Origin of the sequence: Williamsia sterculiae (assembly GCF_900156495.1) — a bacterium.
GTDB lineage: Bacteria > Actinomycetota > Actinomycetes > Mycobacteriales > Mycobacteriaceae > Williamsia_B > Williamsia_B sterculiae.
In genome coordinates, this window is the sequence record NZ_FTNT01000003.1 from 344,918 (window position 1) to 402,588 (window position 57,671).

Genomic DNA, 57,671 nt, shown 5'->3' on the forward strand with positions numbered 1-57,671 from the left:
CGTGCGCGGCCTCCAGGCCGAGGAGTCCGCCACCGATCACCACCGCGCGCAGACCGTCGCCCGACGCGGCCATCTGCAGCATCCCGTTGGTGTCGGCGATCGTCCGGAAGCCGAACACCCCCCGGCCCAGCCGGCCGTCGGGTTCCCGCAGACCGTCCATGTTGGGGAAGAACGTGTTGCTGCCGGTGGCGAAGATCAGTGTGTCGTACCCGATGACGCGGTCACTCTCGCAGGTCACGGTCTTGGCGAAGCGATCGACCGCGACGGCCCGGTCACCCGCGTATAGGGTCACGCCGTTGTCCCGATACCACCCCATCGGGTTGAGCATCAGGTCCTCGTCGTCGAGGGCTGTCTCACCGGACAGCACATGCGACAGCATGATGCGGTTGTAGTTGCCGTAGGGCTCGTCGCCGATGACGGTGATGTCGAAGGCGTCTCGGTCGCGTTCCAGGATCTCCTCGACGGTGCGTACCCCGGCCATCCCGTTGCCGATGATCACCAGCCGGTTCGCCATCAGAACTGCACCATGCCGAAGTCGATGACCAGCTCGCCCGTACACCCCTCGGGGGCCGCGAAGACCAGTTCGAGCACCGAGTCGGCATCGACGTCCTCGACCACCCGCAACGGGATGTTCACCGACCCGCGGGCACCCAGCGGGAACCAGCGCATCGGCGCCTGATCACGCAGCAGGGTGACGTAGACCAACTCGTCGGAGCTGTTACCGCCCCGGAAGTAGAGCGGTTGCACGGTCATGCCCTGCGGTACGACGTAACTCAGGGACGGATCCAACGGTGCCTGCTTGGTCAACCCGGATCCGGTGAAACCGAAGACACCCTGCAGGAACTTGGGGGTACTGGCCATGGACCCGACTATTCGGGTCGGCGATGAAAAGCGACTTGCGCCGGTGTTACGTGTCGATTCGCATGTGCTCACCGGATCGTCGTGACCCGGGTGAGTGCGCACGCGGCACGACGGTGGGAGTGATCACCCTCCGTAGGTCTCGCCGGGCCCCCGTCGGCGCAGGTATTTCTCGAACTGCGCCGCGAGTGCGTCGCCGTCGATCTCGGCGAGGGTCTCGTCGAGATCGACCTCGGCGTCGCCGCGCTCCTCGAGGCCACGCACGTACTCGGCGATCTCCTCGTCGTCGTCGGTCATCTCGGTGACCGCACGCTCCCACTCCTCGGCCTGGGCGGGCAGCTCGCCGAGCGGAACCTCCACGTCGAGGACCTCCTCGACCCGCTGCAACAGCGCCACCGTCGCCTTGGGGTTGGGTGGGGTGGAGACGTAGTGCGGTACCGCCGCCCAGAACGACAGCGACGGGATGGCCGCCTGCACACACTGATCCTGCAGGATCCCGGTGATCCCGGTGGGGCCCTCGTACCGGCTCTGCTCCACCCCGTACCGCGTGGCCGCCGCCGGGGTGTGCGCGGTCCCGGTCACCGGCACCGGGCGGGTGTGTGGGGCGTCGGCCAGCAACGCACCCAGGGTGACGACGGTCTGGGCCTGCAGGGCATCGATCACGTCGATGATCTCCTTGCAGAACGAACGCCAGCGCATGTTGGGTTCGATGCCGTGGACCAGCACCACGTCGCGCTCGGATCCGGGCGGGCTGCACCACGACACGGTGGTGGTCGGCCACACCACTCGACGCGTCACCCCGTCGACAAGCGCTACGGTGGGGCGGTTGACCTGGAAGTCGTAGTATTCGTCCGGGTCCATCTCGAACAGTGGCTGAGCATCCCAGACCAGGGCCAGGTGCTCGACGGCGCCGCTGGCCGCGTCCCCCGCGTCGTTCCACCCCTCGAATGCGGCGATGACCACCGGTTGCCGCAGGGTAGGAAGGTTTGCGACCTGCGAAGCGTTCACCGACCAAGCCTACGACCGATCACCGACTGAGAGCGAACTACCCTGATATCCATGTCTGGCCCCCCGTCCCACCAGCACGATTCGGCCCCCCACGACTCGCCGCTGCTGACCGCCATGGCGGACCGCGTCATCGTCGGCGACGGGGCGATGGGCACCATGCTGCAGGCGGCGGATCTCACGCTCGACGACTTCCGCAACCTCGAGGGTTGCAACGAGATCCTCAACGACACCCGACCCGATGTGCTCGCTGCCATCCACCGCGAGTACTTCGAGGCCGGCGCGGACGCCGTGGAGACCAACACCTTCGGCTGCAACCTGTCGAACCTCGGCGACTACGACATCGCCGACCGAATCCGCGAACTCGCGCGCAAGGGCACCGAGATCGCCCGCGGGGTGGCCGACGAGATGGGGCCGTCGTCCGACGGCATCCCGCGGATGGTGCTCGGATCGATCGGCCCGGGCACCAAGCTGCCGAGTCTCGGACACACCACCTTCGCCGCGGTCCGTGACGCCTACGTGGAATGCGCGCTGGGCATGGTCGAGGCGGGTGCGGACGCACTGCTCGTCGAGACGTCCCAGGACCTGCTGCAGGTGAAGGCCGCGGTGGTCGCGGGCCAGTTGGCGATGCGGCGGCTCGGGCGCCGTATCCCGATCATCAGCCACGTCACCGTGGAGACCACCGGAACCATGCTGCTGGGCAGTGAGATCGGGGCGGCGCTGGCCGCGATCGAACCGCTGGGCGTAGACCTCATCGGGCTGAACTGCGCCACCGGTCCCGCCGAGATGAGCGAGCACCTGCGTTACCTGTCCAAGCACTCCCAGATCCCGGTGTCGGTGATGCCGAACGCCGGACTGCCGCAGCTGGGCAAGAACGGGGCCGAATACCCGCTGCAACCCGGTGAGTTGGCGCAGGCGCTGCAGGGCTTCGTCACCGACTACGGGTTGTCGCTGGTCGGCGGGTGCTGCGGCACCACACCAGAACACATCCGGCAGGTGGCCGCGGCGGTCCGCGAGCTCACCCCCGCGAACCGCACCGTGGAGCACGAGTCCGAGGTGTCGTCGCTGTACACCTCGGTACCGTTCGACCAGGACGCCAGCTTCATGGTCATCGGGGAGCGGACCAACTCCAACGGGTCCAAGGCCTTCCGCGAGGCGATGATCGACGGCGACCTGCAGAAGTGCATCGACATCGCCAAGGATCAGACCCGCGACGGCGCGCACATGCTCGACCTGAACGTCGACTACGTGGGTCGCGACGGTGCTGCCGACATGACCGCGCTCGCCGGACGGCTGGCCACCGGGTCGACGCTGCCGATCATGCTCGACTCCACCGAGCCCGCGGTCATCGAGGCGGGGCTGGAGGCACTCGGCGGTCGCTGCGCGGTGAACTCGGTGAACTACGAGGACGGCGACGGTCCGGACTCCCGGTTCCAGCGCATCATGCGGCTGGTCACCCAGCACGGCGCCGCGGTGGTCGCACTGACCATCGACGAGGAGGGGCAGGCCCGCACCGCTGACTGGAAGGTCCGGGTCGCCGAACGGTTGATCGCCGACATCACCGAGAACTGGGGTCTGCAGGAGGAGGACATCATCATCGATGCCCTCACCTTCCCGATCTCCACCGGACAGGAGGAGGTCCGCAAGGACGCCATCGAGACCCTCGAGGCGATCAGGCGGATCAAGGAGTCGCACCCGTCGGTGCACTTCACCCTCGGTATCTCCAATGTGTCCTTCGGTCTGAACCCGGCCGCGCGGCAGGTGCTGAACTCGGTGTTCCTGCACGAGTGCGTGCAGGTCGGGTTGGACACCGCGATCGTCCACGCGTCGAAGATTCTGCCGATGACAAAGATCCCCGACGAGCAGCGCGAGGTCGCCCTCGACCTCGTCTACGACCGACGGCGCGAGGGTTACGACCCGCTGCAGAAGCTGATGGAGCTGTTCGAGGGGGTGTCGGCGGCATCGGCGCGCGAGTCGCGGGCCGAGGAGCTCAACAAGCTGCCGTTGTTCGACCGACTGGAACGTCGCATCGTCGATGGTGAACGCAACGGCCTCACCGACGACCTCGATGCCGCCATGCAGGAGAAGCCGCCGTTGGCCATCATCAACGAGACCCTGCTCTCGGGGATGAAGACCGTCGGTGAACTGTTCGGTTCGGGGCAGATGCAACTGCCCTTCGTGCTGCAGTCCGCCGAGGTGATGAAGGCTGCGGTCGCCCACCTCGAACCGCATATGGAGTCCACCGGCGACGACGGCAAGGGCCGTATCGTGCTGGCCACGGTCAAGGGCGACGTCCACGACATCGGGAAGAACCTGGTCGACATCATCCTGTCCAACAACGGCTATGAGGTGGTGAACATCGGTATCAAGCAACCGATCACCACCATCATCGAGGTCGCGCAGGACAAGCGCGCCGACGTGATCGGCATGTCCGGGCTGTTGGTGAAGTCGACGGTGGTGATGAAGGAGAACCTCGAGGAGATCAACAGTCGCGGACTCGCCGACGACTACCCGGTGCTGCTCGGTGGGGCCGCCCTGACCCGCTCGTACGTGGAGAACGACCTCAGCGAGACCTACGCGGGCGATGTGCACTACGCCCGCGACGCCTTCGAGGGTCTGCGGCTGATGGACGACATCATGGCCACCAAACGCGGTGAGGGACCGTCGCCGGACAGTCCGGAGGCGATCGCCGCCGCGGAGAAGGCCGCCGAGCGCAAGGCCCGTCACGAGCGATCCCGCCGCATCGCGGAGAAGCGCAAGGCCGCCGAGACCCCGGTGGAGGTGCCCGAACGCTCCGATGTCGCCACGGACAACCCGGTGCCGACGCCGCCGTTCTGGGGTACCCGGATTGTCAAGGGGGTGCCGCTGGCCGACTACCGCGGTCTGCTCGACGAGCGCGCACTGTTCATGGGCCAGTGGGGGCTCAAGGGCACCCGCGGTGACGACGGGCCCAGTTACGAGGACCTGGTGGAGAGCGAGGGACGTCCCCGGTTGCGGGAGTGGCTCGACCGCTTGGCCACCGCGAACATCCTGCAGCACGCCGCGGTGGTCTACGGGTATTTCCCGGTGGTCAGCGACGGGGACACGGTCCACGTGCTCACCGAGCCGCGCCCGGATGCGGAGATCCGTTGCAGCTTCTCGTTCCCGCGCCAGCAGCGTGGTCGGTTCCTGTGCATCGCCGACTTCGTCCGGTCCCGGCAGGAGGCGATCGCCACCGGCCAGGTGGACGTGTTGCCCTTCCAGCTGGTCACCATGGGACAGCCGATCGCCGACTTCGCCAACGAACTCTTCGCCGAGAACGCCTACCGCGACTACCTCGAGGTGCACGGCATCGGGGTGCAGCTCACCGAGGCGTTGGCCGAGTACTGGCATCAGCGGGTCCGTTCGGAGTTGTCCTTCGGCACCGGCTCGGCGGCCGACGACGATCCGGAGAACCCCCAGGGATTCTTCGACCTCGAATACCGGGGTGCGCGCTACTCATTCGGTTACGGTGCCTGCCCCACGCTGGAGGACCGGTCCACGATGGTGGACCTGTTGGAACCGGGCCGTATCGGCGTCGAGCTGTCGGAGGAGTTGCAGTTGCACCCGGAGCAGTCGACCGACGCCTTCGTCCTGCACCACCCCGAGGCCAAGTACTTCAATGTCTGAGTCCTTCAATGTCTGAGTACGTCGATGTCTGACGCGCCCGCCGCAGTCCTCTGGGACATGGACGGCACGCTGTTGGACTCGGAGAAGTTGTGGGACGTGGCCATCGCCGAACTGGCAGACCGGTTGGGGACCACGATGACCGCCGAGCTGCGGGAATCGACGTTGGGCAATTCCATGACCGGCGCGTTGACCAAGCTGTTCGCCGCCGCCGGCGAGCCGGTGACCGAAGGCGGGCTGGGTTCGGCCGCGCAGTGGTTGCGCGGGCGGGTGGTCGAACTGTTCGCCGACGGTGTTCCCTGGCAGCCGGGTGCGCGTGCCGCACTGGAGATGGTCGCCCGCCACGGCATCCCGATGGCACTGGTCACCAACACCGAGCGCATGCTGACCGAGCACGCGGTGCGCACCATCGGCGCCGAGCGGTTCGCGGTGAGTTTCTGCGCCGACGAGGTGGCCAACGGCAAGCCGGAGCCCGACCTGTACCTGGCCGCCGCGGACGCCCTCGGCGTCCGGCCGGAGGACTGCGTGGCCGTGGAGGACTCACCGGCGGGAACCGCCGCCGCGATCGCGGCCGGGTGTCCGACGCTGGTGGTGCCGTCGGAGGCGCCGGTGCCCGCGGGCCCGGGGCGGGTGTTCCGCGCCGCGCTCACCGGGCTAACCCTGGACGACCTGGTCGCGGTACGGACGGATGCGACCGTCGCGCGAGGAGTGACCGCAGGACAATCCGTTGGACAGTGCGTGAGAGACTGACACTTCGTGAAGACCTTCGATGAACTGTTCGCCGAGCTCACCGATCGTGCCGCCGAACGCCCTGCGGGCAGCGGCACCGTCGCGGCCCTCGACTCCGGGGTGCACACGCTGGGCAAGAAGATCATCGAGGAGGCCGGTGAGGTCTGGCTGGCCGCCGAGCACGAGAGCGCGGACGCCTTCGCCGAGGAGGTCTCGCAGCTGCTGTACTGGCTGCAGGTGATGATGATCAAGCGTGGGGTCACCCTCGCCGCGGTGTACCGACATCTGTGATCCCCGCATCCACCCTTTCTGCTGACTTCTCCCATCTGTGAGGACCTTTCGATGTTGAGGGTTGCCGTACCCAACAAGGGCGCGCTGTCGGAATCGGCGGCGGCCATCCTGTCCGAGGCCGGATATCGTCGTCGCACCGACGCCAAGGACCTGACCGTGCTCGACCCGGCGAACGACGTGGAGTTCTTCTTCCTGCGTCCCAAGGACATCGCCATCTACGTCGGTTCCGGCGAGCTCGATCTGGGCATCACCGGTCGCGACCTCGCCGCCGATTCGCGTGCCGCGGTCACCGAGCAACTGGCTCTGGGGTTCGGCGGGTCGACGTTCCGCTACGCCGGTCCCGCAGGCGAGCGGTGGTCGGTCGACGACCTGGCGGGCAGACGGATCGCCACGTCGTTCGCGAACCTGGTGCAGGACGACCTCGAGGCCCGCGGCATCGAGTCGACGATCATCCGGCTCGACGGTGCGGTGGAGATCTCCATCCAGCTCGGGGTGGCCGACGTCATCGCCGACGTCGTGGGGTCGGGTCGCACGCTGCGTCAGCACGGCCTGACCGCTTTCGGGGACCCCCTGTTGGAGAGCGAGGCGGTGCTGATCTCCGGTGCGGGCACCGACCTGAGCAAGCCCGCCCGTCAGCTGATCGCCCGTATCCAGGGTGTGGTGTTCGGTCAGCAGTACGTGATGATCGACTACGACTGCCGCAAGGACCTGCTCGATCGCGCGGTGACGATCACGCCCGGGCTGGAGTCACCGACCGTGGCACCGATGGCCGACGAGAACTGGGTCGCGGTACGTGCCATGGTCCCGCGCCACCAGCACCAGAACCTGATGGACGAGCTGGCCGAGCTCGGCGCCCGGGCGATCCTCGCCTCCGACATCCGCTCCTGCCGGTTCTGACGCCGACGATGGAGGACGACGACCAACCGGACGACCAGGGACCGTTCTTCCACGGCACCAAGGCGGATCTGCTGCCGGGGGACCTGTTGACCGCGGGATTCCGCTCGAACTATCGGCCGGAGGTGGTGATGAACCACATCTACTTCACCGCACTCCGCGACGGCGCGGGCCTCGCCGCGGAACTCGCGGCGGGCGACCACGCACCACGGGTGTACTCGGTGGAGCCCACCGGCGCATTCGAGAACGACCCGAACGTGACGGACAAGAAGTTCCCCGGGAATCCGACCCGCTCGTACCGCAGTCGCGCACCTCTGAGGATCCTCGGCGAGGTGACCGACTGGACCCGGTTGACCCCGCAGGCGTTGCAGCAGTGGCGGGATCGGCTCGCGCAGCCACGCGGAGAGATCGTCAACTGATCCGCACCGCCACGCGTTCTACGTGGCAGGCTGCGCGTCCAGGATCGCGGTGAGCCGTCGGAAGGTGTCGTCGTGGTCGGCGACGTGCACCGAGTCGATACCCATCTCCTTGACCGGGTAGTCGTTGCCACCGGGGTCGAGGCGGTCACCGAAGAACAGGATCTGCTCGGGTCCGATCCCCAGGATGTCGATCAGTTTGCGGGTTCCGTACGCCTTGTCGATGCCCTTGACGGTGATGTCCACCGACGTGGACCCGCCACTGCGGACCTCGAGGTCGGGCAGCCGCTCGGCCGCATAGGCCCGGAGCTTCTCCTTCTTGGTGTTCTCGGGATCCCACTGCGATTTCTCGGCCACCGGGGCGCTCTGGCCCAGCGCGCTGAACGTGATCTGCGAACCGCGGTCCTCGAGGATCGGACCCCAGGTCTGCTCACTCCACAGACCCAGTTCCTTGGCCCCGATCTCCAGGACTTTCAGAGCGCGGTACTTCTGGTCGTCGGTCAGGTTCTCGGCATAGACGGTTTCCCAGTCGTCACCGTTCCAGCGCACGTACTGGGTGCCGCAGGTGGGCATCAGGTGGAAGCGGGCGATGTCGTCGAAACGCCCGAGGCGCGCGAGGACCTGCATCTCGAACTGCTCGTAGCGACCGCCGGAGATGATGCAGGCGGCGGTGTGGCCGAGCAGCCGACGCAACAGCGCGGCCATCTCCTCCGACATCGGACTCTTCGACGGAGCCAGGGTGTCGTCGAGGTCGAACATCACCAGGTCGTAGTTCTTGCCGTCGACCGCAATCCCCATCTGTCCGCTCACCTCTCACCGCCCCGCAGGACGTCTCGTCGCTCATGTCATGCCCGGTGCGCCCACCGGCATGTCCGTGACCGCGGGCCCCCTCGCGATGCGTACCGAGGATCTCAGTCAGCCGTGTTGCTGTCGACTCAGGAGCGTGGTCTGTGCGCCACGTCCCACGCAGCCCTGATCGTCGAACAACTCCGAGAAGGTAGCACCGACACCGGTCGGTCCCACCGCCATCCGCGAGTCGATGCCGAACCAGTCGCCACGGGGCGGACGCACCAGGTGGACGGTGGTGTCGGTGTTCATCCAGCTCCACTCGTCGGGTTGCAGGGTGGTGCCGAGACCGTTGGCCACGTCGACCACGGTGAAGAACCGCTGGAGCGGACTGGCGCGCTCGCCGGCGACCAGGTCGACGGTGGGCTGCAGCCAGGTGGCCGCGGTGGCGCCGATCCCGGTGGGGAGTTGCCCGAACCGCACGGTGCCCACGAAACCGGTGTCACCCCAGCTGACGCCCTCACCCACCTGCGACGAGATCCCCACCTCGGTGGCCACGTCGTCGGGTCCGGGCCGCAGCGGCGGTGCCACGTCCTCGACGATGGCGGCGGTGTCGGAGGTCATCAGCAGCCACGCCGTCGCGCGGGCCGCCACCCGGAACGTGGCGTCGGAACCCTGCGTCTCCAGTTCCGCCTGCACCTGGGCGATCTGCCGTCCCGGCCGGATCATCGTGGCGCACACGCGGTTCACCCCCAACGAGACGGCGCCCAGGATGTCGATGGTCACGCGGCTGAACTGTTTGCCGGACGCGTCACCGGTGCACCGTTCCAGTGCCCGGACCAACAGAGCGCTCGGTGGCCCACCGTGCTGGATCTGCGTGGACCACACGCTGACCGTCGACTCCGAGGGCTGGAAGTACTCGTATCCCTGCGCATCCGTCGGATCAGTGGGCAGGCGCCGGTAGTAGGGCGGTGTCGCAGCAGGCTCGTCGGTCACGGACATCACGACACCACATCGTCGCGCCCGGGCGGCGAGGAGGTCACGGCTCGGGCCACCCGGGGTACGGGGGTGGGGTGCCGCCGAACTCTGGGCACAGCGACCGGTGGTCGCAGAACGAGCACATACGCGACCGTCGGGGTCGGAAGTCGCCGGTGGTACCCGCGGTCCGGATGGCCCGCCAGATCGCCGCCAGCGTGCGCCCGAATCGCTCGATCTCGTCCCGGTCGGGGTCGTAGGTCAGTTGCTGCCCGTCGGCGAGGTACATCAGCTGTAGACGGGTGGGCAGCGTGCCCGTCGTGCGCTGGATGGCCAACGCGTAGAACTTCATCTGGAACAGGGCCTTGGCCTCGAACGCCTCACCGGGGCTGCGTCCGGTCTTGTAGTCGACCACGCGGACGCGACCGTCGGGGGCCACGTCGACCCGGTCGACGAAACCCCGCAGCAGCACATCACCGTCGATCTCGACCTCGACACGCACCTCGCAGGACTCCGCATCGAACCGGCTCGGGTCCTCCATCCGGAAGTAGGTGGTCATCAGCTTGTGCGCACCCGACAGGAACGTCGTGGTCTCGTCCTCGGGGACCAGCTCCCGCAACTCGGGCGCCTGCGCGCAGATCGCGGCCCACGCCCCGTCCACCAGGTCCAGCGCCGCCTCCGGGGTACGCAACTCCGCGGGGAGGTCGAACAGGTTCTCCAACGCCGCATGCACCAGGGTTCCCCGGGCCTGCGCGGTGGTCGGCGTCTCGGGGATGCGGTCGATCGCCCGTAGCCGGTACAGCAGCGGGCACTGTTTGAAGTCCGCGGCCCGCGACGGTGACAGCGCCGGACGATGCCTGGCGGCGGCCTGGCGGTGCGTGGTGGACCCGGACGGCGCGGTGACCTCCTCGACCACGTCGAGAAGGGTGGGGCGCGTGACGATCCTGCTGCTCACACTGGCAGGGTAGCGGGGGCCCACGACAATCCGCGTCGTCATCGCGTCCCGACCGGGACGTGTCGGGTTGTCGGCGGACAGACCGTGTGAGAGGACCACCATGTCGAGATCAGGCCCCTTCGTGGTGGGTGACCGGGTGCAGTTGACCGATTCCAAGAACCGCAAGTTCACCGTGGTGCTCGAGGAGGGCAAGCAGTTCCACACCCACCGCGGCGCCATCGCCCACGACGACCTGATCGGGGCCGACGAGGGGACGATCGTCGGGGCCACCAGCGGTACCCAGTATCTGGCCCTGCGCCCCCTGCTGACGGACTACGTGGTGTCGATGCCGCGCGGTGCCGCGGTGATCTACCCCAAGGACTCGGCACAGATCGTCGCCGAGGGCGACGTCCACCCCGGCTGCACCGTCCTCGAGGCCGGCGCCGGATCCGGTGCGCTGACCTGCTCGCTGCTGCGAGCGGTGGGCCCGGCCGGATCGGTCCTCTCCTACGAGGTCCGTGAGGACCACGCCGAGCACGCCGAGCGCAATGTCACCACGTTCTTCGGGGAGCACCCCGACAACTGGGAGCTCGTCGTCGGCGACCTGGCCGACCACCCCGCCGAGCGACAGGTCGATCGGGTGGTGCTCGACATGGTGGAGCCGTGGGCCCCGCTACCCACGGTGGCCGCGGCGTTGAAACCAGGCGGGGTGTTGATCGTGTACGTGGCGACCGTCACCCAGTTGTCCCGCATCGTCGAGGCCCTGCGCGAACAGAACTGCTGGACCGAACCGCGGGCCTGGGAGTCGATGGTCCGCGACTGGCACGCCGTGGGTCTCGCGGTCCGTCCGGAGCACAGAATGCAAGGCCACACCGCATTTCTGGTCAGCTCCCGCCGCCTGGCCGACGGTACCGACCCGCTGCGCGCACATCGTCGGCCGAGCCGCGGTTGAGCGACCCCGCGACGAGCGCAGATCCGGACCCGGCGCGGCGACGAATCCCTGGCGGGCCAACGGACAATTAACATGCCGTCAACATCGTGTGATGGTTCGCGCGAGGCAGATTCGTCATCTCGCCGGTAGCGTGGACTCCACGGCAGCGTTCGAGGGCCGGGAGAGGAGTCAGGAATGACCGAGTCTGACCGTCACGGAGCCGCTGGTGGGTCTCCACGTGATCAGGGAGAGGCCGGTCGCCCGGACTCGCCCCCCGAGGTACGCCCGCGCGCCGCACGCGTCGAGGCGGGACGGAGTCCGTTCGCGCGCGACGACGCCGACCTGCAGGAGAAGGTCGACAATCTCACGACGCGTAACGCGAAGCTGCTGGACACCCTGAAGGAAGCCCGTCAACAGCTCATCGCATTGCGCGAGGAGGTCGACCGCCTCGGTCAACCGCCGAGCGGTTACGGGGTGCTCCTCGAGGTCCACGAGGACGAGACCGTCGACGTGTTCACCTCCGGACGCAAGATGCGGCTGACGTGCTCGCCCAACATCGACATCGATCAGCTCAAACGCGGCCAGACGTTGCGACTGAACGAGGCCCTGACCGTGGTCGAGGCCAGCGGTTACGACTCGGTGGGCGAGATCAGCACCTTGCGTGAGGTACTCGGAGACGGTGATCGCGCCCTGGTGGTCGGGCATGCCGACGAGGAGCGTGTGGTGTGGTTGGCGGACCCGCTGACCGTTGAGATGGACGTGGAGGGGGAGAGCCGCAAGCGCCTGCTGCGACCCGGTGACTCGCTGCTCATCGACACCAAGGCCGGGTTCGCCTTCGAGCGCGTCCCCAAGGCCGAGGTCGAGGATCTGGTGCTCGAAGAGGTGCCGGACGTCGGGTACGAGGACATCGGCGGCCTGGGACGGCAGATCGAGCAGATCCGCGACGCGGTGGAACTGCCGTTCCTGCACAAGGATCTGTTCCGCGACTACGCGTTGCGTCCGCCCAAGGGTGTGCTGCTGTACGGGCCGCCCGGATGCGGTAAGACCCTCATCGCGAAGGCCGTCGCCAACTCGCTGGCCAAGAAGATCGCACAGGCCCGGGGTGACGACGCCCGCGAGGCCAAGTCGTACTTCCTGAACATCAAGGGCCCGGAGCTGCTGAACAAGTTCGTCGGCGAGACCGAGCGTCACATCCGGCTGATCTTCCAGCGAGCCAGGGAGAAGGCATCCGAGGGCACCCCGGTGATCGTGTTCTTCGACGAGATGGACTCGATCTTCCGCACCCGCGGGTCCGGTGTGTCCTCCGACGTGGAGACCACGGTGGTACCGCAGCTGCTGAGCGAGATCGACGGTGTGGAGGGCCTCGAGAACGTCATCGTCATCGGCGCCTCCAACCGCGAGGACATGATCGACCCGGCCATCCTGCGGCCCGGACGTCTGGACGTGAAGATCAAGATCGAGCGTCCCGACGCCGAGTCGGCGATGGACATCTTCTCGAAGTACCTCACCACGGAATTGCCCGTACACGCCGAGGACATCGCCGAGTTCGGCGGTGACCGCAACGCGTGCGTGCAGGCGATGATCGAGCGGGTGGTCGAGCGGATGTACGCCGAGAACGACGACAACCGGTTCCTGGAGGTGACCTACGCCAACGGTGACAAGGAGGTCATGTACTTCAAGGACTTCAACTCCGGCGCGATGATCCAGAACGTGGTGGACCGCGGCAAGAAGTATGCCATCAAGTCGCAGTTGGACACCGGTCAGCCGGGTCTGCGCGTGCAGCATCTTTTCGACTCGATCCTCGACGAGTTCGCCGAGAACGAGGATCTGCCGAACACCACCAACCCCGACGACTGGGCGCGGATCTCGGGCAAGAAGGGGGAGCGGATCGTCTACATCCGCACCCTGGTCACCGGCAAGAACGCCGGCGCCAACCGGGCTATCGACACCGAGACCAACACCGGCCAGTACCTGTAGAGGTCTGCGGCGTTCACCCGGATCACCCCGAGTACATGGGGTGGTCCGGGTGAATGGTTTCCGGTCGATGACCCGGACCGTTGTCCGATCCGGGCCCTACACTTCTCCGGGTGAACGCACCGTCGGCGGGGCCCGCTCTGCGGCTCGCGGTGGACGGCGTGGAACAGCAGGTTCCCCCGGCCGGTCCCATCACCGTCGGCCGCACCCCGGAGAACTCCGTCACCGTCGTCCACCCGCTGGTCTCGCGGCGGCATCTGGTGATCGAGTGGCGCCACGACACCTGGATCGTGGTCGACACCGACAGCACCAACGGCTTCTTCCTCGACGGATCGCGACACCATTCGGTTCCGATCACCGGCCGGTGCCGGTTGCGCCTCGGCGACCCGACCACCGGCCCGGTCGTCGACCTGCAACCCGTCGGTGGGGTGCGGCGACCCGTCGACCACGTCGTGCCCGCTGCACCTCACCTCCAGGCGCTGCCCGGTGACCCGTCGGCACCCATCCCGGTGGTCGGGGTCGCGACCATCGGCCGTACCCCCGACAACGACGTGGTGGTCGGCGACGTGCTCGCCTCCCGCACGCACGCCCGTGTCCAGGTCTGCCCGACGGGCCTGGTCATCGAAGATCTGGGGAGCGTGAACGGCACCTTCGTCGATGGCACCCGGGTCGAGCGGCACCTGTTGCGCGACGGCGCGGTGGTCACCATCGGCAACAGCGACTTCGTGGTCACCGGACACGCGTTGCGGCCGGGGCCGCCGCCGGCGACCACCGCCGACGGGTCCCCACCGCGCGGGCTGCAGGTGTCGGGGATAGGCGTGACCGTGGACAACCGACCGTTGGTACAGGACGTCGGCTTCGACGCGGCGGTGGGCACTCTCACCGCGATCATCGGACCGTCCGGGGCGGGTAAGTCCACGGTGTCCCGGGTGGTCGCGGGGTTGGTGGCGCCGACGGTCGGCACCGTCCACTTCGAGGGGCGTGGGGTGCACGCCGACTATCAGGCGCTGCGCACCCGCATCGGGATGGTCCCGCAGGACGACGTGCTGCACCGGCAGCTCACCCTCGTCCAAGGACTGCGCTACGCCGCCGAGTTGCGATTGCCCCCGGATATGACTGCCGCCGACCGTGAACGCGTGGTCGCCGGGGTGTTGGCCGAACTGCAGCTCACCGAGCACGCCCACACCCGGGTCGACCGATTGTCCGGCGGTCAGCGCAAACGGGCGTCGGTGGCGACGGAGCTGCTCACCGGGCCGTCACTGCTCATCCTGGACGAGCCGACCTCCGGACTCGACCCGGCCCTGGACCGACAGGTGATGACCATGCTGCGACGTCTGGCCGACGCCGGTCGTGTGGTGCTGGTGGTCACCCACTCGGTGAGCCATCTCTCGATGTGCGATCAGGTGGTGTTGCTCGCCGCCGGTGGTCGGACCGCCTTCTGTGGACCACCGCGCACGGTCGGCGTGGCGATGGGCACCGATGACTGGGCCGAGATCTTCGCCTACGTCACCGCTCGTCCCGACGACGCGCATCTACGCCATCGCAATCGTCTGCGGCCGCCCCCGGCACCGCCGCCGGAATCCCCCGACGGGCCGCCGACACCCACGCCGCAGACGGGGGTGCTGCGCCAGGCCTCGACGGTCGCGCGGCGGCAACTGCGCTTGGTGCTGGCCGACCGCGGTTATCTGATCTTCCTGACCGCGCTGCCCGTGGTGTTGGGTGCGCTGTCACTGGTGATCCCCGGCCACGCCGGATTCACGGTGAACGGTGCCGACAGCGCCGGCGAATCGGTGCAGGTGTTGGTGGTCCTGGTGGTGGGAGCCGCGTTCATGGGGACCGCGCTCACCGTGCGTGACCTGGTGGGCGAGCGCCCGATGTTCGAACGCGAGCGCGCGGTCGGGCTGCGGGTCGGGTCGTATCTACTGGCGAAGGCTGTCGTGTACGGCGTCGTCGCAGGGGTGCAGGTCGGGGTGATGGTCGTCATCGCCTACCTGGGCCGGGGTATTCCGGGTCCGGGGGTGCTACTTCCCGGTCCGGTGGAGTTGTTCGTCGACATCGGCCTCCTCGCCTGCGTCGGCGTCGCGGTGGGTCTGGCCATCTCCGCCGTCGCCCGTTCGGCCGAGCAGACCATGCCACCGCTGGTACTGGTGGTGATGGTGCAGTTGGTGTTCTGCGCCGGCTTGTTCCCGATCGCCGGTAGGCCGGGATTGGAGCAGGTGTCGTGGCTGTTCCCGACTCGCTGGGGGTATGCGTCCGCGGCGGCGACGGTGGACCTGCGTCGGCTGTCACCCCTGTCACCGCCGACGGCACACGAGGCGTTGTGGGATCACCGGGTGGCGACGGTGCTGGTGGCCTGGCTGGTCCTGGCGATCATGGGGTCGGCGTTGCTCGGCTTCACCTGGGGTCGGTTGTGTCGCACCCGGTGAGTACCCGCGCCGATCCGCACGCAGCGGGCTGTCAGCCGGACGCCACCTGATCCCACTGCACGTCTCGCAGCATTGCGCGGGTGTCGGGCACGAAGTCGGAACCCGAGTCCGCGATGGCGGCCGCGAGTTCGGCCGCCGACCACCACCAGGCGTCGGCGATCTCGGACGCCTGCCACCGGAACGGACCGTCGTGATCGACGACGAAGGCGGTCAGATGGCACCGGATGGTCGCGTCGCCGCTGCGGCCCTCCCACCGACCGCTGGTCAGCGGGGTCATCACCCCGTCGACGGTCACGCCCAACTCCTCGGCGAGTTCGCGCCGCGCGGCGGTCTCGACGCTCTCACCCGGGTCGATCACCCCACCGGCCAGGCAGTCGATCAACCCGCCGAACACCGCCTTCTGCCGTGTGCGTCGATGTACGTACAGCCGACGTCGATCGGTGGAGCGGATCAGTACCCCCGCGCTCGCATGCCACAGACCGTCGGCGTACACCGTGGCCCGATCCGCGGTGCCCGTCACCCGGCCACCGGCGTCGTATACGGCGACCTGCTCGGCTCCGGCTCGGGATGATGCGGGTTCGGGCATCCGTCCACCCTAGTGGCCAGCGCCGCCCCGGCCCGGCCCCGTGGCGAACGTCGGCGGCCCTACAAACAAGCGTCTGCGCTGTCACCTCTACGCTCGACACATGCAGCGCATCATCGGAACCGAGGTCGAATACGGTATCTCCGCACCCAACGACCCCACCGCGAATCCGATCATGACCTCGACCCAGGCCGTACTCGCCTACGCCGCCGCGGCCGGGCTCCCGCGGGCCAAGCGCACGCGCTGGGATTACGAGGTGGAGTCACCGCTGCGCGACGCCCGCGGTTTCGACCTGGGTCGCAGCTCCGGTCCGGCACCGATCATCGATGCCGACGAGGTGGGTGCGGCGAACATGATCCTCACCAACGGGGCGCGGCTCTACGTCGACCACGCACATCCCGAGTACTCCGCGCCCGAGGTCACCGACCCCATGGACGCGGTGATCTGGGACAAGGCGGGGGAGCGGGTGATGGAGGCCGCGGCCCGTCACGTGGCCAGTGTGCCGGGGGCCCCGCGGTTGCAGTTGTACAAGAACAACATCGACGGCAAGGGCGCGAGCTACGGCACCCACGAGAACTATCTGATGGCCCGCTCCACCCCGTTCACCGCGGTGATCACCGGGCTCACCCCGTTCTTCGCCTCCCGCCAGGTCATCTGCGGGTCCGGACGGGTGGGCATCGGCCAGTCCGGGGACGAACCCGGATTCCAGCTGTCCCAGCGGGCCGACTACATCGAGGTCGAGGTCGGACTGGAGACCACCCTCAAGCGGGGCATCATCAACACCCGCGACGAACCGCACGCCGACCCGGAACGCTATCGACGGTTGCACGTCATCCTGGGGGACGCCAACCTCGCCGAGACCGCCACCTACCTCAAGGTCGGAACGACTTCGCTGGTCCTGGACCTGGTGGAGTCCGGGGTCGACCTGTCCGACCTCGAACTGGCGCGCCCGGTCCAGGCCGTGCACACCATCTCCCACGACCCCACACTGACTGCGACGGTCGCACTGGTCGACGGCCGGGAGATGACCGGCTTGGCGCTGCAGCGCATCTACCACGAGCGCTGCGCGCGTCATCAGGAGCAGAGCGGTGCCGACGACCCGCGCGCGCAGCACGTGCTCGACACCTGGGCCGAGGTACTCGACCGGCTCGAGCGTGACCCGATCGGATGTGCAGACATCCTGGACTGGCCCGCCAAGCTGCGGTTGCTGGAGGGGTTTCGCAGTCGCGAGGGGCTGGGCTGGTCGGCGCCGCGCCTGCAGTTGGTGGACCTGCAGTACTCCGACGTCCGGTTGGACAAGGGACTGTACAACCGACTGGTCGCCCGCGGCTCGATGCAACGCCTGGTCTCGGAGAACGAGGTGATCGCCGCGGTGACCACCCCGCCGGAGGACACTCGTGCCTACTTCCGGGGTGAGTGCCTGCGGCGGTTCGGGGCCGACATCGCCGCCGCGAGCTGGGATTCGGTCATCTTCGACCTCGGCGGGGACTCACTGGTGCGCATCCCCACGCTGGAACCGCTCCGCGGCAGCCGCTCACACGTGGGAGCACTGCTCGACTCGGTCGACTCGGCCGCCGAACTGGTCGATCAACTGACCACCTGACCGCCGGGGCACGGCGGCGGACCATCGCCTCGGCCGCGCCCCCGGGCGAGTCGGTCACCGGTAGGGTGTTCCTACGGACCTCGACTAGTGCGTCGAGGCTGGGAGGCTCTACAGGAGGCAGCGATGGCGCAGGAACACACCAAGCGCACCGGTGGTGGCGACGACGACAGCGAAGCCGGCGCCGAGGCGGGCGGCCAGGAACGACGCGAGAAGCTCGCCGACGACACCGATGACCTGCTCGACGAGATCGATGACGTGCTCGAAGAGAACGCCGAGGACTTCGTCCGCGCCTATGTGCAGAAAGGCGGCCAGTGAGCGATCGGATCACCTCACTCGGGCGTGACATCTCCTCCTTCTCCGACTATCTCCGCACCACCGCCCCAGAGTTGCTGCCCGCCAACCGCTCCGACGGTTCGGTCGGTGACCTGATCCCGCACGGCACCACCATCGTCGCCATCAGTTTCCCCGGTGGCGTGGTGCTCGCAGGTGACCGCCGGGCGACGATGGGCAACATCATCGCCACCCGCGACGTCCAGAAGGTGTTCATCACCGACGAGTACTCCGCGGCAGGGATCGCGGGTACCGCGGGTGTGGCCATCGAGATGGTGCGGCTGTTCGCGGTGGAGCTCGAGCACTACGAGAAGATCGAGGGCGTCCCGCTCACCCTGGATGGCAAGGTGTCCCGACTGGCCTCGATGGTCCGATCCAACCTCGGTGCCGCGATGCAGGGGCTGGCGGCGGTCCCGCTGCTGGTCGGGTACGACATCGACCACACCGATCGCACCGAACGCGGTCGCATCTTCAACTTCGACATCGCCGGTGACCGGCACGAGGAGACCGGCGGATACCAGGCCATCGGGTCGGGTTCGATGTTCGCCAAGTCGTCGCTGAAGAAGCTGTACCGTGACGACCTCGACGCCGCGGGTGCGGTGTCCATCGCTGTGGAAGCGCTGTACGACGCCGCCGACGATGACTCCGCCACCGGTGGGCCGGACGTGATCCGCAAGCTCTACCCGACGGCCGTGATCGTGGGAGCCGACGGCGCGGAGGTCGTCACCGAGGAGCAGGTGGTGGCCGCCACGGACGCGATGATCCGTCGACGCAGCGAGGACGGCCGATGACCTTCCCGTATTACGCCAGTGCCGAGCAGATCATGCGGGATCGGTCGGATCTCGCACGCAAGGGCATCGCCCGCGGGCGCAGCGTCGTGGTCCTGACCTACGCTGACGGCGTCCTGCTGGTCGCCGAGAACCCCTCGACCACCCTGCGCAAGGTCAGCGAGATCTATGACCGCATCGGATTCGCCGCGGTCGGCCGGTACAACGAGTTCGAGTCGCTGCGCAAGGCCGGCATCCAGCACGCCGACATGCGCGGATACAGCTACGACCGCGCCGATGTGAACGGGTTGTCGCTGGCCAACGCCTACGCCAACACCCTCGGTGCGGTGTTCACCGAGCAGCCCAAGCCCTACGAGGTGGAGCTGTGTGTCGCGGAGGTCAGCAAGTTCGGTAAACCGGCCGCGTCCCAGCTGTACCGCATCACCTACGACGGTTCGATCACCGAGGAGTCGGCGTTCCTGGTGATGGGTGGTTCCAACGAGTCGATCTCGACGGCGATGCGGGCCGCCCATGATCCCGACGCCGATCTGCAGACCGCGGTCCGTGCAGCCGTCGCCGCCCTCGGCACGCCGGCGACCTCCACCAACGGGTCGCAGTCCACCGGCACAGCCGAGAAGCCGCGGGTGCTGACCCCCGACGACCTCGAGGTCGCGATCCTGGACCGCAACCGGCCCCGGCGTGCCTACCGGCGCATACAGACCCAGGGTCTGGCCGACCTGCTGCCACCGGTTGACGCGGCGACAGCCGATCCGGACAGCGCCGCCGGGCACGGCGCGGACACCGAAGGGGACTCGGCCTCGTCCTGACCGGCGGGTGAACCACCTGTGACACGCCACACCGGTACTGTGAACGGTGTGCAACGACGAATCATGGGTGTGGAAACCGAATTCGGCGTGACGTGCACCTTTCACGGGCATCGACGTCTCAGTCCCGACGAGGTCGCGAGATACCTGTTCCGGCGCGTCGTGTCCTGGGGGCGGTCGTCCAACGTGTTCCTGCAGAACGGGGCGCGGTTGTATCTGGACGTGGGTTCGCACCCCGAGTACGCGACCGCCGAATGCGATGGTCTGATCCAGCTGATCAACCACGACCGCGCCGGCGAACTGGTGCTGGAGGACCTGTTGGTCGATGCCGAACGGCGCCTGGCCGAGGAGGGTATCGGCGGCGACATCTTCCTGTTCAAGAACAACACCGACTCCGCGGGCAACTCGTACGGTTGCCACGAGAACTACCTGGTGGTCCGGGCGGGGGAGTTCTCCCGGATCTCCGACGTCCTGTTGCCGTTCCTGGTCACCCGTCAGCTGATCTGCGGCGCAGGCAAGGTGCTGCAGACCCCCAAGGCCGCGACCTTCTGCCTGTCGCAGCGGGCCGAGCACATCTGGGAGGGCGTCTCCTCGGCGACCACCCGCTCCCGCCCCATCATCAACACCCGCGACGAGCCACACGCCGACGCGGAGAAGTACCGCAGGCTGCACGTGATCGTCGGCGACTCGAACATGGCCGAGACCACGACCCTCCTCAAGGTCGGCACGGCGGCACTCGTGCTGGAGATGATCGAGGCGGGCATCTCGTTCCGCGACTTCGCCCTCGACAACCCGATCCGTGCGATCCGTGAGGTCAGCCACGACGTCACCGGGACCCGCCCGGTGCGCCTCGCGGGCGGCCGCCAGGCCAGCGCCCTGGACATCCAGCGCGAATACCACGGCCGCGCGGTGGAACACCTGCGCAACCGTCACCCGGATCCGGAGATGGACCTGGTGGTGGACCTGTGGGGCAGGATGCTCGACGCCGTCGAGACCCAGGATTTCTCGAAGGTCGACACCGAGATCGACTGGGTGATCAAGCGCAAGCTGTTCCAGCGGTACCAGGACAAGTACTCTATGGATCTGTCCGATCCCAAGATCGCACAGCTCGATCTGGCCTATCACGACATCAAACGCCACCGCGGGGTCTTCGACCTGATGCAACGTCGCGGTCTCGTCCGGCGCGTCACCACCGACGCCGACATCGCCGCCGCGGTCAACGAACCCCCGCAGACCACGCGGGCGAAGCTCCGTGGTGACTTCATCTCCGCGGCCCAGAAGGCAGGTCGTGACTTCACCGTCGACTGGGTGCACCTCAAGCTCAACGACCAGGCGCAGCGCACCGTGTTGTGCAAGGACCCGTTCCGCAACGTCGACGAGCGCGTCGATCGATTGATCGCCTCGATGTGACGGATCGGCTCATCGCCTCGATGTGACCTGACGGCGACGTTGCCGCTTGCGGACCACTCCGGCCACTAGTCTGTTCGGGTGGCCACGGCAAAAGTCGAGCGTCTGATGAACCTGGTGATCTGCCTGCTCTCCACGCGACAGTTCCTGTCCGCCGAGCAGATCCGCACGAGTGTGGCCGGCTACCAGGACTCCCGGTCCGACGAGGCGTTCAACCGGATGTTCGAGCGTGACAAGACCGAACTCCGCGACCTGGGGATCCCGTTGGAGACGGGGCGGACGTCGGGCTGGAGTCAGGTCGACGGATACCGGATCAACCGGGACGCCTACGAACTTCCCGACGTCGACCTCGACGCCGACGAGGCCGCCGCCGTCGCGATGGCCGCGGCCCTGTGGTCGACTCCCGAACTGAGCACCGCATCGCAGAGCGCGGTGATGAAGCTCCGCGCCGCGGGTGTGGACATCGACGCGGACACCGACGTCGGGGGTACCGCGGTGACCGGCGCACCCCGCGCGCTCGGGTCCGAGTCGGTGTTCGGGGCCGTGCTCACCGCGATCAACGCCGGCCGCGCGGTGCGGTTCCGTCACCGTTCCACCCGCGACGGTCGGGCCACCGACCGCACACTGGAACCATGGGGTGTGGTGACCCACGACGGTCGGTGGTACCTCGTCGGCCACGATCGCGACCGCAACGAGCCACGCACTTTTCGGCTGTCCCGGGTGTCGGGTCCGGTCACCGACGCCGGCCGCGCCGGTGACGTGGCCCGGCCCGCCGACGCCGACCTCCGCGGCATCGTCGCAGCCGCGGTGACCTATTCCGAGCCGTCCGGCCCGTCGCAGACCGCGCAGGTCTGGGTGGCCGAGGGGAAGGCCGCCGGACTGCGGCGGATGGCACGTGATTCCCGGCCGACCAGCCTCGACGGCCGCTCGGGCAGTGTGCTGGACATCGAGATCCGGTCATTGGACACACTCACCCGGCAGGTCCTGGGCGCTGGTCCGGACGCCCGGGTCATCGAGCCCGAGGCGCTGCGCGATCGCGTGGTCGCCGGGTTGCGGCGTCTGGCCGGGGTGAGCACGTGAGCGCGGAGAACCGACTCAACCGGTTGTTGGCCACGGTCCCGTATTTCCAGGCCCACCCGGGGGCCAGCGCCGCCGAGGCCGCGGCAGCGTTGGGCACCACCGAAAGTCAGGTGATGGCCGACCTCAACCAGTTGTGGATGTGCGGGCTACCCGGATATTCGCCCGGTGATCTCATCGACCTCGAGTTCACCGAGAGTGGTGTGTCGGTGATCTTCGCGGCCGGTATCGACCGGCCGCTGCGGCTGACCGCGACGGAGGCGGCGGCATTGCTGGTCGCACTGCGGGCCCTGATCGAATCCGGCGGTGCCGTGGACCGTTCCGCCGCGTTGCGGGCCATCGCCAAGGTGGAGACGGCGGTCGGGTCGTCCTTGGTCACCACGGCGGTCGACGAACCGGCGACCGACGACACCGCTGAGGCGGTGGAGTCGCCGACGGTGCAGACCCTGCGTCGCGCCGACCGTGAACACCGAGCGGTGTCCATCAGTTACTACTCGGCGTCACGGGACACGGTCAGCGACCGGGCGGTCGACCCCATCCGGGTGCTGGTGATCGATCAGCAGACGTATCTGGAGGGATGGTGTCGCACCAGCGGCGGTGTGCGACTGTTCCGCTTCGACCGGGTGGAACGCGCCGAACTCCTCGATGAGCCCAGCGCCCCGCCGCCGGAGGCCCGGAGCGGTGACCATCTCGCACTGTTCGAGGCCGATCCGTCGGTACCGACGGCGCTCATCGAGATCGACGCGTCCGAGCTGTGGGTGATGGACTACTACCTCATCGAGCCGATCGGTGACACCCAGACCGGTGACAACCAGACCGGCGAGGACCGCCCCGCGGCCCAGGAGCACACCGACGCGGCGGTCGGACCGGTACGGGCCACGATGACCTACGGGTCGCAGGAGTGGCTGACCCGGTTCCTGCTCGGTTTCGGCGGTCGCATCAGGCTGCTCGATGAACCCGCGGTGAATGCGAGGACAATCGAACGTGCCAGGTCGGCGCTCGACCTGTACTGAGAGGTCGGACGGCTAGCGGTGGGGCGAATCCCTTCCGCCTCTCGGGTAGCATCGGGATGAGATCAAACGGAGGTGGGAGACTCATGGGCGCAATGTCGTGGTGGCACTGGGCGATCGTGCTCGTTGTCCTGGTGGTGCTCTTCGGTTCGAAGAAGTTGCCGGAGGCAGCGCGCGGTCTCGGTCGTTCGATGCGCATCTTCAAGAGCGAGATCAAGGAGATGCAGAACGACGGGAAGTCGGATGCCGAGAAGGCGACCACCGACGAGACCCCGCGTCAGATCTCCCCGACCCCGGAGTCGGACATCAAGCGCGACCACCAGGCCGAACGCAAGTCCGCGTGATCACCGCGCCGCGACGTGTGACGATCGCGGCTCGCTGACCCGGCGCCCGGTACGCCGCGGACCTCGGCGGTCTGCGGCGTCGGAATCGGGTGCCTCCCGCGTCTAGTTGCCGAAGAGTGTGCCGTGCGAATTGCTCTCGACCCACGCCGCCGGAAACGTCATGCCAATCCGGACGGCACCATGTCCCTGGTCGAACATCTCTACGAGCTGCGGACCCGACTCCTGATAGCCATCGCCGGCATCGTGGTGACCACGATATTCGGCTTCATCTGGTACTCGTACGGATTCCTGCACATCCCCTCGCTGGGTGACCTGCTGAAGGATCCGTACTGTTCGCTGCCCGCCTCGTCACGGGCCACCCTGTCGCCGGGCGACCAGTGCCGGTTGCTCGCGACCGGTCCGTTCGACCAGTTCATGCTGCGTCTCAAGGTGGCACTGACCGCGGGTGTCGTGCTCGCCTGTCCGGTGTGGCTCTACCAGATCTGGCAGTTCGTCACACCTGGTCTGCACGCCAACGAACGCCGGTACGGCATGTCGTTCGTGAGTTGCGCGGCGGTGCTGTTCGTCGCGGGCGCGGTCCTGGCCTACCTGGTGGTCGCGAAGGCATTCCACTTCCTGCTCAGCGTCGGCAACAACGTACAGATCACCGCCCTGGCCGGCGACCAGTATTTCGGTTTCATGATCCATCTGCTGATCATCTTCGGCGTCAGTTTCGAACTGCCGTTGCTGGTGGTCGCGTTGAACCTCATCGGCGTCCTACCGCACGCGAAGCTGCGGGCGTGGCGCCGCGGACTGGTGTTCGCGTTGTTCGTCTTCGCCGCCGTGGTCACCCCGGGTTCCGATCCCTTCACGATGCTCGCCCTCGCGCTGGCTCTGACCGTGCTGTTCGAGATCGCGGTACAGTTCGCCCGGGTGCACGATCGCCGCAAGGCGAAGCGGCAGGTCGACGCCTGGGGCGACGTTCCCGACGACCAGGCCTCGGTGTTGGCGCACCGTCCGCGACCGGTCACGGCCGCCGCCCCCGTCGGCGCACCACAGTCGGTGACCCACCCGAGTGAGGTGGGCCGTCCCGAACCAGCGCACTTCGACGATGTCCTCTGAGCCGTCGCTGTCCGGACCGGTACCCGATGACACCCGGCCCGACAGCCACCCGGAACTGGCACGCTTCGCCGCGAGCCTGTCCTTCGGTCTCGACGAGTTCCAGCGCGCGGCGTGTGCTGCCCTGGAGGACGGTCATGGCGTCCTGGTGTGTGCACCGACCGGTGCGGGCAAGACGGTGGTCGGGGAGTTCGCGGTCCATCTCGCGCTGATGGGCGGCACCAAGTGCTTCTACACCACCCCCATCAAGGCATTGAGCAATCAGAAATACGCCGACCTGGTGGCCGTGCACGGTGTCGAGTCGGTGGGGCTGCTGACCGGTGACAGCTCCATCAACGCCGATGCGCCGATCGTGGTGATGACCACCGAGGTGGTCCGCAACATGATCTATGCGAACTCGTCCGCGCTGAACGGGTTGTCCTACGTCGTGATGGACGAGGTGCACTACCTCGCCGACCGCTTCCGCGGTGCGGTGTGGGAGGAGGTCATCCTGCACCTCGATCCCGCGGTCCGGTTGGTGAGCTTGTCCGCGACGGTCTCCAATGCCGAGGAATTCGGTGACTGGATTCAGGCGGTCCGCGGCGACACCACGGTCATCGTCGACGAACACCGGCCGGTCCCGTTGTGGCAGCACATGCTGGTGGGTAACCGCATGTTCGACCTGTTCGACGGGTCCGCGCCGAACGACGGTCGGCGGGAGGTGAACCCGGCGCTGGCTCGGTATATCCGGCAGCGGGAGGTGGTGGATCTCAGCGGTCCCGGACGCGGGCATCGCGGTCGGTCCGAGCGCGGCGGCGGCCCGCCGGTCTCGCGGCCGGAGCTGATCCGCCGACTGGATGCCGACGGTCTGCTACCGGCCATCGACTTCATCTTCTCCCGCGCGGGATGTGATGCCGCCTTGGCGCAGTGCCGTCGCTCGGGGCTGGACCTGCTCGGCCCGGAACGGGCGGCCGCGGTCGACGAGGTGGTGGACCGGTTCGTCGCCGATCTGGCTCCCGACGACCGGGACGTCCTGGGTGTCGACGACTGGCGGACGGGGCTGCGCCGCGGTTTCGCCGCCCACCATGCCGGGATGCTGCCCGCGTTCCGCCACGCGGTGGAGGAGTTGTTCGTCCGCGGTCTGGTGCAGATGGTCTTCGCCACCGAGACCCTCGCGCTGGGCATCAACATGCCCGCCCGGTCGGTGGTGTTGGAACGGTTGGTGAAGTACAACGGCGAGGCGCACGTCGACCTCACCCCGGGGGAGTTCACCCAGCTCACCGGCCGGGCGGGACGGCGGGGGATCGACATCGAGGGTCACGCCGTGGTGGTCTTCGCCCCGGGAATGCAGCCCGCACAGGTGGCCGGCTTGGCCGGCGCCCGGACGTTCCCGCTGCGATCGTCGTTCGCGCCGGAGTACAACATGGCGGTGAATCTGATCCGACGGGTCGGGCTGAACGGTTCACGCGAGCTGCTCGACCGTTCGTTCGCGCAGTTCCAGGCGGACAAGTCGGTGGTCGGTCAGTCCCGCCAGATCGACGCCGTCACCCGCAAGCTGCGCAAACTCGACGTCGAACTCGAGGAGTTGGCCGGCCGACGCGACATCGGACTCGGGGGTGCTCGGGCCGGCGACGCTACGGAGGAGGGGGAGTTCGCCGGGTTCCTCGGCTACATGCGGCTGCGTGAGCTGATCCGGACACGGGAGCGTGAACTCAAGTTCGAGAAGCGGATGTCGCTGCAGAACAGCGTGGTCGAGGACCTCTTCGCGCTGAAGCGCGGCCAGGTGATCGGACTGTTCGGTGGGCGACATCGTGGTCTCGCCGTGGTCCTCGAGCCCGCGAGCGACCGTCGCGATCCCAAACCGCTGGTGCTGGTCGACGACGCGTGGGCGGGCCGCGTCGGCGTCAAGGATTTCCTCAACCCGCCCGAAGTGTTGGGCAACCTGCGCCTGGCCAAGACCGTGGATCGACGCACTGGTCGCGGGCGTCGAGATCTGGCGTCGGCGCTGCGGTCCAGCGGTATCGAGTTGCCGCGCCGCAAGCAGTCCCGTCGCTCCGCAGCCGCCGACGACAACGAACTGGTCGATCTGCGCAGGCAACTGCGTGCGCACCCCGCGCACGGGTTACCGGATCACGATGAGTTGTTCCGGGCGGCCGAACGACGTACCCGCCTCGTTCGCGAGATCGACGCCCTGGAACAGTCCATAGCCGACCGCACCGCGACGCTGCGCGCGGACTTCGACCGCATCGTGGCCATCCTCGAGGAGCTGGGTTATCTGGTGCCCGGACCCGACGGCCCCACGGTGGCGCCACCGGGTGATCTGCTGACCAGGATCTACAGCGAGAGCGACCTGCTGATCTGTGAATGCCTGCGATCGGGGGTCTGGGACGGGCTGCAGCCGCCGGAGTTGGCCGGTGTGGTGGCCGCCGTCGTCTACGAATCTCGCCGTGACGCGTTCGCCGGCCCCGATCTCGCGGTGTCGGTGCCCCCGCTGCGGACCGCGCTGGTGGAGACACACCGTCGATGGCGGGACCTCAGCCGATTGGAGATGCGTCACTCGCTGGATCCGACCCGTGAGCCCGACGCCGGATTCTCGATGTCGATCCACCTGTGGGCGTCGGGACGCAGTCTGCCCGAATGCCTGGCCGTCGCCGGTGATCGCGGCAGGCCGCTGCCCGCGGGCGACTTCGTGCGCTGGAGTCGCCAGGTCATCGACCTGCTCGAGCAGATCCGCATCGGCGCGGGGGAGGGTGACCTGGCCCGGACGGCCCGTCGGGCCGTGTCGGCGATCCGCCGCGGGGTGGTCGCCGTGGAGCTCGGCTGAGCGCAGCCGGATCCCGGTGGCTCAGCGCGCCGCCGTGATCGCACCTCCGGGGCGGCGTAAGTTCGACTCCGGCGCTCGGACGGTCGGGGTTCGACACGATCATGGACCTGAGCGGGGCCGACGACGGCAAGACGACGTGGAGGTGCGTGGTGAGTGGACCGCAGGAACCAGGTCGGCCCGACGGCGCGTCCGACGGGTCCCAGCATGCCGAACCCACCCAGCAGCGCCGCCCGGAGTCCTCGGCGGGCACACCTCAGGGCGAGGTTCCCGGTTCCAGCCCCTGGCAGGCCGCCCCTGGCGATCACGAGCCCACCCAGCCCGTCACACCTCAGACCGCCCCGCACCCAGGGCTCGGGCAAGGCCAGTACGGACAAGCGCCGTACGAGCAGCCACCCCAATTCGGACAACCCACCTATGGGCAATCGCAGCAGTACGGGCAGACGCAGGCCTGGCCGCAGCCCCAGTACGGACAAGCCGCGTACGGAGATCCGCAGTACGCACAAGCGGGTCCATGGCAGGGTCAGGCTCCGCCTCCGGGTCAGCAGTACGTCGGGTCTCCGCAGGGGTGGGGCCAGCAGTCCTACGGCCCGCCGCACCAGCAGGGCCAGCCGTCGTACTCGCCGCAGCAGCCTCCCGGTGACGACAAGTTCGCGGCGATGGGGGTGTCGCAGAAGCGGAAGCGCACGCCGCTGCTCATCGCCGCCGCCGCGTTGCTCACGGTGGCTGTCGTCGCGTTGCTGATCACGGCGTTCTGGGCGCCGGGCTTTGCGGTGAGCAAGGAATTGAGCGACACGGCTGCCCAGAATGGTGTGAAGACCGTGTTGCAGAACGACTATCAGGCCGCCAACGTCAGCGACGTCAGTTGCCCGTCCGGTCAGAAGGTCAAGAAGGATGCATCGTTCTTCTGCAAGGCAACCATCGACGGCGCGCAGCAGAACGTGAAGATCACGTTCCTCGACGACGACGGCAAGTACGAGGTGTCGCGGCCCAGCGCCGGTTGATCGCCGACCTGATCGGTCACTACTGGGCTCTGTCGGCGCCCGACCAGCCCAAAGCCGTTGCCAGACGGCCGATCGAACTCCCGATGGCCAACTCCTCGGCGAGTCGATCGAGTTCCGTCTTGTCGGCAGGTCCGGTGGGCAACGCATCATCCGCGGAATCCCAGTCGCGTCGGGTGACCCAGCCGTGGTCGGTTCGGCCCTCCACGTCGGCGTCGGTGCGGACGAACACCACGGTTCGGGCGGCGCGCAGATAGTCGGCCGAGTCGAGAATCGACGTGCGAATACGTGGGGAGATCGATGCATTGCCGTCCCGCGCGGCGTGTTCCACCCCATCGAGGTCGCCGAACTCGGTGATCAGTCTGGCGCCGGTCTTCTCGCCGACGCCGGTGACGCCGGGCAGACCGTCTGACGGATCGCCCCGCAGGATGGCCAGTTCGGCATAGGCGCTACCCGCATGACGCGCCGGGACGCCGTATCGGTCGGCGATCTCGTCGGGCCCGTACAACTCGGCCTTGGCCAGACCCCGACCGACGTACAGGACCCGAACCGACACGGGATCGTCGGCTGCCACCTGCAGCAGGTCCCGGTCGCCGCTGACCACGACCACCGGATCGGCGGTCTCGGCGAAGGCCAGGGTGCCGATGACGTCGTCGGCCTCGCAGTCGTCGGCACCGGCGCACGCGATTCCCGCCGCGGCGAGAACGTCGGCAATCATGTCCACCTGTGGACCCAGGGTGTCGGGTACCTCCTCGACAAGCCCCGAGGTGTCCTCCTCGTCCACTCGATGTGCCTTGTAGGACGGGATCAGGGCTGTGCGGAACGCGGGTCGCCAGTCGATGTCGAGGCAGACCACCAGGCGGCACGGTCGCTCGCGGGTCACCAGCGCCGCGATCATGTCCAGGAAGCCGCGGACGGCGTTCACCGGTCGACCGTCGGGTGCGGTCATCTTCTCCGGCAGGGCGTGAAAGGCTCGGAACCAGAGGCTGGCACCGTCGAGCAGCATCAGAGGCGCGTCCATGGGTGTTCAGCCTGCCAGACGGCAGGCCCGCGGGGATGGACACGGGATACGACCCGAGGTGATTAGGGTGGTGAACCATGGCCGACAACCGTTTCCCGACGTCCGTGTACAGCTCCCGCGTCCACCGAGCAGCCGACCTCGCTGCGGCCGCCGGTCTCGATGCACTGTTCATCGCACCGGGGCCGGACCTGCAGTACTTCACCGGTTCTCGGGCGAGCACTTTCGAGCGATTGACCACGCTGGTCATCCCCGCATCCGGGCACCCGCATGTGGTGGTGCCCCGGATGGAGCTCGCCGCCCTGCGTACCTCCGCGCTGGGGGAGATGCAGGTGGATCTCCGTGACTGGGTCGACGGTGACGATCCCTATGCGCTGGCTTTGGAGGGAGTGGGCGAGCTGCGACGTTTCGGGGTGTCCGACGCGCTGCCCGCGCTGCACATTGTGCCGCTGACCGCGCGGGCGGGCGTACCGCCCGAGCTGGCGACACCGGTGCTGCGCGAGCTGCGAATGATCAAGGACGAGGACGAGATCGAGGCGTTGCGACGAGCGGGGGCCGCCATCGACCGGGTGCACGCTCGGGTGGGTGAATGGTTGGTGGCCGGGCGCACCGAACGCGAGGTCGCCGAAGACATCGCCGAGTCGATCGTCGCCGAGGGGCACACCGCACCGGAGTTCATCATCGTCGGATCGGGACCCAACGGGGCCGACCCGCACCACGAGGTGTCCGACCGCGTGATCGAGACCGGCGATGTGGTGGTGGTGGACATCGGCGGTCCGGTGGAACCCGGTTACAACTCCGACAGCACCCGAACCTATTGTGTCGGTGCGGTCCCGGACGACGTGAGTGAGTCGTATGAGGCTCTGCGTCGGGCACAGCAGGCCGCGGTGGATGCGGTGCGGCCCGGGGCCACCGCCGAGCAGATCGATGCCGCCGCCCGAGATGCCCTCACCGCGGCCGGTCTGGGGGAGTACTTCATCCACCGCACCGGCCACGGCATCGGCCTGTCGGTGCACGAGGAGCCCTACATCATGGTCGGCAACTCGGAGGAACTGCGTCCCGGGATGACGTTCAGCGTGGAGCCGGGCGTGTACTTCCCGGGCAAGTGGGGTGCGCGCATCGAGGACATCGTGGTGGTCACCGCAGATGGCTGCGAACCACTGAACAAGCGACCGCACGAACTGGCCGAGGTCTGAGAGCCGCCGCCATCACGGGCCTCGTCGCGGTTCGGAGGCGAAGTCGGCGATCAGAGCGGCACATCGTTCGGGCTGGTCCTCGCCGAGGAGCGTCGACGAGTCCTGGACGATCTCCAGGCGTGCGTTCGGATACCACTGAGCCAGCCGGGGACCGTGCGCGGCAGGCATCAGCCGATCCTGCGCGGCCCACACCACCAACACCGGGCGCGTGAACTCGGGCCACCGCGCCTGTAGGGCATGCAATTCCGGTTCCGGGGGCGTTCCGACGAAGAACTTCACGAAGTCTCGGCGGATCTGCCGATCGTCCCGTGCCGGTCGGAACCAGTCGCTCAGCAGGTCGTCGGGAATACCGACGACGGACATGCCGCCGTAGCCGTTGCGCATTCGCCGTATCGGTCGTATCCGCATGCTCTGCAGCATCACCCACAAGATCGCCGGCACCCGCTTGCCCACCGCACTCAACGGCTTCACCGGTCCCGGCGGGAAGTTGTCGAATGCCTCGCACGCCGCGAGGACCAACCGGCCGACACGCTCGGTGCGGTCGCTGCTGATCAGGAACTGACCGCCACCCCAGTCGTTGAGCACCAGCGTCACGTCGCGCAGATCGAGCGCCTCGAGAAAGTCGGCGAGGATCACCGCCATCCCCGGTTGCGAGAGGTCCGCGTCCGGCCGTTGCGCCCGTCGGTGACCACCCATCGGCAGTGTCGGGGTGACCACCCGGTGTTCGCTGAGCAGGGGAACAACCTTGCGCCAACACCTGCTGTCCATCGGAACGCCGTGACACAACACGATCACCGGACCGGGCCCGCCCGTGTCCTCGTATTCGATGGGACCGCTCGACACCGTGACCACTGACATGGGGTCAGACTAGAACGCGGCCGTCCCCGATACCCGGGCGTTGGGGACGGCTCAGGTCCTGTCCAACAGGCTCCGGGAGCCGAGCACCCGTGCCACGTCGATCTCGACGACCACTCGTCGCGGGTTGGGCCGGGGTTCGCGGTAGCGCTGTGCGTAACGTCGCTCTGCGATCTGTACATCGTCGGCGTCGCGCAGGATGCGGGCGGGGCCTTCGAGAGTGAGCCACCGCGGGCCGTCGACCTGGGTGACCGCCGCATACCCTGATCGGTCGACGTTTCGCACCTTCTGTTTGCCGTCGGACGTGATGACGCGGACGACCCGTCGTTCCTGGTCGTAGGTGAACCCGACGGCGACGCTGTGCGGAGTGCCGTCGTGACGGAGTGTGACCACCGACGCGAGGTGACGTTCGGTGAGGAATTCGAGGGCGTCGGCGGTGAGGTCGGCAGCGGTGGTCGGCATGCGGCTCAGGGTAACGGGGCGGTGCGCGCCCTCACGCCGCGAGCGACTCGTCGGGTGGGTCGCCGACGGGTATGAGGTGGAGGTCGTGCTCCCAGCGGTGGCCTTCGGCGAGGTGGGCGCGTGTGAGCGTGAGTTGGTCCCGCAAGGTGTCGCGGAATTGTTGCGCGGTGCGCGCCTGACCGGTCTCGAGGGCGAGTTGTTCGCGGTTGGCGGTGGCGCGGGCAGCGATGGTGCGGTCCTGCCGCAGAACCGGGTTGGCTTGTAGTGGTTGATCGGTGCCGCGTTGTTTCCAGCCGACCCGGCCGACGAGGTCGGGTGGTCCGGTGTCGGGGGTGATGATCTCGGTGATCCACCCATGTTCGCTGTCACCTGCACGTGGTGCACGGCCACCCGGGTGTCGGGGTTGTCACACCCGGGGCGGGTGCACCCGCGTTGGGAGGCGATCAACGCCATGCGTTGGTCGGCGGAGGCGAGGCGGCGTTGCCGACCGAAGAACAACGGCCGGTCTTTGTCGTCCAACAACGCGAGCAAGGGGCGTGACGTCCCGGCCAACGCTAGTGCGTCGCGGACGGGAGGGTGGCCGCCGGAGGCGGTGGTCGCAATCCCGGTCTCGGCTTCCAACTCGTCGAGGGTCATGGTGACGATGACCTGCGCGGGTAGCCCTCGGTGCTGACCGAGCACCCCGGACTCGGTGATCGTTCGGAGCATCAGGGTGAACGCGTCATGGTTGCGTTGCGCCGCAGTGCGGGTGTCACGTTTCGCCGCCGCGGCGAGAACATCGGCGTGGACCTTGTCCGCATCACCAACCGGCGACTCCGGGTCGTCGGGGTTGTTCATGCCCGGTCGGGCCCATTTCTCTGCGAGCACATCCCACAACGCCCTGGTCACCGGATCCAACTCACCACGGATGCCGGACACGTGGTCCACACCCTGACGCCCCAGGGTCAACCCGCGCCGGCGTTTCCTATCGCGGTCGTCGTCATCGACCCCGTCGGGATCGAGGTAGGCCAGCAAACGTTGCACCGCTTTGGTCAACTGATCCGGATCCAACATCGCCGCCAACTCTCCGAGTTGCTGTTCGGCGGCCTCCCACATCGGTCGGTCGTCCCGGACCGCGGACGGGAACTTAGCGATCACCGACCGCATCACCCGCACATGCGCCGTCCCGATCGACCCCTCGCGTAACAGGGTGGCCATGGTCGGCGCGTACGGCGGCAACGTGTCCCCGGTCAACCCCACCAACGGGGCACAATGCTCAGTGTTCCCGACCCGGGCCGCTGCCTCGGACCCATTCAACCCCAGCACCTCCCGCAGGAACCCGTGACGCCGCAGACCCCGTTTCGCCGGCAACCCGCGCTCCAACATCTGGGTGGTCAACGCCACCTGCACCGCCTCATCCCGGCGGGTCTGCCGCTGCAACCGCTGCGCCGCGTCCACCACCTGCTTGTCGTCCAACTCCACGAAGGATTTGTCGACCAGCGTGTCCGACAGGGCCTCGCGCAGCGCGAGCAGCGCACTCATGTCCAGGTGATCGAGTGCTCCCAGCACCAGATCCAGATCGGGGACCTCTCCCGATTCGTCTGCTGCAGTGATGGGGAACATACATTCGACTATACGCTGGTTTCGCTGTCCCGCAACGTTTTAACGAGAGACCACGCGCAACCGATGCCGGAACGCACCCGCATCATGGCACCCAGATGTGGATTCTGACAGTCTGAATCCATGTCTGCGTTCCAGGTCGCCACCACGCCACTGCTCGACATCGCCTATCTCGGGTACGGCAGCTCCGACGGGGAGGTCGTGGTGCTCTCGCACGGTTTCCCCTACGACGTGCGTAGTTACGCAGACGTCGCGCCCATCCTCGCCGAACGCGGTCTACGCGTGATCGTGCCCTGGCTGCGTGGGTACGGTCCTACGCGGTTCCGCGATCCGGCGATCATGCGCTCCGGGCAGCAGGCCGCGTTGGGACGTGACCTCGTCGATCTGCTCGACGCACTCGGCATCGAGAATGCGGTGGTCGGCGGCTATGACTGGGGTGGTCGAGCGTCGTGCGTCGCGGCGGCGCTGCACCCCGAGCGGATCAGAGGTCTCGTCACCGTCGACGGTTACAACATCCAGGACATCGATCAGCAGACCGCGCCGGCGGCCCCGCACGCCGAGAAGAACATGTGGTATCAGCAATACTTTCAATCCGACCGTGGCCGTGCGGGTCTCGTGATGAATCGACGCGAGCTGTGCCGACTGTTGTGGAACGACTGGTCGCCCTCGTGGGCGGGTGCGGACGATGCGTTCGAGGCCAGTGCGGACAGTCTCAACAATCCCGATTTCGTCGACGTGGTCATCCACTCCTATCGTCATCGTCGTCGCGCCGCAGCGGGAGACACGCGCTACGACGACGACGAACGCGCCCTGGCCGCCACACCGGCCATCACCGTCCCGGCCGTCGTCCTGTCAGGTCGCGACAAGGGTATGGGTTTCAGCGACCCCGAGGACGACCGAAAACTCTTCGTCGGCGGTTTCGAAGGTCGCGTGCTCGACGGTGTGGGACACAACCCACCTCAGGAAGCACCGGCCGCGTTCGCCGACGCGGTTCTGTCGCTGTCTGACTAGTCAGACCATTTGCTCGAGAAACTCGAGGCGGTTACCGAAGGGATCCTGGGCGTAGAAGCGACGGAACCCAGGAAAATCGTTGTCCCACGACACCTCCTGACCGGCTGCGCGCAGGGTACCCGCTATGCCGTCGATGTCGTCGACGAGAATTCCTGGGTGTGCTTTGCGCGCAGGCTCAAAGTCGCGTTCCACTCCGAGGTGTATCTCCAGACCACCGGATCGGAACCAGGCACCACCGCGGGACACCAGGGCAGGCGGCTTGTCGATCTCCGTCATTCCCAGCACACCGGCAAAGAAGTCTCGTGCTCGCTGTTCTTGTGCCACCGGCATTGCCAGCTGCACATGGTGCAGACGCGTGAACATGTGCTGAGTCCTAACGGGTGAGTGGGCCCTCCAGGCGGAACCTGGGACCGGTCGACCGTGAGTGCGCGTCGGGTTCGCGCGGCGCCGTCGCATACGCGCTGGTGGCTGACATGTCTGCATCCTAGGCTGCACGGATGACCGAGACTGATCCTCTCGCCCGGACACGCCGCGACTACGACCGAGTAGCTGACATCTACGACGACATGGTCCGGCACGGGCGAGAAGATGCGCTGGCGACCGGCATGATCACAGCGTTCGCCACCCTGGTGTCTGCCGAGTGTGACTCCGGTGTGGTCCTCAATGCGGGTTGCGGGCCAGGGCACTGGACAGACTGGCTGGACCGGTTCGGTGTGAGCGCGTCGGGTGTTGATCTGTCGCCGGGGATGATCGACATCGCACGCCGCTATCGACCGGATCTGTCTTTCGAGATCGGCTCGCTCCTCGGCCTTCCCGCAGTCGACGCGACCGTGCAGGGCGTGTTGGCCCACTTTTCGGTGATCCCATACACCGCCTGACCTCGTCCCCATGGTGATCAGTGAATTCAGCAGAGTGCTCTCGCCGGGTGGAATATTGTTGCTGGCCGGCCAGATCCTTGGATCTGGCGATGATGCCGACTGGCTGACCTACGACCACCAAGCGTCGCCGGCGTACCGGTGGAGGCTTGATGTGCTCGCGGAACTGACATGTGGACAAGGATTCACCGAGATCGCTCGCCTACACGTGCACGAATCACCACAAAATCGCGTTCCAGCGGGTTATCTCCTGCTGAGGAAGCTCGCGTGATCGATCCCGACCACCCCGCCCGATATCGCTCTGCGGCTACGGCGTTTCGGCGCTGCTGCGCGGATCGATGAGGATCTTCGCGTGTGCCTCGGGGTCGGACAGTGCATCGAATGCGGCTGCCACACCGTCGAGTCCCACGGTGCCGGTGATCAGGGGACTGACGTCGACTCGACCGTTCGCCATCATCGTCAGGGTGTCGTGGAATTCTCCTGGGTCGTAACCGAACACGAATCGGAAGTCGATCTCTTTGTTCCCCGCCATGGCCGGGAAGAACGTGTCCGGTTCCATACAGACCCCGACGACGACCACGCGTGAACGTAGGGGAGCAGCGTTGATGATCTGCTCGATCATCCCGGGTATGCCAACACATTCGAACACCACGGGGCCCTCGGGCACGGCGTGCAGCCGCTCGGCCAGTCGGAAGACCCGCCACCACGGAAATCGTGCCGGCAATCTGCGGAGTCGTCCCATCGTCTGCACGCCGAGCCCCAGCAGGTCCGACACCGAGCGCAGTTCGTTGCGGCCCGGTGAGTAGGCATCCCACGGATCTTCGACCCTGGGATCCACCACCACGTGCGCGCCCATCTTGGTCGCAAGCTCGCGCCGACCGGGGGAGAAATCGCTGGCCACGATGGTCTTGACCCCGCTGGCCCGCAGCATGGCGATCACCGCGAGACCGATGGGACCGCAACCGATCACGATGGCGGTCTGACCTCGACCGACCTCCGCGCGCCGTACCGCATGCCACGCGACCGCCATCGGTTCGGTGAGTGCTGCGTCCGCGTCGTCGAGTTCGTCCGGTACGGCCATGGTCATCGCCTCCTGCACCACCACGTGCTCGGCGTACGAGCCGGGCGCATGTGCGGAAAGCCCGACCAGGTGCGGCTTGTCGTCCACCGCGACCGTCGGCAACGACACCACGCGCGTACCGAGAGGCCACCGCTCACGACAGCCCGGGCCATACGCCGCGACGGTGCCGACGAACTCGTGGCCGAGTACTACGCCCTGGTTCATACGCATGAAGTCGGGATAACCCGCCCTCGCGGCCATATCGGCCACCGTGTCGGCGTGACGCCGGGCGTGCAGGTCGGAGCCACAGATCCCCGATCTGGTGACATCGAGGAGAACGTGCCCGCGCCCGGGTGTCGGTGTGGGGAGTTCTTGGACGGTCAGCCGTCCCTCAGCGCACACGACTGCTCTCATCGACCTGCTTCACCTCACGTTGTGCGGGCCCTGTGACCACGAACCCACGGAACCGACCCGGGTGGGGCACATTGCTGCACCGCCCTTTCGGGTGACGCTACACGTGGCGTCGAGGTCACCCGTGCTGATCTGTGGACGGGGCCTTGTGTGGCGCCCTCTGTTGATGCGGATTTGTCCACACCACCACCGTTCCGATCAGCGCCATGACGACGCCCACCCAGACGGGTGAGCGCCAGCCGAGGCCCGCGGCGATGGTGAGACCACCGAGGGCCGACCCGATGGCGTTGCCCAGGTTGAAGGCCGCGATGTTGGCTGCGGAGGCCATGGTGGGGGCGTCACCGGCGAAGCGCATCACCCGGAGTTGGAACGCCGGAGTGGTGGCAAAGCCGATCACTCCCATCACCAGCAACAGCACGGCGACCGGAACTCGCCACGCCGCGAGCAGCGCGTAGGCCAACAGCACGATCGGCAGCAGCACGGAGAGGGTGCGCAGTGTGATGGTCAGGTTGCGATCCGCGGCCCGCCCGCCCACGAAGTTGCCGGCGAACAGCCCGATACCGAACAGCACCAGCAACCACGGGACCGCACCTTGGCCGTACCCGGTGACATTGCGTACCAACGGTTCTACATAGATGAATGCCCCGAAGAGCCCGCCGAACACCGACATCGTCATCAGCATCGACACGATCACCTGTCGGCGTCTCAACACCGAGAACTGGTTGCCCACGGCCACCGGCGGAGCGGGTAGCCGTGGCACGAGCGTCGCGACACCGACGATGGCAACGATGCCGATCGCGCTGATCACCCAGAACGCGCTGCGCCAGCTGAGTTGTTGGCCGATGAACGTGCCGAAGGGCACCCCCAAGACGTTGGCCAGGGTGAGCCCGCCGAACATCACGGCGATGGCGCTGGCCCTGCGTTCCTTGGGGACCAGGTCACCGGCGACGACGGCGCCGATCCCGAAGAATCCGCCATGACACAGGGCCGTGACCACGCGGCCGAGGACCGCTATCCCGAACACCGGGGCGACGGCGGTCAGTGAGTTGCCGATCACGAACAGGATCAGGAGGACGAGCAGAGCCGTCTTCGGCGGTCGTCGGGACAGCACGGCGGTCACGGTGAATGCCCCGACCACCACGGCCAGGGCATAACCCCAGATCAGCGAGCCGGCGGTGGGGACGCTGACGTGCAGGTCGGCGGCCACCGAGCTGAGCAGTCCGGCGATGACGAACTCCGTGAGTCCGATACCGAACCCGCCGACGGCCAGGGCCAGCAGGCCCGGGTGCATCCGTCGTGCCGAGGCGGGTGCCGACCGGACGACGACGCCGGCGCGCGGATGCGATGTTGATGTGGGCAGGGGTGAGCTGTCCATGGGGGTCTCCCTTGGATCGGTGGTGGAACCGCGTGGGTTATCCGGTGATGGTGCTGCTGGCCAGCAGACTCATGGCGTGATCACTGCTCGAGCCGGGTTCGGCGTACTGCAGCAGCAGGAAGTGACCGTCGCCCTCCGGCAGGTGTAGGACCTCGAAATGCAGGTCGATACGTCCGACCGCGGGATGGTGGTAGAGCTTGGTGCCGTGGGTGCAGAGGACGACGGGGTGCTCCGCCCACAGACGTGCGAAATCATCACTGGCGACACTGAGTTCACCGACCAGGCGCTGCAGATCCTCCCTGCTCGCGTGCACCGCGCCGACGTATCGCAGCGACGCCACCGCCAGGACGGCCTCGTACTCCCATTCGCGATACAGGCTGCGGGAGGCGGGATCTGTGAACAACAGAGCCACCTTGTTCGGTGGGTGGTCACCGTACGGGGCCATCGGATCGAGGTGCGAGGCCATCAGAGCGTGACCCAGCCGATTCCAACCGACGATCTCCTGCGAGGGCGACATGGCCATCGCGGCGACGTCGGTCATCCGATCCAGCAGCGTGGCGATATCGGTGCGCAACCGCGGCCGGGCCGACTGCGCCGGAGCCGCGTGTCCCACCGCCACCCGCTGTAGATGAGCTCGCTCCACATCGTCGAGTCGGAGCGCCCGGGCGATGGCGTCCAGAACCTGCGAGGAAGGGTTGGTCGCCAACCCCTGTTCGAGACGCGTGTAATACGTCAGCGAGACCCCGGCCGCTTCCGCGAGCTCTTCACGGCGCAGCCCGGGAACCCGACGCAATCCGAGGCCGGGTGCGCCCAGCGCCGACGGATCGGCGGCCGCGCGCCGGCTCCGGAGGAATCCGGACAGCTGCTCGGTGTCATGCGCGTTGGTCATGCCCTCATCGTGGCGCAGCCGGTGACGATGTGCCTGTCCCCGTCGGTGACAGGCACGCGAAGGCATGGGTTGGACGATCCAGCTCAACCCAGAGTGGCAGTGGCCGCGCGAAGCTCATGGAGCGCGGCGATGGCGTGGTGAGCCAGATCCCGGGGGTCGTCGGGGGTCTGTTGAGTCCACGCGGCATAACCCTGTTTGAACGCCAGCAGTCCCAGCTCGGCCGCGAGATGCGCCGTGGTGGTAGGAACACCGCGCGTGATCAGGGCCTCGGCCATCGCGGTGGCCAGTCCGACACTTTTCAAGGCATCGCGCTCCTGCAGCTCGGCGCTGGCGGCGACCGCGGCCTTCAGCCGGGGGCCGAGCTCACGGTTCAGCGGGCCCATCTCCGCCGACGCCCGCCGGAGTCCTTCGGCGACGGCCTCGAGCGGTGTGCCGCCGGACGGTGCTGTGACGATGCCATCGGTGAGCAACTGGCTGAGTGTCTCCTGTCCGGCCACCAACACCTCACGCTTGTCGGCGAAGTGGCGGAAGAACGTGCTGCGCGTGACCCCGGCGCGCTCGGCGATCTGGGCGACGGTGGTCGCGTCGTAGCCCTGTTCGGTGAAGAGGTCGACGGCCGCGATCACGAACCGTTCCCGTACACCCGGTTCCCATCGACCCATGCGTGCACTCTAACAATTGCCACGAGACACATGTCGCATGACTTGCTACCGTGATGAGACAGATGTCCCATCACTCGTCGAGGAGTTCTCATGCACGTATTCGTCACCGGTGGCACCGGAACCATCGGGTCGGCTGTGGTCGACGAGTTGCTCGCCAACGATCACACCGTCCTCGCGTTGGCGCGCTCCGATGCGTCGGCCGACGCGCTGGCGAGGGCGGGTGCCGAGGTGGTGCGCGGGACGATTGCCGACCTCGACACACTCAGCACGTCGGCGGGGCGAGCCGACGGTGTGATCAGTCTGGCCTTCACCCCCGATTACGACACCCCCGACGGACTGGCAGCGGCTGTGGTCGAGGAGGGCGCGGCGCTGGCGTCCCTGGGGGAGGCCTTGCTGGGCAGCGGCCGGCCGATCGTGACGGTATCCGGGACACCATGGATTCCGGGCCGCCTGTCGACCGAGCGCGACCCGCTGCCGGAGGAAGGTCCGGTGGGAGGTCGCGCCGTGTCGGTGAACCGATTGCTGGAGTTGTCGTCCCGTGGCGTCCGTGCCGTCGCTGTTCGGATGCCGCGAACCGTCCACAATCGGGGCACGGGTGGATTCGCGGGTCTGTTGACCGAACAGGCGCGCCGGACAGGGGTCGCCGGGTATCCCGGTGACGGCGCACAACGCTGGCCGGCTGTGCACGCTCTCGACGCCGCGGTGTTGTTTCGGTTGGCGCTGGAATCCGCGCCTGCGGGAACCGCATGGCATGCGGTGGCCGACGAGGGCGACGCAGTCCGTGACATCGCCTCGGTGATCGGACGGCGGCTCGATCTGCCTGTGGAGTCCGTCAGCGAGCAGAGTCTCGGGCCCTTCGGACCGGTGTTCGCGCTCGACCAGCCGGCGTCGAGTGCACACACTCGCGAGACCCTCGGGTGGGAGCCCGTTCATTTAGGTCTCCTGGAGGATCTGGAGAACATCGAGCCCTGATCGCGATCCTCGTCAGCCGAGTCGTCTCAGTGCTGTGATCCGTCGTTCCGCCCGTGCCGGCAACGTCGCCTCGAATTCGGCCTGCTCCTCGGGTGTCATCGCGAAGCCCACCATCCACCGCGGTTCCACGCGGAAGATCGCGATGCCGTCGGCCATGTCGGACAGCGGCATCCCGTACACCTCGCTCAGATAGGCGTCGATGCGCGTGAACTCCTGGCCGTGCACGGCGACCGCGTCACCGTGGGTCCAGATGCCGTATCCGTCGCGCGGCGTGTACGCGACGCTCACCGCCGGACGGGCGAGCAGGTCCCGGGCCTTCACCGCCGACGACGCCGTGGAGAAGTACCACGTCGCGTGGAGGAAGTGGCCGTCCACCGCGGACAATCGTGGGACACCCGCACGGCTGACGGTCGCGACGTCGAGGACGACGACGTCGTCGAGATCCGTACAGATGCGTTCGGCGGACAGCCGTCGCTCGGTGGAGACGATGTCGGTGAGGTGGCGTGTGCGCCCACCCGCGCTCCGGTCCAGCAGTTCCTGGAGGGCCTCGAGTTCGTCGGTGGTCTCGTTCATGCGCTCATCATCGTGGGTCAGCGATCCCAGGGATTTCGGACGGGCTTGCCATGACCCGGCAGCAACGTCTCGATCGGCAGGTCTCGCAGCCGCCGCTCAGTCTGTGCCGCCGCCGCCCCATCGACGCAGCCGGGTGCGAACACCGGCCTCGTGTTCACGGTGATGATCGCGTCACCCGAGAGCAGTGTGCGGGTGGTGGGGTGCCAGAACGAGACATGATCGTCGGTGTGGCCGGGTGTCGCGATGACGAACCACCCTCTCGCGCCGGGTAACTCGTCGCCGTCGTTGATCGGAGTGCCGGGTGGCTCGCCCCGCCACAGCATTCCACGAAAGGTTCCGAAGCCCGACGTGGCCGCAGCATGCACGAATCCCGTTGCCGCACGGAGGTCGAACGGCTGTCTCATGATGATCGGTCAGGTCCGGGCAAGCTGGCGGACACTCGGCGTGCGAGGTGTGGCGCCGTCGAAATACGCCATCGTTGCCGCGGGTAGATGAACGGGGACGCCATGTCTGTCCGCCAACCAACTCGCACCTCCCACGTGGTCGGCGTGACCGTGCGTCGCGGTCACACCGGCGATTCGACCCGGCAACGACGGCAGCAGTTCGTCCAGGTCGGTGGTGATCCGCGGGATGCCGGCGTCGACGACGACGAGGCGACCGCCATCACCCGCTATGAGATACGTGTTGAAGCACCAGCGGGACAGTCTCAGGACACCGATGTCGGACAGGTGCTCGGTGATCAAAGCCACGACGAATTCCTCTCGGTGATCCAGAGAACGGGCGGGCACGGACTCGGTGTCGGGATCGTGTTGATCGACGGCACCGTGTCGGCTCAACGACCGATCGCCGCCCGCGGTTCCGACACGGCTTCCGTATCCACTCACTCTGTCGCGTTCGCGCGGTGTTTCAAGCGCCGCGCCACATCATCCGCTCGATCCAGGTCCGCCGCATCCGGTCGATCTTTGTTGAGGCCGCCCACCACCCGCGTCGGCCCCCAGGTGTCGTAACCGCGGAGCAGCAACGTCTCCTCGACGGTGAAGCCCCTGCGTCGTAGCTCACCGGTGAAACGATCGACATATCGCCGAACAGGCGGCTGGGGCAATCCGCTGGTTGCGAAGACGAACGCGCGTCGCCCCGACATGTCGGACAGACGACTCACGCATTGCCGTAGTTCGGCCGCGAAATTCATGAAGTAGATGCCGCTGCCGAAGCCGACGAGATCGGCCGAGGCCACAACGTCGGGGGTCGCGTCCTCAGGGGTGATGATCGCCGCATCCAGCTCCTCTGCGAACACGTCGGCGACCCGCCGCGTGTTCTGATGCGGCGAGCGTGAGTGCGAGACGATGATCGTTGTCATGAGTGGTCCTCTCCGATAGCTGATGCGACTCCGACCCAATAGACACCGCTCGCACTGCTGGTGTGACAGCTTTGGTGGCATGCCTTGCGTGCAGCGGCTCGAACTGATCTGAAGGTCGGGACTCCGTCGGGTCCTCGGCGCTCGGTGACCACAACGCCCTCGAGTGAGGGGAATGGCGCCCACGGGTCACAGACAGCGACGGACAACTTGACCTCAACCACGGTTCAGTTGCTGAGGTAGCAGCATGACTATCGCACCCACCTCGGCCGCACGACGGTGTGCCACGTGACCGTCGCATCCACCTGGGAGATTTTCCCGGACGATCTCGGTCCGGCGATTGATTTTTACACTCGAGTCCTGGGTTTTGACATCATCCGCGATTGTCGAGCCGACCCGGACCCCTACGCCGCACTCCGTCGTGGTGACGCCGTCATCGGGTTGTCACCGCGATCGCTTACCGGCGACCGACGGCACCGGCGACCACCCGTCGGCGTGGAGCTGGGGATCGAGGTGGATGATCTCGACGCGGCATACGCAAGAGTGCGCACCGAAGGCTGGCGCGTGGAAGAGCCGATAACCCAGCGCCCCTGGGGCGTGCGCGACTTCCGGATTCTCGACCCGGACGCCTACTACCTGTGTATCCGTGAGCACGAGTACTTGTGAACCACAGCGTTCTCACTCGGCCAGCGTGCGTCCGCGCGACCACGCCTGCCACAGTCGGCTGTAGCGGCCTCCGGCCGCGACGAGGTGCTCGTGGGTTCCCGTCTCCACGATGCGGCCCTGATGCATGAACACGATGCGGTCGGCCGCGGCGGCCTGGCTGAGCCGGTGCGCGATGATCAACGCCGACCGCCCGGCGAGTACGGCCTCGGCCGAGGCCTCCAAGACGCCGGCACCCGCACTCCCCGCGTCGGCCGTCGCCTCGTCGACGATGACCACGGAGGGGTCCAGCAGCTCGATTCTCACCAAGGCCAACTGCTGGGCCTGCATTGCCGACAACTGATGACCGTGTTCGCCGACATGGGTATCCAGATTGTCGGGTAGGGCACGCACCCAACGCGCCGCACCCGCCTTCTCCAACGCGGACCACAGGTCGTCGTCGGTTGCCTCGTCACGCACCAGACGCAGGTCGTCGGCCAGCGACCCCGAGAACACATGCACTTCCTGCGTGAGTAGTGCAACGGTTCGAGCCCGCGCGGTCTCGTCGAGTCGCGCCAGGTCCACCGAGCCCAGCCGTACCGACCCGTGGGCGGGTGGATACAGCCCGGCCAGGATCACCGCGAGTGTGCTCTTACCCGCACCGGACTGACCGACGAGCGCGACGTGCTCACCGGACCGGACGGTGAGGGAGACGTCATGGAGCACCTCGTGGTCGTGCAGATATCCGAAATCGATGCCGGTCCCCACCAGATCGGCGCCTCGAGGTGCGGTGTCGGTGGCGGACTCACGCTCCGGCTCGTCGATGACCCCGACGATGCGGCTCAGTGCCGCCCCGCCGGACTGCAGGTCGTCGAGCGTGTACAGCAACGCGCCTATCGGGTCGAAGAGATTGAGGAAGAACAGCATCGCCGCCGTGGTCGCCCCGACGGTGACCTCGTCGGCGTTCACGAGGACGAAGCCGACGACGAGGATCGTCGTCATCCCGACGAACTCGCCGAAGTTGATCCGACCGCCGAGTCGGTTCTGCAACACCGATGCCCGCATCGCCCACCGCACCACATCCCACGAGTGCCGGTCGATGCGGTGCTCCAACGAATGCGACAGTTCGAAGGCCCGCACGGTCTCCAGTCCACGTATCGGCCCGAGAACGTGATGGGCCCGGACGGCGTTGGCTTCCCGCTCGTTCGCGTAGAGCGCCGGTGCATACCGGATGTAGAGGCGTGCCCCGACGTAGTGGATCGGGAGCACAGCCACCGCGACCAGCAGGAAGCGCCAGTCCAGCGTGCCGAGTCCGATGATCGTCACGCCCACGGTGACCCCGGCCACCAACAGCGACGGCAGGGCACGGCCGATGGCGTCACTGACCACCGCGACGTCACCGGTCGCACGGGACACCAGGTCACCGCTACCCGCGGCTTCGATCCGTGCTACCGGCAAGCGCAGGGCTCGCGAGATCATCTCCTCGCGCAAACTCGCCAGGACGGACTCGAAGACCCCAGCCGCGAGAGCCATCCCGATGCCCGCGGCCACCGCTGCTCCAATGGCCGCCGCGACCATCCAGCCGGCGAGGCGCACCACGTCCCCGACGTCGCCACCGTCGGCGACGACGTCGACGATGTGACCGAACAGACGCGGCGTGACCAATCCAAGCGCCCCGGACACGATCATCGCGACGACGAGCGCGAGCAGCCGCACGCCACGCGTGCGCAGCCCGCGCATCAGGTAGCCGACGGTCACCCGCCAGTCGGCGACCGGGAGCGGGTGGGTGGGCGACGCGTCGGGTGTCGGTTCCATCGGGGTCGAGGGCACGCTCACCGCCCGACCTCCTGGCTGTTCGGCGTGCGCCGCCTGACCACGTTGTCGGCGATGGTGATCACCTCGTCGGCGATCGCGATCAGCGCGGGCGACGTGGTGAACAGCACAGTCGCTCCGTCACCCCTGGCCACGCGCAACCGTCGCGCAATCTCGGCCTCCGTGACCGAATCGACCGCCGTGGTGGGGTCACTGAGCACCAGCACCGACGACCGCGGCACCAGCGCGCGCGCCAAGCCGACCCGCTGACGCTGGCCGCCGGACAAGGTGCGACCACCTTCGCCGACCGGGGAGTTCAGACCGTCCGGTAGTGACTCGGCGACGTCGTCGCACATCGCTGCGGTGATGGCGCGTGTCACCCGGTCGGACCCGATCGGGTGCCCGTCGACGGCGATGTTGTCGATGACGCTGCCCTCGAACAGATGCGGCGTGTGCGGGACCACGCGCACGGTCTGACGGGCCGCATGGTGGTCCAGGTCGAACAGATCCACCTGTCCCACCGACACCTGTCCGTGGGCCGGCCGTTCCTCCCGCGCCAGCACCTCGCACAGCACGCTCGCGATCGCCTGATCGGTGACCACCGCAGTGACGCCTGCACCGGGGATGTCCAGGTCCAGGTCGTGCGCCGTTCCGGCGCGCAACCCACGTATGCGGATCGTCGGGTGCCCCGAACCGATGTCCGTCGCACCGCCCGACTGCACGGTGGGTCCGGCCTGCAATACCGAAAGCACGCGTGAGCCGCTGGGAATCGCGCCGTTCCAGACCGCACCGACGTTCTTGCCGATGCCGTTCAGCGGTCCCATGATGAACTGCGTCAGACCGACCACGGTGATCAGTTCACCCACGGTGAGGTGCCCCTGTACCGCCATCACACCGGCCGCGATCCCCACCGCGACCACGAACAGCGACGAGGCCATCTGCAAAATCCCGATGTAGACACTCTCGGCGGTCGTCGCACGGATTGCCCCGTCGCGCGCCCGACGACTCACCCGGCGGTATCGGTCGGCGGCGATCCGCTCGGCCCCGATACCCTTCAACACCCGCAATCCGGCCACCAGATCTGCGGCCGTACCGGCGGCGTCGCCGGCGAGCTCCTGTTCGCGTTCTGAGCGGGCGCGCAACGGACCGCCCAGGCGGTCGACCAACCACAGCAGCAGGGGGGCGCCGACCAGGACGGCAATGCCCAGCGGCCACGACACCCAGAGAAAGATGACACCGGCAACCCCGACGGCGAGCATCTCACCGACGGGGAACACCGCGAGCAGCACCGCCATCGACAATCGCATCACGTCAGAGGTCGCGATGCTCAACGCAGTCCCCGGCAAGCGTGCCGGTCCCGCCATCCCACGTGGGTCGAGCATGCGATCGGTGACGCGCATCCGGAACTGATGCTCGAGAACCTCTTTCGCGTACATCGCCAAACGGTCGCCGAACCGCCAGGTCAACGACAGCATCGCGAAGTCGACCGCGAGCGCGAGCACCCACCACGACAGTTGCGCCAGATCGTGTTCACCGACGGCACGGTCGATGGCCAGACCCATCAGCACCGGCACCAACGCCTCACCCACGAAGTGCAGGATGACCAACACCATCGCCGGAACCGTGTATTTGTTGACTCCCCACATGGTGCGCCACACCAACTGCCGGGGAGTGGTCGACTCGTCGATCGCCACGTATCGGCCGCGCTCGGGTTCGCGGTCGGCGACCATGAATCCCTCGAACCTCCACAGTCGGACCAGAGGATTGCGCGATCGCTCGAATGTCGCGCTCACGGCGCGTCTCGCGGCGTCGTGGTCATCGTGACCTTTCGGTGGAGGTGTGGTGTCCGCCTGATCGGAGACGTTCTGCAGCAGGCTACCGGCCGATCAACCGACTTCCCCGTGCCAGGCGGTCGAGAGTTGGGTTGGCATCGTGCCAGTGGGCGCGGAACACGTACGCCACCTGCCCGTCGCGCGAATTGTTGATCGCGATCCGACACCATATGCGTAGAACGGCCAACTCCTTGCCTGTTCCACGTGACATAGTCCCGGCATGGACGAAAATCGCGGAGACCGTACAGAACTATCGAAAGGAGAAAACAGGTCTCTCCCGGGAATTTCCCGTATGACCATCACAGTTCGTGTCGCATTCGACACGGACGACGTTGTGCGCCCGGACGTCAGCGCACTACTTCTCGACGATCAACGACGCGTTCGCAACAGCGGGGATTTCGTCTTCTTCAACCAACCAACCGACGAGTCCGGTGCCGTTCGTATTGTCGATCCGAGCGCGCTCGAGATCGAGCCCGAACAGCTCGGACAAGTCGATGCGCTTGCCATCGACCTCAGTAGAGTTGGCGGCGACGTCCACAATATCGTGATCTGTGCCAGCATCGATGACAGCACACCGCTGACATTCACCGACGCATCTGTTATCTCAGTTGTGGTCAACGACATCGACAATGCGGTCAGTCAGACGCTTGCAACCTATTCGATTAGCGCTCTTGATCGTGAACGCGCATTGATGTTCATGGAGTTCTACAGGCGTGGTGCGGAGTGGAAGCTCCGAGCGCTCGGTGAAGGATACGCAGAGGGCCTCGGTCCACTTGCTGTGAGCCACGGAGTAGAGATCGAGAACGAACCCGAGACCGTGGGCGATACCGGCACGGTGCCTCGTCCGGAGCCTCGTGGCGAGATATCAGCTGGGGACTCGCAACCTGCTTCCACGCGGAAGGTGTCCACTGCCAGCACCAAGAAGCCGACACGGCCACCCAGACTCCCGCAGTGGTCACTTGGCCCTGACCTCGCCGAGGACGGCGAGTGGGACCGAGCTCGCCTGTTTTCCGTCAGTGCGATCGGCTCCGGGAACGAGCGTGAGCGCCGAGCGGTGTCGGCCCTTCTAGCTGTAATCGGTGGTGTTCGTGAGTTCGGACGCGAGGTCACCCGTCGATGCGCCGCACCGACGGGGCAGATCGAGACCTTCATCGAGCCACAATTCCGGCACGATGACGACACCGTTCGGCCAGACGGGTTGCTTCGTGTCCGCCGCGGAAGGAAAGAGTGGGTTGCTCTGGTGGAGGCCAAGACATTATCGAACCCTCTCAAGGCCGACCAGGTCGAAAAGTACATAGATCTGGCGCGTGAACACGGTTTCGATGCTGTCGTCACCGTCAGCAATCAGTTGCCCGGTGCGCAGGACGACCATCCGGTTCTGATCGACAAACGTAAGCTCCGCAAGGTGGACCTGGTCCATATCAGCTGGGACGAGATCCGTTCAGTGGCGATTCAGATGTCGATGCATTCGCGAATTGAGGACTCCACCCAAGGCTGGGTCCTGCGTGAATTCGTCCGTTACCTTCAACATCCGAGTTCGGGGTTGCACGGATTCACCGATATGGGTCCGTTATGGGTGTCAGTGCGGTCCGCCGTCAAGGACAGGACACTGGGGCCCGCTGACAAATCCGCGGTCGAAGTGTGCAATCAGTTCGATCAGCTGATCAGGCACATCGGGCTCGACCTCTCGTGCTTATTGGGAGTCACCGTCACACCAATATTTCCGCGCGATCGGCCCGACAGAACTACGCGCACGCAGCAATTGGCCGATTCCGGCGTCATGTTCGGAAGCCTCCGCATTCCGGGCGCGACTGGTCCTGTCACGGTGGAGATGGATCTGCGCTCCGAGCGTGTCAGCTGCGCAATCAGTCAGGAGCTCCCCGGCACTAGCCGCACGCAGACCAAGGTGAAGAATCTTGTTCGCCAGATTCCTGACGCTCGGCCGGATACGCGCATTGACGCGTTCACCTCCTCTAGCAGTGGCACGACACCCGCGAGATCATCGCTGCTGAAATCGTTACGCGACGACCCATCGGGCCTCGATATCGACGATGGCCGATCCGCTCGGCGCTTCATCGTCACCCAGACTGGTCCCTTGGGCGGCCGGGGCGGCCAATCGCGGGGAAACGTCGTGAATGCGACCAACAAACTGGTGGCGCAGTTCTACAAAGAGATTGTCCAGAACATGCGTGTGGTCCGCGGTTGACGAGCGCGATGTGCCGCCGCGAGCTCCTGGACGACGAAACCCGACGCAGCATGATGTTCGCCTTCACAGCGGCATGGCTACGCCGCACTCTGCGTTCGGTGGCGGATGCGATACTGACTCGCATGCCCCTGCGACGCGCCAGACCGGACACCGACGGCACGCTGGTGGTCTTCGGCGGTCGCAGTGAGATCGGGCTGGAGGTCGCTTTGCGGCTGGCTGCGGGACGGGTGGTGGTCCTGGCCGCCCGCCGCCCGGACGATCTCGCAGGCGAACGCGTGCGACTGCTGGAGGCGGGGGCCGTCACGGTGCACGCCGTCGAGTTCGACGCCGACGACCTCGACACCCATTCCGCCCTCATCGCACGGCTCGTCGCCGATCACGGGCGCATCGGCGTGGCCGTGGTCGCTTTCGGGATCCTCGGCGACCAGGCCCGGGCCGAGACGGACGTGACGCACGCACTGCAGATCGCCCACACCGACTACCTGGCACAGATCAGTGTGCTCACCCCGCTGGCGTCCACCATGAGGATCCAGCAGTCCGGTGCGATCATCGTGTTCTCCTCGATCGCCGGCATGCGGGTACGACGCGCAAACTATGTCTACGGGTCCACCAAGGCCGGACTGGACGGGTTCGCCACCGGTCTCACCGACGCGTTACGGGGGAGTGGAGTGCAACTCCTTCTCGCTCGGCCGGGATTCGTGATCGGCACGATGACACGCGATCTGATGGATTCGGGTGTCTCACCCGCACCGTTGTCGAGTACCGCGTCGCAGGTCGCCGACGCCGTGGTCTCGGCGTTGCGCGCCGGTCGCACCGTGGTGTGGATCCCCCACACGCTGCGCGCCGCGTCGTTCGTGATGCGGTTGGTGCCGCAGGTGCTGTGGCGGCGGATGCCGCGGTGACCCGGTCCACCCCCGTCGTCACCGCACCGTTCGTGGTGGTGGGTATCGGTGCCGACGGCTGGGACGGCCTCTCCGACAACGCACGTCGCGAACTGCGTTCGGCGACGAACATCTTCGGGTCCGCCAGACAACTCGACCTGTTGCCGGGGCTCGACGCCACGGTCACCGCGTGGACCTCGCCGATGTCACTCCACCTCGCCGACGTGCTCAACGCACCGCCCGCCGACACCATCCACATCCTGGCCAGCGGCGATCCGATGTTCCACGGGGTGGGGGCCACCATCAGTACCGCCGTCGGACGCGAGAACGTACACGTGATCCCGGCCGTGTCGAGCGCAAGCCTGGCCGCGGCCCGACTCGGCTGGGACCTGTCGACCACGACGGTGCACAGTCTGGTCAGCGACCCCGTCGGCAGCCTGACGTCGACCCTGAGCGACGGCCTGCGTGTCCTGGTTCTCAGTCGTGACCGGAGCACCCCGGCCGCGGTCGCCGAACACCTGTGCGACAACGGGTTCGGTTGGTCGTCGATGACCGTCCTCGAGCATCTCGGCGGCGACCGGGAACGCATCGACGCGGGGATCGCCCGTCACTGGGACGACCACACCGTCGGCGACGATCTCAACGTGATCGCGATCGACTGCATCGGTCCCGCCCGCAGCGCCGCCCCCGGTCGACCGGATTCGGAATACGACCACGACGGCCAGCTGACCAAGGCCACCATCCGCGCGGTGACCATCTCGGCCCTCCGCCCGGCGCCCGGGCAACTGCTCTGGGACGTCGGTGGCGGAGCGGGGAGTATCGCGATCGAGTGGTTGCGGACCCACCGATCATGCCGCGCCATCGTCTTCGAGAGCGATGCCCGCCGCCGGGAACGTATCGCCGACAACGCCGTGCGCCACGGAGTGGACCGCGCACTGACCGTCCGTGGCGAAGCACCCGATGCCTACGACACCGCTCCGGACCCCGATGCGGTGTTCATCGGCGGCGGGTTGACCGGGCGTGGGGTGCTGGCGGGCGCCTGGCACGCGCTGGTCGAGGGAGGCACGCTGGTTGCCAATGCCGTCACCATCGAATCGGAGGCGGTCCTGCTGCGATGGCAGGGCTCGGTCGGCGGGTCCGTGCAGAGGCTCCGGGTGGAAGAACCCGCGGCGGTCGGGGGGATGACCGCCTGGCGGTCTGGATTGCCGATCACGCAGTGGTCGGTTTCCAAGGCGCGGACGCCGGACGACCAGCGGACCCCCACGCCGGCGGAGCCGACGTGACCGTCTACTTCATCGGGGCCGGCCCCGGCGCGCCCGACCTCATCACCGTCCGCGGAGCCGAACTGATCGCACGGTGCCCGGTGTGTCTGTACGCCGGATCGCTCGTCCCGGCGGAACTGCTGGACCGGTGCCCACCCGACGCGATGACGGTGAACACCGCGAAGATGCCGTTGGCGGAGATCATCGAGCACATGGCGCGCGCAGACGCCGCCGAACTCGACGTCGCGCGACTACATTCCGGTGATCCGTCCCTCTATTCGGCGGTGGCCGAGCAGACGCGTGAACTGGATCGTCGTGGCATTCCGCAGGTGATGGTGCCCGGGGTTCCCGCGTTCGCGGCCGCGGCGGCGGCGCTGGGTCGCGAACTCACCGTCCCCGGGGTCGGCCAGTCCGTGCTCATCACCCGGGTGTCGACGCTGTCGACGGACATGCCGGAGGGAGAGGACCTCGCCACCCTCGCGCGCACCGGGGTGACCCTGGCGCTGCATCTCGCGGTACATCGGGTGCGGGCACTGACCGACGACCTGATACCGCAGTACGGCTCGGAGTGTCCTGCGGCTGTGGTTGCCTTCGCCAGCCGCCGCGACGAACAGGTGCTGCGCTGTCGACTCGCCGATCTCGCCGACCGCGTCGAGGCGGCCGGGATCGCCCGCACCGCGGTCATCTTCATCGGCAAGGTGCTCGCTGCCGCGGAATTCACCGACAGCTACCTGTACTCACAGGCCAGGATGACGACATTGCGGAACCACCCGTGACCGTCTTGATCCTCGGCGGTACCGGTGAGGCCCGCGACCTGGCGCGGCAATTGACCAGTGGTGACCGGCGCGTGGTGAGTTCGCTGGCCGGTCGCGTCCGCGATCCCGCACTGCCGCAGGGCGACGTCCGCGTCGGTGGGTTCGGCGGTGCCGACGGTATGGCCCGCTGGTTACGCGAACACCGTGTGGATGCCGTGGTGGACGCGACCCATCCGTTCGCGCAGCAGATCTCGGAGAACGCGACCGTTGCGGCGTGGATCACGGGTGTGCCGTTGGTGGTGTTACGCCGTCCACCATGGGAGCCACGGTCGGATGACCGCTGGTCGATCGTTCCGGACATCACCGCTGCCGCGTCCGCGGTGTCCGAACGCGGTGACATCAGGGTTTTCCTCACCACAGGTCGTCGTGATCTGGCGGTCTTCGCGGACAACGATCGCGCCTGGTTCCTCATCCGGGTGGTCGATCCGCCCGACGTGGTCCTGCCCCGACATAGTCGGGTGATCCGCGACCGCGGCCCCTACCGGCTGCCCGACGAACGACGGCTGTTGATCGACAACAGGATCGACGTCCTGGTGACCAAGAACAGTGGTGGCACCCTGACCGAGGCCAAGCTGGACGCGGCCCGCGAGCTGGGTGTTCCGGTGATCATGGTCGCCCGCCCGGACGGTCCGAGTGGTGTCCCGCAGGTGGCGACGGTCGACGCCGCCGTCGAGTGGCTCGACACCGTCGGGTGAGACGTCGGATCAATAGCGACGGGGAGTGAACACGACGGTGCCCCCGGATCGGTCGATGACCTCCGTGCGCGACGACCCGATCAGCAACATCGTTCGCATGTCGACCACGGCCGGATCCAGGTCGGCGATGCGGATCACCCCCACCTGCTGATGCGGACCGCCGACGTCGCGAGCGACCACGACCACCCGGTCGTCGGAGGTGGCGGATCGCACCAACTCCTTGAGCTTCTCCACCTGCCACGTCCGTGACTGCGACCCCGGATTGTAGACCGCGATCACCAGATCGGTCTGCAAAGCCGCGCGCACCCGCTGTTCGATGACGTCCCAGCTCTTCAGCCGATCCGACAGCGACAACACCGCATAATCGTGACCCAGCGGCGCACCCACCGTCGCAGCAACCGCGTTGGCCGCGGTCACGCCGGGAACCACGCGAACCGGTACGTCGCGCCACTGCGATTCGGCGGCCACCTCCACGACCGCCGACGCCATCGCGAACACGCCCGGATCACCCGAGGACACCACCGCCACCCGCGCTCCCCGTCCAGCGAGATCCAGTGCCATCGCGGCGCGTTCACTCTCCACCTTGTTGTCGCTGGAGTGGAGTCGTTGACCGGGTCGGGGCGTGACACGGGCGAGGTAGGTCTTGTACCCGACCAGGTCGGTGGCCCGAGCCAGTTCGGCGGACACCTCGGGAGTGGTCCAGCGGTCGGCACCGGGGCCCAATCCGACGACCACCACCTCGCCGACGTCGGTCCCGCCGGACGTATCCGGTTGGCCCACCGGGTTGTTGAGCAGCCCAGGGACCACGATCATCGAGAAGTACGGCACCGATGACGGATCGACCTCGTCGAGGGGGAGGACGCGTTGCGCGCTGGTGGAGGCCCGCTCCACGTACCACGCACGGTCGTAGCGACCGGCCGCACGCAGCGCGTCACGCACCTTGGTGAAGGTGCGGCCCAGTTTCATGATCGCCGCCGCGTCACTGTCGCGGAGGCGGCGGATCAGTTCGTCCCGGGGCAGGGTTCCCGGCAGCACCATGAGCGTCTCCTCCGCTTCCACCAGGGGGGTGCCCACGGCCGTGGACGAGGCGCTCACCGACGTCACCCCGGGGATGATCTCGGTGCGGAACCGCGGCGACAACCGCTTGTGCATGTGCATGTACGAGCTGTAAAAGAGCGGGTCACCCTCGGCGAGCAGTGCGACATCGCGACCCGCACGCAGGTGTCCGGCGAGCACCTCGGCACTGTCGCGGTAGAAGTCCTCCAGCGCGCCACGATATCCGCCAGGGTGGTCGGTGGACTCGGTGGTGACGGGGTACACCAGCCGCTCGTGCTGTTGCCCTTCGCCCAGATAGGGTCGGGCGACCGAGAGGGCGATGCTGCGCCCGTGCCGCGCCGAGTGATAGGCGACCACGTCGGCCGCGCCGATCACCCTGGCCGCCTTGACCGTCACCAACTCCGGATCGCCCGGGCCGAGGCCGATGCCCCACAGCTTGCCCGACGCAACTGAGTCGGCATCGGTCGACGCGGAGTTCATTCGACCGGATCCGCGAGGGCGTTCAGTGCTGCGGCGGTGATCGCCGAACCACCGCGTCGACCCCGCACGGTGAGGAATTCGACGTCGGTACGGGCGGCCAACGCCTCGGACGACTCGGCGGCGCCGATGAAGCCGACCGGGGCGCCGACGATGGCGGCCGGTCGAGGCGCGCCCGCGTCGATCGCCTCCAGCAGCGCGAACAGAGCGGTGGGTGCGTTGCCGATCGCGACGACCGCGCCGTCGAGGTGGGGCGTCCACCATTCCACCGCCGCGGCGGTACGGGTGGTGCCCAGGTCGCGGGCCCGATCGGCCAGCCCGGGTTCGCCGAGAAAGCAGCGGACATCGTTGTCGGCGGGGAGTCGACGGCGGGTGACGCCGGACGCGACCATCCGGGCATCGCAGAGGATGGGTGCCCCGGCACGCAATGCCGACCGGGCACTGTCCACGATCCCCGGACTCGCGGCGACGTCGGTGGTCAGATCGACCTGCCCGCAGGCGTGGATCATCCGGACGACCACCGTCGCGAGATCGGGGGAGAACGACTGCAGATCCGCTTCGGCACGGATCGTCGCGAAGGACCGTCGGTAGATCTCGTCGGCGTCACGCAGGTACTCGTACATGGTGGCTGTCACGATAACCGGCTCACCGGTCGATGCTGTCGTGCACGTATCCGTCGGCGGTGGCGCGGATCAGGTCGTGCGACTCGCGGGGACTGCCGCACGCGCGGTCACAGCCCACCCAGTGGCGGTGACGGTCGGCGGGGAGTGGATCGTCGTGCACCGCGTCGACCGCGTCGGTGCGGACGTCGGCGAACGCTTTCGCGCAGCCCGGCGCACCGATGCATGCGGTGGTCGTCACCCATGGTGAGTCGGCATCGAAGATGAGCCCCATCGGCGCCAGCACCCGGATCACGGTGTCAGCAACGCCGGGGGTGAGGTCACACAACAGGATCTCGCGATGAGGGGTGATGACGACGGGGTGGTCGACGGCGGCGACGAACCGGGCGAGGCGGGCGGGGATCCGGCCCAGTGGCACCACCGCCCCCAGCAGCACGCTTCCTCCGTCGCCGTTCCCCTCGTCGGAGTTATGACGGGGCGAATCCTGATCGAACCAGCCGACGAGGGGCGTGCGGTCCGGTGTCGGGGGAGAACCCGCGACGTCCCGACCACTGCCGAACCCGGTGGCGGCTTCGACAACCTGTACCCGCGCGCCGGCTTCCAGATCGGCGATCCGCCACGCCCCGTCGGCGACGTCGACGAATGCGGCGGCCACGGACATCAATGCCTCGGGCACCTCGGCCCACTGGAGGCGCCTACCGACGGGCCGACCGCCGATCGCCAGGTCTGCGAACCGGTCGTCGACGGCGATCGCGACGAGATCGGGCCGCAGGGCGAGCACGTCACCGCGGCCGTCGTCGAGGCCGAACCAGAACCGCCCCGACAGGAGCGGCATCACCGGGTGGGCGCTCATCGAGGCGTCGAGGGCGTCGGCCACCGGACGCACATCGGCCAACCCACCGATTCGACCCGTCAGCGGTGAGACCACGAGATTGCGGGTGCGGTCGTGGTCGGCCGACGGCACGAGTTCCGCCGCGGTGATCGCGACCGCGACGTCGTCCACCGCTTCGTCGGGGAGGGCGCGGAGTTGCACGTTGCCGCGCGACGTCAGTTCCAGGTGCCCGTCACCGTGGTCGTCGGCCAACCGGGCCAGCACGTCGAGTTGGTCGGGACGCAGCCTGCCCCCGGGCAGCCGGATACGGGCCACCCGTCCGTCGGCGGCGCGGTGAGTGCTGAACACGCCCGGGCATCGGTCACTGGCGCGGGTCATACCTCCAGGCTAGAGGCCCCGCCACACCGCGTTCAGCCACCCGGGACCGGCGCAGGCGCCAACGAGTTGCCGAGCGCGACGCTGCCGCAGTTGTCCCGCGCGGCGACGCCGGCGAAACGCCCGGCCAGGTAGCCGAACGCATCTGCCTCGAAACGTGGGAAGGCGCGGGCGTGATCAGCACCGGGGTAGGCGGTGAACGTGGTCCGTACTCCTCCGTCGCAGAGACGGTTCGCGAGTCCCTCGACGTCGCGCAGCACCATCACCCCGTCACCGGTGCCGTCGTCGATGCCGTTGGCCAGCATCACCGGCGTGCGCGGGGTGCCCGCGCTCCCCATGATGTTGTCGTCGATCGCCCGGACCACGGCGGGAACGTCGAGGTACCCGCGGTACGGCGGTGCGGTCATCTGCGCGTCGGTGAGCCCGGGATAGGACGCGGCAAAGCTCGCAATGCACTGATCGCGCACCTCGTCGACCACCTGAATACCCCGCGCGGAGAGGAACGAGTCGAGGTCCAGACCGTAGGCGCGTTGATAGGCGACGGTGAGCGCCGGGATGACACCCGCCCAACCGCGGCTGCCGTTGATGTACGGCAGGTTGTGCGCGAGGTCGACCGGCAATCCGCCCGCTGCGGCGCCCACGATGTTCAACTCGGGTGCGTACGTGGGTGCGACCTCCGCACCGTATTCGGTGGGCACCGATCCGCCGGAGTAACCGACGAGTCCGACGGGGGTGGAGGCCGGCAGCCGCAGCACGGCCAACGTGGCGCGGACACCGTCGAGCGCGGCGTAACCGGACTGTCTGCCGATGGTCCACTCCAGGTCGGGGCCCTCGTAGTCGGGGACGCTGACGATGTACCCGGCGGCGAGGTAGGCCGAGATGGCGGCCGACTCGGCGTCGGCGATCCGCCCGGGGTCATTACCGCTCAACGTGTACGACGGATCGCACTGGGATCCGAGCGCGTCGTAGGCCATGTGGAACGAGACCACACGTCCGGCCCGTGCACCGGCGACCGGTTGCAGGATCGTGGTCACGGTGCTGGAGGCCCGCCCGTGTTGATCGGTGGTGCGGTACAGCACCTGGGTGGATGCGACCGGTGTGGCGATGCGTGCCGGGGCGAAACGACTCGGACGGGTGCGCAGCACA

53 protein-coding genes and 1 pseudogene (2 of these 54 running past the window's edge) are annotated in these 57,671 nt (G+C 67.5%); 30 read left to right on the forward strand and 24 right to left on the reverse strand.

Annotated features, from left to right (window positions below):
• From nirB to BW971_RS07190, 3 genes are all read right to left on the reverse strand, one after another.
• Positions 1–514, reverse strand: partial view of a nitrite reductase large subunit NirB gene (gene nirB, locus BW971_RS07180; protein WP_076477925.1) — the start only. It extends 1,961 nt beyond the left edge of the window; 514 of the gene's 2,475 nt are visible here — the first part of the coding sequence; it begins with the start codon at positions 512–514; its stop codon lies off the left edge, out of view.
• Positions 514–861 (reverse strand): molybdopterin oxidoreductase, encoded by a 348-nt coding sequence (locus tag BW971_RS07185; RefSeq protein WP_076477927.1) that lies wholly within the window; start codon positions 859–861, stop codon positions 514–516. The genes nirB and BW971_RS07185 overlap by 1 nt, the downstream gene beginning before the upstream one ends.
• Positions 862–984: 123 nt before the next feature.
• Positions 985–1,866 (reverse strand): PAC2 family protein, encoded by an 882-nt coding sequence (locus BW971_RS07190; RefSeq protein ID WP_076477929.1) that lies wholly within the window; start codon positions 1,864–1,866, stop codon positions 985–987.
• 114 nt (positions 1,867–1,980) lie between these two features.
• Here BW971_RS07190 and metH point away from each other — a divergent pair, with 114 nt between their 5' ends.
• From metH to arr, 5 genes are read left to right on the forward strand one after another with little or no spacing between them, the layout of a single operon-like run.
• Complete coding sequence (gene metH, locus BW971_RS07195; protein WP_407701203.1) at positions 1,981–5,511, forward strand: methionine synthase; 3,531 nt, start codon at positions 1,981–1,983, stop codon at positions 5,509–5,511.
• 24 nt (positions 5,512–5,535) lie between these two features.
• On the forward strand, positions 5,536–6,258 hold the full coding sequence (locus BW971_RS07200; protein ID WP_076477933.1) for an HAD family hydrolase: 723 nt from the start codon (positions 5,536–5,538) through the stop codon (positions 6,256–6,258).
• Between the two features lie 6 nt (positions 6,259–6,264).
• A complete protein-coding gene (locus BW971_RS07205; RefSeq protein ID WP_076477935.1) occupies positions 6,265–6,528 on the forward strand; it encodes a phosphoribosyl-ATP diphosphatase in 264 nt (87 codons plus the stop codon).
• Between the two features lie 51 nt (positions 6,529–6,579).
• Positions 6,580–7,425, forward strand: a complete 846-nt coding sequence (hisG, locus tag BW971_RS07210; RefSeq protein ID WP_076477937.1) for an ATP phosphoribosyltransferase — start codon at positions 6,580–6,582, stop codon at positions 7,423–7,425.
• Between the two features lie 8 nt (positions 7,426–7,433).
• Complete coding sequence (gene arr, locus BW971_RS07215; protein WP_076477939.1) at positions 7,434–7,841, forward strand: NAD(+)--rifampin ADP-ribosyltransferase; 408 nt, start codon at positions 7,434–7,436, stop codon at positions 7,839–7,841.
• Between the two features lie 18 nt (positions 7,842–7,859).
• On the opposite strand, the gene BW971_RS07220 is transcribed toward arr, so the two are convergent.
• The 3 genes from BW971_RS07220 to BW971_RS07230 form a co-directional block, all read right to left on the reverse strand.
• Positions 7,860–8,636, reverse strand: coding sequence for an HAD-IIB family hydrolase (locus BW971_RS07220; protein WP_076477940.1), 777 nt, complete (start codon positions 8,634–8,636; stop codon positions 7,860–7,862).
• A gap of 117 nt (positions 8,637–8,753) precedes the next feature.
• The gene (locus tag BW971_RS07225; RefSeq protein WP_076477942.1) at positions 8,754–9,626 is read right to left on the reverse strand and encodes a thioesterase family protein; all 873 of its coding nucleotides are present in this window, start codon (positions 9,624–9,626) and stop codon (positions 8,754–8,756) included.
• Between the two features lie 37 nt (positions 9,627–9,663).
• Positions 9,664–10,596 carry a RecB family exonuclease gene (locus BW971_RS07230; protein ID WP_083709471.1) on the reverse strand — a complete coding sequence of 311 codons (933 nt, stop codon included), beginning with the start codon at positions 10,594–10,596 and terminating at the stop codon, positions 9,664–9,666.
• Positions 10,597–10,654: 58 nt separating this feature from the next.
• Between BW971_RS07230 and BW971_RS07235 the strand changes: the two genes are divergently transcribed.
• The 3 genes from BW971_RS07235 (at position 10,655) to BW971_RS07245 (ending at position 15,864) form a co-directional block, all read left to right on the forward strand.
• Positions 10,655–11,485, forward strand: coding sequence for a tRNA (adenine-N1)-methyltransferase (locus BW971_RS07235; protein WP_076477943.1), 831 nt, complete (start codon positions 10,655–10,657; stop codon positions 11,483–11,485).
• A gap of 174 nt (positions 11,486–11,659) precedes the next feature.
• On the forward strand, positions 11,660–13,441 hold the full coding sequence (gene arc / locus BW971_RS07240) for a proteasome ATPase (protein WP_076477945.1): 1,782 nt from the start codon (positions 11,660–11,662) through the stop codon (positions 13,439–13,441).
• Between the two features lie 110 nt (positions 13,442–13,551).
• The gene (locus tag BW971_RS07245) at positions 13,552–15,864 is read left to right on the forward strand and encodes an FHA domain-containing protein (RefSeq protein WP_083709411.1); all 2,313 of its coding nucleotides are present in this window, start codon (positions 13,552–13,554) and stop codon (positions 15,862–15,864) included.
• Positions 15,865–15,895: 31 nt separating this feature from the next.
• Here the strand turns inward: BW971_RS07245 and BW971_RS07250 are convergent, their stop codons facing one another.
• Entirely contained in the window at positions 15,896–16,450 is a 555-nt protein-coding gene (locus tag BW971_RS07250) for an NUDIX hydrolase (RefSeq protein ID WP_076477947.1), read from the reverse strand.
• Between the two features lie 100 nt (positions 16,451–16,550).
• On the opposite strand from BW971_RS07250, the gene dop reads away from it, so the two are divergent.
• The 11 genes from dop to BW971_RS07305 all read left to right on the forward strand — a co-directional run bounded on the left by dop (position 16,551) and on the right by BW971_RS07305 (position 28,711).
• Positions 16,551–18,050, forward strand: coding sequence for a depupylase/deamidase Dop (dop, locus tag BW971_RS07255; RefSeq protein WP_076477949.1), 1,500 nt, complete (start codon positions 16,551–16,553; stop codon positions 18,048–18,050).
• A 123-nt stretch (positions 18,051–18,173) separates the two neighbouring features.
• A complete protein-coding gene (locus BW971_RS07260) occupies positions 18,174–18,365 on the forward strand; it encodes a ubiquitin-like protein Pup (RefSeq protein WP_076477951.1) in 192 nt (63 codons plus the stop codon).
• The gene (gene prcB, locus BW971_RS07265; protein ID WP_076477953.1) at positions 18,362–19,171 is read left to right on the forward strand and encodes a proteasome subunit beta; all 810 of its coding nucleotides are present in this window, start codon (positions 18,362–18,364) and stop codon (positions 19,169–19,171) included. Before BW971_RS07260 ends, prcB begins: the two co-directional genes overlap by 4 nt.
• Entirely contained in the window at positions 19,168–19,974 is an 807-nt protein-coding gene (gene prcA / locus BW971_RS07270) for a proteasome subunit alpha (RefSeq protein ID WP_076477955.1), read from the forward strand. Before prcB ends, prcA begins: the two co-directional genes overlap by 4 nt.
• A 48-nt stretch (positions 19,975–20,022) precedes the next feature.
• Entirely contained in the window at positions 20,023–21,381 is a 1,359-nt protein-coding gene (pafA, locus tag BW971_RS07275; RefSeq protein WP_076478297.1) for a Pup--protein ligase, read from the forward strand.
• Positions 21,382–21,459: 78 nt separating this feature from the next.
• A complete protein-coding gene (locus BW971_RS07280; protein ID WP_076477957.1) occupies positions 21,460–22,458 on the forward strand; it encodes a helix-turn-helix transcriptional regulator in 999 nt (332 codons plus the stop codon).
• Positions 22,455–23,468: a helix-turn-helix transcriptional regulator gene (locus BW971_RS07285; RefSeq protein WP_076477959.1), complete on the forward strand. Its 1,014-nt coding sequence runs from the start codon at positions 22,455–22,457 to the stop codon at positions 23,466–23,468. Before BW971_RS07280 ends, BW971_RS07285 begins: the two co-directional genes overlap by 4 nt.
• An 83-nt stretch (positions 23,469–23,551) precedes the next feature.
• A complete protein-coding gene (tatA, locus tag BW971_RS07290; RefSeq protein ID WP_076477960.1) occupies positions 23,552–23,809 on the forward strand; it encodes a Sec-independent protein translocase subunit TatA in 258 nt (85 codons plus the stop codon).
• Positions 23,810–23,932: 123 nt separating this feature from the next.
• Positions 23,933–24,910: a twin-arginine translocase subunit TatC gene (gene tatC, locus BW971_RS07295; RefSeq protein ID WP_076477962.1), complete on the forward strand. Its 978-nt coding sequence runs from the start codon at positions 23,933–23,935 to the stop codon at positions 24,908–24,910.
• Positions 24,900–27,710, forward strand: coding sequence for a DEAD/DEAH box helicase (locus BW971_RS07300; protein ID WP_076477963.1), 2,811 nt, complete (start codon positions 24,900–24,902; stop codon positions 27,708–27,710). The genes tatC and BW971_RS07300 overlap by 11 nt, the downstream gene beginning before the upstream one ends.
• 149 nt (positions 27,711–27,859) lie before the next feature.
• The gene (locus BW971_RS07305) at positions 27,860–28,711 is read left to right on the forward strand and encodes a DUF4333 domain-containing protein (protein ID WP_076478299.1); all 852 of its coding nucleotides are present in this window, start codon (positions 27,860–27,862) and stop codon (positions 28,709–28,711) included.
• Between the two features lie 19 nt (positions 28,712–28,730).
• On the opposite strand, the gene BW971_RS07310 is transcribed toward BW971_RS07305, so the two are convergent.
• A complete protein-coding gene (locus BW971_RS07310; protein WP_083709473.1) occupies positions 28,731–29,714 on the reverse strand; it encodes a 5'-3' exonuclease in 984 nt (327 codons plus the stop codon).
• Positions 29,715–29,806: 92 nt separating this feature from the next.
• On the opposite strand from BW971_RS07310, the gene BW971_RS07315 reads away from it, so the two are divergent.
• Positions 29,807–30,922, forward strand: a complete 1,116-nt coding sequence (locus BW971_RS07315) for a M24 family metallopeptidase (protein ID WP_076477967.1) — start codon at positions 29,807–29,809, stop codon at positions 30,920–30,922.
• Between the two features lie 12 nt (positions 30,923–30,934).
• On the opposite strand, the gene BW971_RS07320 is transcribed toward BW971_RS07315, so the two are convergent.
• Together BW971_RS07320 and BW971_RS22140 are read right to left on the reverse strand one after the other, a co-directional pair.
• Positions 30,935–31,780: an alpha/beta fold hydrolase gene (locus BW971_RS07320; protein ID WP_076477969.1), complete on the reverse strand. Its 846-nt coding sequence runs from the start codon at positions 31,778–31,780 to the stop codon at positions 30,935–30,937.
• A gap of 51 nt (positions 31,781–31,831) precedes the next feature.
• Entirely contained in the window at positions 31,832–33,841 is a 2,010-nt protein-coding gene (locus BW971_RS22140) for a TIGR03618 family F420-dependent PPOX class oxidoreductase (protein WP_076477971.1), read from the reverse strand.
• Positions 33,842–33,961: 120 nt separating this feature from the next.
• Here BW971_RS22140 and BW971_RS07330 point away from each other — a divergent pair, with 120 nt between their 5' ends.
• Entirely contained in the window at positions 33,962–34,849 is an 888-nt protein-coding gene (locus tag BW971_RS07330) for an alpha/beta fold hydrolase (RefSeq protein ID WP_076477973.1), read from the forward strand.
• Here BW971_RS07330 and BW971_RS07335 read toward each other — a convergent pair whose 3' ends face one another.
• Positions 34,850–35,212 carry a VOC family protein gene (locus tag BW971_RS07335; protein ID WP_076477975.1) on the reverse strand — a complete coding sequence of 121 codons (363 nt, stop codon included), beginning with the start codon at positions 35,210–35,212 and terminating at the stop codon, positions 34,850–34,852. It lies immediately after the preceding gene.
• Positions 35,213–35,346: 134 nt separating this feature from the next.
• On the opposite strand from BW971_RS07335, the gene BW971_RS20825 reads away from it, so the two are divergent.
• Together BW971_RS20825 and BW971_RS21075 are read left to right on the forward strand one after the other, a co-directional pair.
• Positions 35,347–35,727 carry a class I SAM-dependent methyltransferase gene (locus tag BW971_RS20825; protein WP_083709415.1) on the forward strand — a complete coding sequence of 127 codons (381 nt, stop codon included), beginning with the start codon at positions 35,347–35,349 and terminating at the stop codon, positions 35,725–35,727.
• 10 nt (positions 35,728–35,737) lie between these two features.
• Positions 35,738–35,995, forward strand: a complete 258-nt coding sequence (locus tag BW971_RS21075) for a hypothetical protein (RefSeq protein ID WP_143690233.1) — start codon at positions 35,738–35,740, stop codon at positions 35,993–35,995.
• 36 nt (positions 35,996–36,031) lie between these two features.
• On the opposite strand, the gene BW971_RS07345 is transcribed toward BW971_RS21075, so the two are convergent.
• The 4 genes from BW971_RS07345 to BW971_RS07360 all read right to left on the reverse strand — a co-directional run bounded on the left by BW971_RS07345 (position 36,032) and on the right by BW971_RS07360 (position 40,121).
• Positions 36,032–37,198: a zinc-binding dehydrogenase gene (locus tag BW971_RS07345; RefSeq protein ID WP_076477977.1), complete on the reverse strand. Its 1,167-nt coding sequence runs from the start codon at positions 37,196–37,198 to the stop codon at positions 36,032–36,034.
• Between the two features lie 115 nt (positions 37,199–37,313).
• Positions 37,314–38,570 (reverse strand): MFS transporter, encoded by a 1,257-nt coding sequence (locus tag BW971_RS07350; RefSeq protein WP_076477979.1) that lies wholly within the window; start codon positions 38,568–38,570, stop codon positions 37,314–37,316.
• A 37-nt stretch (positions 38,571–38,607) separates the two neighbouring features.
• Positions 38,608–39,459, reverse strand: a complete 852-nt coding sequence (locus BW971_RS07355) for a helix-turn-helix transcriptional regulator (protein WP_076477981.1) — start codon at positions 39,457–39,459, stop codon at positions 38,608–38,610.
• Positions 39,460–39,542: 83 nt separating this feature from the next.
• A complete protein-coding gene (locus tag BW971_RS07360; protein WP_076477983.1) occupies positions 39,543–40,121 on the reverse strand; it encodes a TetR/AcrR family transcriptional regulator in 579 nt (192 codons plus the stop codon).
• A 90-nt stretch (positions 40,122–40,211) separates the two neighbouring features.
• Between BW971_RS07360 and BW971_RS07365 the strand changes: the two genes are divergently transcribed.
• On the forward strand, positions 40,212–41,093 hold the full coding sequence (locus BW971_RS07365; RefSeq protein WP_076477985.1) for an SDR family oxidoreductase: 882 nt from the start codon (positions 40,212–40,214) through the stop codon (positions 41,091–41,093).
• A 12-nt stretch (positions 41,094–41,105) separates the two neighbouring features.
• Here BW971_RS07365 and BW971_RS07370 read toward each other — a convergent pair whose 3' ends face one another.
• From BW971_RS07370 to BW971_RS07380, 3 genes and pseudogenes are all read right to left on the reverse strand, one after another.
• On the reverse strand, positions 41,106–41,666 hold the full coding sequence (locus BW971_RS07370) for a pyridoxamine 5'-phosphate oxidase family protein (protein ID WP_076477987.1): 561 nt from the start codon (positions 41,664–41,666) through the stop codon (positions 41,106–41,108).
• Positions 41,667–41,683: 17 nt separating this feature from the next.
• Positions 41,684–42,550: pseudogene (locus BW971_RS21860) on the reverse strand (MBL fold metallo-hydrolase).
• The gene (locus BW971_RS07380; protein WP_076477989.1) at positions 42,547–43,023 is read right to left on the reverse strand and encodes a flavodoxin domain-containing protein; all 477 of its coding nucleotides are present in this window, start codon (positions 43,021–43,023) and stop codon (positions 42,547–42,549) included. Before BW971_RS07380 ends, BW971_RS21860 begins: the two are co-directional and overlap by 4 nt.
• A gap of 285 nt (positions 43,024–43,308) precedes the next feature.
• On the opposite strand from BW971_RS07380, the gene BW971_RS07385 reads away from it, so the two are divergent.
• Positions 43,309–43,686, forward strand: a complete 378-nt coding sequence (locus BW971_RS07385; protein WP_076477991.1) for a VOC family protein — start codon at positions 43,309–43,311, stop codon at positions 43,684–43,686.
• A gap of 12 nt (positions 43,687–43,698) precedes the next feature.
• On the opposite strand, the gene BW971_RS07390 is transcribed toward BW971_RS07385, so the two are convergent.
• Positions 43,699–45,498, reverse strand: coding sequence for an ABC transporter ATP-binding protein (locus BW971_RS07390; RefSeq protein ID WP_234974274.1), 1,800 nt, complete (start codon positions 45,496–45,498; stop codon positions 43,699–43,701).
• Entirely contained in the window at positions 45,495–47,267 is a 1,773-nt protein-coding gene (locus BW971_RS07395; protein ID WP_234974275.1) for an ABC transporter transmembrane domain-containing protein, read from the reverse strand. The genes BW971_RS07390 and BW971_RS07395 overlap by 4 nt, the downstream gene beginning before the upstream one ends.
• A gap of 259 nt (positions 47,268–47,526) precedes the next feature.
• Here BW971_RS07395 and BW971_RS07400 point away from each other — a divergent pair, with 259 nt between their 5' ends.
• The 5 genes from BW971_RS07400 (at position 47,527) to BW971_RS07420 (ending at position 53,165) form a co-directional block, all read left to right on the forward strand.
• Positions 47,527–49,512 (forward strand): TerD family protein, encoded by a 1,986-nt coding sequence (locus tag BW971_RS07400; protein ID WP_076477993.1) that lies wholly within the window; start codon positions 47,527–47,529, stop codon positions 49,510–49,512.
• Between the two features lie 122 nt (positions 49,513–49,634).
• Positions 49,635–50,414 (forward strand): SDR family NAD(P)-dependent oxidoreductase, encoded by a 780-nt coding sequence (locus BW971_RS07405; protein WP_083709476.1) that lies wholly within the window; start codon positions 49,635–49,637, stop codon positions 50,412–50,414.
• A complete protein-coding gene (gene cbiE, locus BW971_RS07410) occupies positions 50,411–51,676 on the forward strand; it encodes a precorrin-6y C5,15-methyltransferase (decarboxylating) subunit CbiE (protein ID WP_076478307.1) in 1,266 nt (421 codons plus the stop codon). The genes BW971_RS07405 and cbiE overlap by 4 nt, the downstream gene beginning before the upstream one ends.
• Positions 51,673–52,431, forward strand: a complete 759-nt coding sequence (cobM, locus tag BW971_RS07415; RefSeq protein ID WP_076478311.1) for a precorrin-4 C(11)-methyltransferase — start codon at positions 51,673–51,675, stop codon at positions 52,429–52,431. Before cbiE ends, cobM begins: the two co-directional genes overlap by 4 nt.
• Complete coding sequence (locus BW971_RS07420) at positions 52,428–53,165, forward strand: cobalt-precorrin-6A reductase (protein WP_076477994.1); 738 nt, start codon at positions 52,428–52,430, stop codon at positions 53,163–53,165. The genes cobM and BW971_RS07420 overlap by 4 nt, the downstream gene beginning before the upstream one ends.
• A gap of 9 nt (positions 53,166–53,174) precedes the next feature.
• Here the strand turns inward: BW971_RS07420 and BW971_RS07425 are convergent, their stop codons facing one another.
• The 4 genes in view from BW971_RS07425 to BW971_RS07440 are tightly spaced (at most 32 nt apart) and all read right to left on the reverse strand, a layout consistent with a single transcriptional unit that may run on beyond the window.
• On the reverse strand, positions 53,175–54,701 hold the full coding sequence (locus BW971_RS07425) for a precorrin-2 C(20)-methyltransferase (protein WP_076477996.1): 1,527 nt from the start codon (positions 54,699–54,701) through the stop codon (positions 53,175–53,177).
• Complete coding sequence (locus tag BW971_RS07430) at positions 54,698–55,321, reverse strand: precorrin-8X methylmutase (protein ID WP_076478309.1); 624 nt, start codon at positions 55,319–55,321, stop codon at positions 54,698–54,700. Before BW971_RS07430 ends, BW971_RS07425 begins: the two co-directional genes overlap by 4 nt.
• Before the next feature lie 22 nt (positions 55,322–55,343).
• Positions 55,344–56,528 (reverse strand): precorrin-3B synthase, encoded by a 1,185-nt coding sequence (gene cobG / locus BW971_RS07435; protein WP_076477998.1) that lies wholly within the window; start codon positions 56,526–56,528, stop codon positions 55,344–55,346.
• Positions 56,529–56,560: 32 nt separating this feature from the next.
• On the reverse strand, positions 56,561–57,671 hold the 3' portion of the coding sequence (locus BW971_RS07440; RefSeq protein ID WP_234974300.1) for a lipase family protein. The gene runs 122 nt beyond the window's last position; only the last 1,111 of its 1,233 coding nucleotides appear in the window; its start codon lies beyond the right edge, outside the window — the gene reads right to left on this strand; it ends in the stop codon at positions 56,561–56,563.

Coding starts and splice junctions, on each gene's coding strand:
- BW971_RS07185 (WP_076477927.1), bottom strand. CDS start 861: ATGGCCAGTACCCCCAAGTTCCTGCAGGGTGTCTTCGGTTTCACCGGA.
- metH (WP_407701203.1), top strand. CDS start 1,981: ATGGCGGACCGCGTCATCGTCGGCGACGGGGCGATGGGCACCATGCTG.
- BW971_RS07200 (WP_076477933.1), top strand. CDS start 5,536: ATGTCTGACGCGCCCGCCGCAGTCCTCTGGGACATGGACGGCACGCTG.
- hisG (WP_076477937.1), top strand. CDS start 6,580: ATGTTGAGGGTTGCCGTACCCAACAAGGGCGCGCTGTCGGAATCGGCG.
- arr (WP_076477939.1), top strand. CDS start 7,434: ATGGAGGACGACGACCAACCGGACGACCAGGGACCGTTCTTCCACGGC.
- BW971_RS07220 (WP_076477940.1), bottom strand. CDS start 8,636: ATGGGGATTGCGGTCGACGGCAAGAACTACGACCTGGTGATGTTCGAC.
- BW971_RS07225 (WP_076477942.1), bottom strand. CDS start 9,626: ATGTCCGTGACCGACGAGCCTGCTGCGACACCGCCCTACTACCGGCGC.
- BW971_RS07230 (WP_083709471.1), bottom strand. CDS start 10,596: ATGACGACGCGGATTGTCGTGGGCCCCCGCTACCCTGCCAGTGTGAGC.
- BW971_RS07235 (WP_076477943.1), top strand. CDS start 10,655: ATGTCGAGATCAGGCCCCTTCGTGGTGGGTGACCGGGTGCAGTTGACC.
- arc (WP_076477945.1), top strand. CDS start 11,660: ATGACCGAGTCTGACCGTCACGGAGCCGCTGGTGGGTCTCCACGTGAT.
- BW971_RS07250 (WP_076477947.1), bottom strand. CDS start 16,450: ATGCCCGAACCCGCATCATCCCGAGCCGGAGCCGAGCAGGTCGCCGTA.
- dop (WP_076477949.1), top strand. CDS start 16,551: ATGCAGCGCATCATCGGAACCGAGGTCGAATACGGTATCTCCGCACCC.
- BW971_RS07260 (WP_076477951.1), top strand. CDS start 18,174: ATGGCGCAGGAACACACCAAGCGCACCGGTGGTGGCGACGACGACAGC.
- prcA (WP_076477955.1), top strand. CDS start 19,168: ATGACCTTCCCGTATTACGCCAGTGCCGAGCAGATCATGCGGGATCGG.
- tatA (WP_076477960.1), top strand. CDS start 23,552: ATGGGCGCAATGTCGTGGTGGCACTGGGCGATCGTGCTCGTTGTCCTG.
- BW971_RS07300 (WP_076477963.1), top strand. CDS start 24,900: ATGTCCTCTGAGCCGTCGCTGTCCGGACCGGTACCCGATGACACCCGG.
- BW971_RS07310 (WP_083709473.1), bottom strand. CDS start 29,714: ATGCTGCTCGACGGTGCCAGCCTCTGGTTCCGAGCCTTTCACGCCCTG.
- BW971_RS07315 (WP_076477967.1), top strand. CDS start 29,807: ATGGCCGACAACCGTTTCCCGACGTCCGTGTACAGCTCCCGCGTCCAC.
- BW971_RS07320 (WP_076477969.1), bottom strand. CDS start 31,780: ATGTCAGTGGTCACGGTGTCGAGCGGTCCCATCGAATACGAGGACACG.
- BW971_RS22140 (WP_076477971.1), bottom strand. CDS start 33,841: ATGTTCCCCATCACTGCAGCAGACGAATCGGGAGAGGTCCCCGATCTG.
- BW971_RS07330 (WP_076477973.1), top strand. CDS start 33,962: ATGTCTGCGTTCCAGGTCGCCACCACGCCACTGCTCGACATCGCCTAT.
- BW971_RS07335 (WP_076477975.1), bottom strand. CDS start 35,212: ATGTTCACGCGTCTGCACCATGTGCAGCTGGCAATGCCGGTGGCACAA.
- BW971_RS20825 (WP_083709415.1), top strand. CDS start 35,347: ATGACCGAGACTGATCCTCTCGCCCGGACACGCCGCGACTACGACCGA.
- BW971_RS21075 (WP_143690233.1), top strand. CDS start 35,738: ATGGTGATCAGTGAATTCAGCAGAGTGCTCTCGCCGGGTGGAATATTG.
- BW971_RS07345 (WP_076477977.1), bottom strand. CDS start 37,198: ATGAGAGCAGTCGTGTGCGCTGAGGGACGGCTGACCGTCCAAGAACTC.
- BW971_RS07350 (WP_076477979.1), bottom strand. CDS start 38,570: ATGGACAGCTCACCCCTGCCCACATCAACATCGCATCCGCGCGCCGGC.
- BW971_RS07355 (WP_076477981.1), bottom strand. CDS start 39,459: ATGACCAACGCGCATGACACCGAGCAGCTGTCCGGATTCCTCCGGAGC.
- BW971_RS07360 (WP_076477983.1), bottom strand. CDS start 40,121: ATGGGTCGATGGGAACCGGGTGTACGGGAACGGTTCGTGATCGCGGCC.
- BW971_RS07365 (WP_076477985.1), top strand. CDS start 40,212: ATGCACGTATTCGTCACCGGTGGCACCGGAACCATCGGGTCGGCTGTG.
- BW971_RS07370 (WP_076477987.1), bottom strand. CDS start 41,666: ATGAACGAGACCACCGACGAACTCGAGGCCCTCCAGGAACTGCTGGAC.
- BW971_RS07380 (WP_076477989.1), bottom strand. CDS start 43,023: ATGACAACGATCATCGTCTCGCACTCACGCTCGCCGCATCAGAACACG.
- BW971_RS07400 (WP_076477993.1), top strand. CDS start 47,527: ATGGACGAAAATCGCGGAGACCGTACAGAACTATCGAAAGGAGAAAAC.
- BW971_RS07405 (WP_083709476.1), top strand. CDS start 49,635: ATGCCCCTGCGACGCGCCAGACCGGACACCGACGGCACGCTGGTGGTC.
- BW971_RS07425 (WP_076477996.1), bottom strand. CDS start 54,701: ATGAACTCCGCGTCGACCGATGCCGACTCAGTTGCGTCGGGCAAGCTG.
- BW971_RS07430 (WP_076478309.1), bottom strand. CDS start 55,321: ATGTACGAGTACCTGCGTGACGCCGACGAGATCTACCGACGGTCCTTC.
- cobG (WP_076477998.1), bottom strand. CDS start 56,528: ATGACCCGCGCCAGTGACCGATGCCCGGGCGTGTTCAGCACTCACCGC.